The organism is Streptomyces sp. NPDC096193 (genome assembly GCF_040302905.1).
Taxonomy (GTDB): domain Bacteria; phylum Actinomycetota; class Actinomycetes; order Streptomycetales; family Streptomycetaceae; genus Streptomyces.
Window position 1 is genome coordinate 1 of sequence record NZ_JBEOSJ010000020.1, and the last position, 57671, is coordinate 57671.

Sequence of the window (57671 nt, forward strand, 5' to 3'; positions counted from 1 at the left end):
GTCTGTGGTGCTCGTTGGCGTGGGCCGCGACCATCGTGATGTTCTGCTACGTCACCGTGCACAACATCAGGCACCGAGTGATCAAGGTCCCCGAGAGGCTGCGCAGTGGTCTGCTGGAGTTCCACTGGATGCCGCCGGTGCTGTGGATCGGGATCATCGGCATGCTGATCCTGACCCGCTGGTGGGACTTCTGGACCGGCTGAGCGGGGCGGGGGAGCCGAGGAGCGTTGTCAGTGCGCTGACATAGGCTTCACAGCGTGGAGCCCGACCTCTTTACCGCAGCTGCCGAAGAACGCCAGGAGAAGGATCCGTCCAGCAGTCCGCTGGCCGTCCGGATGCGTCCGCGTGTTCTCGACGAAGTCGTCGGCCAGCAGCATCTGCTCAAGCCCGGATCGCCGCTGCGCCGCCTCGTCGGCGAGGGCGGCGGAGGTCCCGCGGGACCCGCGTCCGTCATCCTCTGGGGCCCGCCCGGCACCGGGAAGACGACGCTCGCCTATGTCGTCTCCAAGGCGACCAACAAGCGCTTCGTCGAGCTGTCTGCGATCACCGCGGGCGTCAAGGAGGTCAGGGCCGTCATCGACGGGGCCCGACGCGCGGCCGGCGGCTTCGGCAAGGAGACCGTCCTCTTCCTCGACGAGATCCACCGCTTCTCCAAGGCCCAGCAGGACTCCCTCCTGCCGGCCGTGGAGAACCGCTGGGTGACGCTGATCGCGGCCACCACCGAGAACCCCTACTTCTCGGTGATCTCACCCCTGCTCTCCCGCTCGCTGCTGCTGACGCTGGAGTCACTGACCGACGAGGACCTCACGGGACTGCTGCGCCGGGCGCTCACCGAGGAGCGCGGCCTCGGCGGGGCGGTCACCCTGCCCGCCGACTCCGAGGCGCATCTGCTCCGTATCGCGGGCGGTGACGCCCGACGGGCCCTGACCGCTCTGGAGGCCGCCGCGGGCGCCACCCTCGACAAGGGCGAGAAGGAGATCTCGCTCGAGACGGTCGAGGAGACGGTCGACCGGGCGGCGGTGAAGTACGACCGTGACGGCGACCAGCACTACGACGTGGCCAGCGCGCTCATCAAGTCCATCCGCGGTTCCGACGTCGACGCGGCCCTGCACTATCTGGCGCGGATGATCGAGGCGGGGGAGGACCCGCGCTTCATCGCGCGGCGGTTGATGATCTCGGCGAGCGAGGACATCGGCCTGGCGGACCCGACGGCCCTGCCGACCGCGGTCGCCGCGGCGCAGGCCGTGGCCATGATCGGTTTCCCGGAGGCGGCGCTCACCCTCAGCCATGTCACGATCGCGCTGGCGCTGGCCCCGAAGTCGAACACCGCCACGACGGCGATCGGTGCCGCGCTCGCCGATGTCCGGGCCGGTCTCGCCGGTCCTGTCCCGCCGCATCTGCGGGACGGTCACTACAAGGGAGCGGCCAAGCTCGGCCACGCCCAGGGGTATGTCTATCCGCACGATGTGCCCGGCGGGATCGCGGCCCAGCAGTATGCCCCGGACGCGGTGCACGGCAAGCGGTACTACGAGCCGACGCGTTACGGCGCCGAGGCGCGGTATGCGGACGTCGTGGAGAAGGTCCGCGAGCGGCTGCGCGGTGGCACCGCCGGCGACTGACCGCCTGCCGCGCGCCGTGCAGTCAGGGCGCGGCGGCCTCGAAGAGCGTGTGCATCGCACGGCGCAGCTCGGTGACGTCGCGGACGGGCTCGGGGAAGTCGAACCGCGCGTCGAAGCAGCGCTCGCCGACGAACCGCACCCGCAGCCCGAAGCGGTCCAGAGCCAGCGGCACCGCCCGCTGTCCGTCCCCGTCCATCCCCTCGGCCCGGTCGCCGAGCAGTCCGCACAGACCCTGCACCTGATCACCGTGGACGGAGTGCAGATGCTGGAGCAGCTCGATCTCGTACGACACCAGCGGGTCGACGGCGGCCCGGGCGAAGTCCTCCGGCTCGACGCTCGACACACCCCACAGATCGTCCACGCGCAGCTCGCCGATCTCCAGCCGCAGCATCATGGCGCCGGGTTCGGCGAGGCCGGGGACGCAGGTCAGCCACCCGGTGACCCATGCGCGCCCGCGGATACGATGGGGGACCGAGATCGGCGCGACGTCCGTGATCTCCAGCACGGCGGACAGCTCGTCGTCCTGTGCGTGGGTCGCGGCCCGTACGGCCGGTGAGTCCGCGGGAAAGAGCAGGAAGACCTCACCGTCGGTGCCCACCACGCGTGCCTGCGGGGTCAGCTGCTCCGGCCGGGTGACGTCCACACCGGGAATGAGCAGTACCGCGGAGCATGTACTCTGTACGAGAGTTCGTGTGCGCTCGGCTGCTGACGGCATCCGAGTGATTTCAAGCCCGCTGGGACGCGGCTGACCATGAGCTGATCGGACCTCCGTCGCCTCGACGCTCTGAGCAGCGTCGGCTTCTTTCGTGCTGTCCGTGATGCGCTTGGTGTTCCCAGGGCGAGACATGCGATCTCCTTGAGTAAGGTGAGCCTAACCTAACCTACAACGGAGGTCTGGAGAACGTGCCTAACCAGTCGCGTCCCAAGGTCAAGAAGTCTCGCGCGCTCGGTATCGCGCTGACGCCGAAGGCTGTCAAGTACTTCGAAGCCCGCCCCTACCCGCCGGGCGAGCACGGCCGTGGGCGCAAGCAGAACTCGGACTACAAGGTCCGTCTGCTCGAGAAGCAGCGTCTGCGCGCCCAGTACGACATCAGTGAGCGCCAGATGGCCCGCGCCTACGACCGCGCGCGCAAGGCCGAGGGCAAGACCGGCGAGGCGCTGGTCATCGAGCTCGAGCGTCGCCTCGACGCCCTCGTGCTGCGGTCGGGCATCGCCCGGACCATCTACCAGGCCCGCCAGATGGTCGTCCACGGCCACATCGAGGTCAACGGTGGCAAGGTCGACAAGCCGTCCTTCCGTGTCCGTCCCGACGACGTTGTGATGGTCCGCGAGCGCTCCCGCGAGAAGAACCTGTTCCAGGTCGCTCGTGAGGGTGGCTTCGCCGCCGACGGTGAGACCCCGCGCTACCTGCAGGTCAACCTGAAGGCCCTGGCGTTCCGCCTGGACCGTGACCCGCAGCGCAAGGAAGTTCCGGTCATCTGCGACGAGCAGCTGGTCGTCGAGTACTACGCCCGCTGATTCAGGGGCCCTCCCGGCGACCGCCGGGAGAGTGACTCACCACGCTTCAGCCCGCCGCTTCCCCGCCCTTTCCGGTGGGGGAGCCGGCGGGCTCTCGCGTTTCCACGGACGTCGCCGTACGGACCGGACGCGGCCTGCCCGGTCTGGCCGCCGACGGGCCTTCCGGTGTGGCGAGGGCCCGGCGCACCGCCGCGTCAAGCGACAGCCCCCGGCCCTCCCGCGCGCAGGAGGCGTACCGCTCCGCCCCCAGCACCTGGCCGGCCTGCTGCTCGCACAGCGCCCGGGGCCCGCTGAAGTGGCCGGAGCCGAAGAGCGGCATCCCGACCGCACCCCACACCGGCGACGCGGCGCCCTGGAGCACCGCGGCCTCCGCCGGGTCCCCCTCGCCTGCCGTCACCAGCGCCAGCAGCTCGATCGCGAGCACCAGGCCCACCAGATCGTTGAACCGGTGGTCGATGACGACGGCGTTCCGGAGCAGGGTCCGCGCCCGGACGTGGTCGCCGCCCGTCCACGCCGCGTAGGCCAGGACGTACAGCGCATAGGCGCGCGTCCACAACTCGCCGCGTTCCTCGCAGATCTCCCGGACCTCCTCGCACAGCCGGACCGCCTCCTCCAGACGGTTCTGGAAGACGAGCGCCATGGCCAGCTCGACCTGGCCCATCAGGACATTGCTGTTGAGTTCGCCGAGGTTCCGGTAGGCCGCGAGGGCCGAGCGGAGCAGCTCCTCGGCGCGCGGCATGTCGTCGGACAGCAGGGCCAGGCACCCCATGCGGTGGACGGCGTACGCCGCGGCCGTCGGGTTGCCGGTGCGGGCCGCCTCCTCGCGGCACTCGTGCAGCGCACCGGCGGCCGCCGGGCTGTCGCCCTGGAGGATCGCCACATAGCCGAGCACCCACAGGGCCTTGAGCCGCGCCTCCTCGTGGTCCCCGGCCTGCGCGAGGGCCCGGTCCAGCCAGTGCCGCCCCTCCGCGAGCCGGCCGCAGCCGGCCCAGTAGAACCACAGCGTGCCTGCCAGATGGTGGCCCAGATGCGTGTCCTCCGCGGACTCCAGGCACAGTTCCAGCGCGGCCCGCAGATTGGGCAGCGCGCTGTCGGTGCAGTCCGCCACCTCCGCCTGCCGCGGACTGAACCACTCCAGCTCGCACCACGTGGCCAGCCCCACGTACCAGTCCCGGTGCCGCCTGCGCATCCGCGGGGAGTCGCCGAGGGCCTCCAGCCACTCGGCTCCGTACGCGCGGACGGTGTCGAGCATGCGGTAGCGCACCCCCGCAGGCGTCTCCTCACGGAAGACCACGGACTGCGCGAGCAGCCCGGAGAGCACGTCCAGCACCTGTTCGGCAGGGAGATCGTGGCCGCTGCAGACGTACTCCACGGCCTCCAGATCGAACTGGCCGGCGAACACGGACAGCCGCGCCCACAGCAGTCGCTCCTCGGGAGTGCACAGCTCATGGCTCCAGCCGACCGCCGTACGCAGCGTCTGATGGCGCGGCAGCGCACCCCGGCTGCCGCCGGTCAGCAGCAGGAAGCGGTCGTCCAGCCGCCGGAGCAGCTGGTCGAGGGAGAGGGCGGAGAGCCGGCCCGCCGCCAGTTCCAGCGCGAGGGGGATCCCGTCGAGACGGCGGCACAGCTCCCGTACCGCGCCCCTGTTCCCGTCGGACAGCCCGAAGTGCGGCAGCACCGCCGCCGCGCGGTCCGCGAAGAGCCGCACCGCGTCGTTCTCCGTCATGGGTGCCAGCGGGAAGACGACCTCGCCCGACAGCCGCAGCGAACGGCGGCTCACCGCCAGGACCTGAAGGCCGGGCGCGTGCCGCAGCAGATCCGATACGAGCTCGGCGCCGTCGTCGACGAACTGCTCGAACCCGTCCAGCACCAGAAGCAGCCGGCGTTCCGCGAGGTGGGCCAGGAGGACCTCGCGGGGCGGTCTGCGGGTGTGATCGGTGATGCCGAGGGCGGCGACCAGCGCATGGGCGAGCAGCCCGGGGTCGGACAGCGTGGACAGCTCGCACAGCCACACCCCGTCGCGATGGCTGCCCTGCTCCCACAGCCCGGCCGCGACGCGGATCGCCAGCGGCGACTTCCCCACGCCGCCCGTCCCGGCGACGGTGACCAGCCGGGCGCCGCTGTCGATCAACCGGGCGAGCGCGGCCTGTTCGCCGGCCCGGCCCACGAACGGGGTCAGTTCCGCCGGGAGACGGCCCCGCGGCGGGGAGTGATCGTCGGGCGAAGGGCCATTGCGAGAGGTGCGCCGCATAGGACACGGAGCGTACCGGCGTATAAGCACTCCGTACAATCTGCTTGCACAACTCCCTCGGCCCGCCTGGTAATGCGGTACGGGGTGCGACCCTGGGCGCGATAGGGTCGGAGGACGTTTTCCGACGTGTTTCAGCGACTAGCAGAGAGCGGTGCAGCGTGACCGGTGGAGAGGTTGCCGGGATCCTGGTGGCCGTCTTCTGGGCGATCCTGGTCTCCTTCCTCGCCGTGGTCCTGGTGAGGTTGGCCCAGACGCTCAAGGCGACCACCCGGCTCGTGGCGGACGTGACCGAGCAGGCAGTGCCGCTTCTGTCCGACGCCTCCGCGACGGTCCGCTCCGCGCAGACGCAGTTGGACCGGGTCGACGCGATCGCGACCGACGTCCAGGAAGTCACCTCCAACGCCTCCGCGCTCTCCACCACCGTCGCGTCCACCTTCGGCGGCCCGCTGGTCAAGGTTGCCGCCTTCGGCTACGGCGTGCGCCGGGCGATGAGCCGCAAGGGCGACGGGGAGGCACCCGAGCCGTCCCGCCGGTCGGTGATCGTCGGCCGTACCGTGCCGGCTGCCCGGCGAAAGAAGCAGAGGGGCTGACGCACCATGTTCCGCCGCACGTTCTGGTTCACCGCCGGCGCCGCAGCCGGCGTCTGGGCCACCACCAAGGTCAACCGCAAGCTCAGGCAGCTGACACCCGAGAGCCTCGCCGCGCAGGCCGCGAACAAGGCGATCGACGCGGGCCACAAGCTCAAGGACTTCGCGCTCGACGTCCGGGCCGCAATGGTGCAGCGCGAGAGCGAACTGGGTGAGGCGCTCGGCCTCGGGACCCCGCCAGGCGGCCCCGAACTGCCCGCGCAGCGCCGCCTCGCCGCCGTCGAGCCGCCGCGGAACCCGTTGGGCAAGCACGACAAGCACCCCTACACATCGCACAACCGGAATGAGGACCACTGATGGAGTCGGCTGAAATCCGCCGCCGCTGGCTGCGCTTCTTCGAGGAGCGCGGACACCTCGTCGTGCCTTCGGCGTCGCTCATCGCGGACGACCCGACTCTGCTGCTGGTCCCCGCGGGCATGGTTCCCTTCAAGCCGTACTTCCTCGGCGAGGTCAAGCCGCCCGCCCAGCGCGTCACCAGTGTGCAGAAGTGCGTGCGTACGCCGGACATCGAAGAGGTCGGCAAGACCACCCGGCACGGCACCTTCTTCCAGATGTGCGGCAACTTCTCCTTCGGGGACTACTTCAAGGAAGGCGCCATCAGGTTCGCCTGGGAGCTGCTCACCAACTCCCTGGAGGACGGCGGTTACGGCCTGGAGGCCGACCGCCTGTGGATCACGGTCTACGAGGAGGACGACGAGGCCGAGCAGATCTGGCGCGACGTGATCGGCGTGCCGGCCGAGCGCATCCAGCGTCTGGGCAAGGGCCCCAACTTCTGGTCGATGGGCGTCCCCGGACCCTGCGGCCCGTGCTCGGAGATCAACTACGACCGCGGCCCCGAGTTCGGCGAAGAGGGCGGCCCGGCCGTCAACGACGAGCGCTACGTGGAGATCTGGAACCTGGTCTTCATGCAGTACCTGCGCGGCCCGGGCGAGGGCAAGGAAGACTTCCCGATCCTCGGCGAGCTGCCGACGAAGAACATCGACACCGGTCTCGGTCTCGAGCGCCTCGCCATGATCCTGCAGGGCGTGCAGAACATGTACGAGACCGACACCCTGCGGGTCGTCATGGACAGGGCCACCGAGCTCACCGGGGTGCGCTACGGCGCCGACCACGGCTCGGACGTCTCGCTGCGCGTGGTCGCCGACCACATCCGTACGTCCGTGATGCTCATCGGGGACGGTGTCACCCCGGGCAACGAGGGCCGCGGCTACGTCCTGCGCCGCATCATGCGCCGGGCCATCCGCAACATGCGTCTCCTCGGTGCCACCGGCCCGGTCGTGGCCGAGCTCGCCGACACCGTGATCACGAAGATGGGCGAGCAGTACCCGGAACTCATCACCGACCGGCAGCGCATCGAGACCGTGGCCCTCGCCGAGGAGGCCGCCTTCCTCAAGACGCTGAAGGCCGGCACCAACATCCTCGACACCGCCATCACCGACGCCAAGTCCGCCGGTGGCAAGGTGCTCGCCGGCGACAAGGCCTTCCTGCTCCACGACACCTGGGGCTTCCCCATCGACCTCACCCTGGAGATGGCCGCCGAACAGGGCCTGTCCGTGGACGAGGACGGCTTCCGCCGCCTGATGAAGGAGCAGCGGGACAAGGCCAAGGCCGACGCCCGGTCCAAGAAGACCGGCCACGCCGACCTGTCCGCCTACCGCGAGGTCGCCGACAACTCGGGCTCCACCGAGTTCACCGGCTACGGTTCCACCGAGGGCGAGTCGACCGTCGTCGGCCTGCTCGTCGACGGTGTGCCCTCGCCCGCGGCCTCCGAGGGCGACGAGGTCGAGGTCGTGCTGGACCGGACCCCCTTCTACGCCGAGGGCGGCGGCCAGCTCGCCGACCAGGGCCGCATCAGGCTCGACTCCGGCGCCGTGATCCAGGTACGCGACGTCCAGCAGCCGGTTCCCGGTGTCTCCGTGCACAAGGGGTCGGTCCAGGTCGGCGAGGTGACGCTGGGCGCCACCGCCTATGCCGCCATCGACGTCACCCGGCGCCGGGCCATCGCCCGCGCCCACAGCGCCACGCACCTCACGCACCAGGCGCTGCGCGACGCTCTCGGCCCGACGGCCGCCCAGGCCGGTTCGGAGAACTCGCCGGGCCGCTTCCGGTTCGACTTCGGCTCTCCCGCCGCCGTCCCCGGCACGGTCCTCACCGACGTCGAGCAGAAGATCAACGAGGTCCTCGCCCGGGAACTCGACGTGCAGGCCGAGGTCATGAGCATCGACGAGGCCAAGAAGCAGGGTGCCATCGCCGAGTTCGGCGAGAAGTACGGCGAGCGCGTGCGCGTTGTCACCATCGGCGACTTCTCCAAGGAGCTGTGCGGCGGCACCCATGTGCACAACACCGCCCAGCTGGGTCTGGTGAAACTGCTCGGCGAATCCTCGATCGGCTCCGGTGTACGCCGTATCGAAGCCCTCGTCGGTGTCGACGCCTACAACTTCCTCGCCAAGGAGCACACGGTCGTCGCCCAGCTCCAGGAGCTGGTCAAGGGCCGTTCCGAGGAGCTGCCGGAGAAGGTCGCCGCCATGCTCGGCAAGCTGAAGGACGCCGAGAAGGAGATCGAGAAGTTCCGCGCGGAGAAGGTCCTCCAGGCCGCCGCCGGGCTCGTCGACAGCGCCAAGGACGTACGCGGCGTGGCCCTTGTGACCGGTCAGGTGCCCGACGGCACCTCCGCGGACGACCTGCGCAGGCTGGTCCTCGACGTCCGGGGCCGCATCCCGGGCGACCGTCCCGCCGTCGTCGCTCTGTTCACCACGGCGAACGGCCGGCCGCTCACCGTCATCGCCACCAACGAGGCCGCCCGCGAGCGCGGTCTCAAGGCCGGAGACCTCGTGCGCACCGCCGCCAAGACGCTGGGCGGCGGAGGCGGCGGCAAGCCGGACGTCGCGCAGGGCGGCGGGCAGAACCCGGCCGCCGTCGGCGATGCCGTGGCCGCTGTCGAGCGCCTGGTCGCCGAGACCGCGTGATGCGCCGGGGACGCCGTCTCGCGATCGACGTCGGGGATGCCCGTATCGGGGTCGCCTCGTGCGACCCCGACGGGGTCCTCGCGACGCCGGTGGAGACCGTGCCGGGACGGGACGTCCCGGCCGCCCACCGGCGGCTGCGGCAGCTCGTCGAGGAGTACGAACCGATCGAGGTCGTCGTGGGCCTGCCCCGCTCGCTCAGCGGCGGGGAGGGGCCCGCAGCGGCCAAGATCCGGGTCTTCGCGCAGGAGCTCGCTCGCGGGATCGCACCGCTTCCGGTGCGACTTGTGGACGAGAGGATGACCACAGTGACGGCCAGTCAGGGACTCCGCGCTTCGGGCGTGAAGTCCAAAAAGGGCCGCTCTGTCATCGACCAGGCTGCCGCTGTGGTGATTCTTCAGAACGCTCTGGAGTCCGAACGGGCGTCGGGAACGGCTCCCGGCGAGTCCGTCGAAGTGGTTGTCTGATCGCGATACGGTAACGTTCCGCGCGACGCGGCGGTGTTCGAACAGCTGTCGCTCAGCAAAGAGGCGGGACGCGTCAAAGCCTGCCTCGCGGCCCTAGGGGATCGATGACTGATTATGGCCGGGGCCCCGGCTCCGAACCGTGGCATCCCGATGACCCTTTGTACGGCGACGCGGGATGGGAAGGGCAGCAGGCGGCGGCCGGCCAGGCCGCCTACGGCCAGCAGCCGCACCAGCAGTACGCGCAGCAGCCGCAGCCGCAGCAGCACTACGGACCCCAGGACCCGTACCAGCAGCAGCAGTACGCCCAGCAGCAGTACCAGCAGCAGGGCTACGACCAGCAGGGCTACGACCAGCAGGCGTACGCGCAGCAGCAGCAGTACGCCCAGCAGAACCAGCACCAGCAGGAGCACCCGCAGCACCAGCAGCAGCACCCGCAGCAGCACGACGGCAGCTGGGACACGGGTCAGCACGCGGCCATGCCCTACCCGGGCGACCCCGCAGACACCTACGGCGGCCCGCCTCCCGGCTACAACAGCCGCCAGGAGGCCGACTACTACGCGACCCCCGAGGCCTACCCGCCGCCGCAGCCCCCGGGCCGGCGGCAGGCCGAGCCGGAGCCCGCGCCCACCGAGTGGGAGACGGAGGCGGCGAAGGAGGGCGAGGAGACCCACCCCTTCTTCACCGGTGACGACGGCCGTGACGACGACGGGGCCTACGACGACGACCCGCGCGAGACGCGGCGCGGCAGCGGCAACGAGCGCCGCGGGAAGACCAAGAAGAAGAGCCGCAACGGTTGTGCGTGCCTGGTCGTCTCGCTCGTCCTCGTGGGCGGACTCGGCGGCGTCAGCTACTTCGGCTACCAGTTCTGGCAGGGCCAGTTCGGCGCCGCGGAGGACTACTCGGGCGAGGGCACCGGCTCCGTCGAGGTGGAGATCCCCAAGGGCGCCGGCGGGTACGAGATCGGCAGGATCCTCAAGGACAGCGGTGTCATCAAGAGCGTGGACGCGTTCGTGTCCGCGCAGGAGAAGAACCCCGACGGCAAGACCATCCAGGACGGCAACTACGTCCTGAAAAAGGAGATGTCGGCGGCCAGCGTCGTCGAACTGATGCTCAGCCCGGGCAGCCGCAACAACCTGATCATCGCCGAGGGCCGGCGCAGCGTCCTGGTCTACGCCGAGATCGACCAGCGGCTGGATCTCCCTGCGGGCACCACGAAGGCGGTCGCGAGGAAAGAGGCGAAGAACCTCGGGCTGCCCGAGTGGGCGCTCAACCGCCCCAAGGTCAAGGACCCGCTGGAAGGATTCCTCTTCCCGGCCAGCTACTCGGCGGCCAAGGGCAACAAGCCCGAGGCCGTGCTCCGCAAGATGGTGGCCCGCGCCAACGCGGAGTACGAGAAGGCCGGTCTGGAGGACAAGGCGAAGAGCCTCGGGCTCGAGGGCCCGTGGGAGCTGCTGACGCTCGCCAGCCTGGTGCAGGTCGAGGGCAAGACGGACGACGACTTCCGCAAGATGTCCGAGGTCGTCTACAACCGCCTGAAGCCGACCAACACCGAGACCAACCAGGAACTGCAGTTCGACTCGGCCTTCAACTACCTCAAGGGCGAGAGCAATATCGACATCTCCGAGCAGGAGATCAACACCAACCCGGACCCCTACAACACGTACACCAACAAGGGGCTCACGCCGGGACCCATCAGCAACCCCGGCAACGCGGCGATCGCGGCGGCGCTGAATCCGACGAAGGACGGCTGGATGTACTTCGTCGCGACCGACGGCAAGGACAAGACGGAATTCGCCAAGACCCACGACGAGTTCCTGAAGCTCAAGGAAAAGTTCGATGCCCGCAACGACTGAGGCACGGCGTGCGGCGGTCCTCGGATCGCCCATCGCCCACTCGCTCTCCCCGGTGCTGCACCGTGCCGCGTACGCGGAGCTGGGCCTCACCCACTGGACGTACGACCGGTTCGAGGTGGACGAGGACGCGCTGCCGGACTTCGTGAAGGGGCTCGACAGCTCCTGGGCAGGCCTGTCGCTGACCATGCCGCTCAAGCGGGCGATCATCCCCTTGCTGGACGGCATGAGCGACACCGCCGCCTCCGTGGAGGCCGTCAACACGGTCGTCCTGACCGAGGACGGCCGGCGGCTCGGCGACAACACCGACATTCCCGGCATGATCGCCGCCCTGCGTGAGCGCGGCGTCGGCACGGTCGACTCCGCGGCCGTGCTGGGCGCCGGAGCGACGGCCTCTTCCGCCCTCGCCGCCCTCGCGCGTATCTGCACCGGACCCGTCACCGCGTACGTACGCAGCGCGGGCCGGGCGGCCGAGATGCGCGGCTGGGGCGAGCGGCTCGGGGTGGACGTCCGCATCGCCGACTGGGCGGAGGCCGACGCGGCACTCCGGGCGCCGCTCGTCGTCGCCACCACCCCGGCCGGCGCCACCGACGACCTCGTGGCGGAAGTGCCCGACCGGCCCGGCACCCTCTTCGACGTGCTCTACGAGCCGTGGCCGACCGCCCTGGCCGCCGGATGGTCGGCACGGGGCGGCGCGGTCGTCGGCGGCCTCGACCTCCTGGTGCACCAGGCGGTCCTCCAGGTCGAGCGGATGACGGGCCGCGCACCGGCTCCCCTCGCCGTGATGCGGGCCGCGGGCGAGCGGGCGCTGGAAGCCCGCTAGAAGCCGCAGGGCGCTCGAAGGCCGCTGGAGATGCCGTCCGGATCGAGGCCCGCCTCGCGGCGCCGTCCGGCCGTCCTTACCCGTGGTCGACGCGCCTGGCCGGGGCAAGGGCGCTGACACAGGCTGATACGCGGCGTCCGACTGCTGGACCGGCGGCCGGGTCCCACGTCCGGACATGGGAGGATCGTGGGTAGGCGGGCCAGGGCCGCGCTGCCCCAGTTGTCGCTGGGACGTGTCCCGGGCCGTGCCGTCGCAGGCCCAGGCGCGAGCAGGAGGAGCACCGTTGAGCAGGTTGCGTTGGCTGACGGCGGGGGAGTCGCACGGACCCGCACTGGTGGCGACGCTGGAGGGTCTTCCCGCCGGTGTGCCGATCACCACGGACATGGTGGCGGACCACCTTGCCCGTCGGCGTCTCGGCTACGGACGCGGTGCGCGGATGAAGTTCGAGCGCGACGAGGTGACCTTCCTCGGCGGCGTGCGCCACGGGCTGACGATGGGCTCGCCGGTCGCGGTCATGGTGGGCAACACCGAGTGGCCGAAGTGGGAGAAGGTCATGGCGGCCGACCCCGTCGACCCCGACGAGCTGGCCGCGCTCGCCCGTAACGCGCCGCTGACCCGGCCCCGCCCGGGCCACGCCGACCTGGCGGGCATGCAGAAGTACGCCCTGGACGAGGCCCGTCCGATCCTGGAGCGCGCCAGCGCCCGGGAGACCGCCGCCCGCGTCGCGCTCGGCGCCGTCGCCCGCTCCTACCTCAAGGAGACGGCCGGTATCGAGATCGTCTCGCACGTGGTGGAGCTGGCCGCGGCCAAGGCTCCGTACGGCGTCGTCCCGACCCCGGCCGACGTGGAGAAGCTGGACGCCGACCCGGTCCGCTGCCTGGACGCGGACGCGTCGAAGGCGATGGTCGCGGAGATCGACCAGGCCCACAAGGACGGCGACACCCTCGGCGGCGTCGTCGAGGTGCTCGCTTACGACGTTCCGGTCGGCCTCGGCTCGCACGTCCACTGGGACCGGCGCCTCGACGCACGGCTCGCGGCCGCGCTCATGGGCATCCAGGCCATCAAGGGCGTCGAGGTCGGCGACGGCTTCGGCCTGGCCCGCGTACCGGGATCCAAGGCCCACGACGAGATCGTGCCCACCGCGGACGGGCTGCGTCGCTCCACGGGCCGCTCGGGCGGCACCGAGGGGGGCATGTCCACCGGTGAGCTGCTGCGGGTGCGCGCGGCCATGAAGCCGATCGCGACCGTCCCGCGTGCGCTGGCCACCGTCGACGTCGCCACCGGCGAGGTCGCGGCCGCCCACCACCAGCGCTCCGACGTCTGCGCCGTGCCCGCCGCGGGCATCGTCGCCGAGGCGATGGTGGCGCTGGTGCTCGCCGACGCGGTGGCGGAGAAGTTCGGCGGCGACAGCGTGAGCGAGACCCGCCGCAACGTGCGCTCCTACCTCGACAACCTGCACATCCGGTGAGCGCCCCGCTGATCGTCCTGGTCGGGCCCATGGGCTCCGGCAAGTCCACCGTCGGCGCGCTGCTCGCCGAGCAGCTGGGCGTGGCCTACCGGGACACCGACGCCGACATCGTCGCGTCCGAGGGACGGGAGATCTCGGACCTCTTCGTCGACGAGGGCGAGCCCTACTTCCGTGAACTGGAGCGCGCGGCCGTACGGGACGCGGTCGCCGCCCACACCGGCGTGCTCTCCCTCGGCGGCGGCGCCGTCCTCGACGACTCGACCCGCGAACTGCTCGCGGGCCTGCCCGTCGTCTACCTCTCGATGGAGGTGGAGGAGGCGGTCCGGCGCGTGGGCCTGAACCAGGCCCGGCCGCTCCTCGCCGTCAACCCCCGCAAGCAGTGGCGCGAGCTGATGGACGCCCGCCGTCATCTGTACACCGAGGTGGCCCGCGTGGTCGTGGCCACCGACGAACGCACCCCCGAAGAGGTCGCCGAGGCGGTCCTCGACGCTTTGGAGCTGAAGGACGTATGACCGATCAGTCCGTGACCCGAATCCAGGTCGGCGGTACGGAAGGCTCCGACCCGTACGAGGTCCTGGTGGGCCGTCAGCTGCTCGGTGAGCTCCCCGCGCTGATCGGGCGGGCGCAGCGCGTGGCCGTCCTGCACCCCGAGGCGCTCGCCGAGACGGGTGAGGCCATCCGCGAGGATCTGGCGTCCCAGGGCTACGAGGCCATCGCGATCCAGCTGCCGAACGCCGAGGAGTCCAAGACCGTCGAGGTCGCCGCGTACTGCTGGAAGGCCCTCGGGCAGACCGGCTTCACCCGCAGCGACGTCGTCATCGGTGTCGGCGGTGGCGCCACCACCGACCTCGCGGGCTTCGTCGCGGCGACCTGGCTGCGCGGGGTGCGCTGGATCGCGCTGCCGACCACGGTGCTCGGCATGGTCGACGCGGCGGTCGGCGGCAAGACCGGCATCAACACCGCCGAGGGCAAGAACCTCGTGGGTGCCTTCCACCCGCCGGCCGGCGTCCTGTGCGACCTGGCCGCGCTCGACTCGCTGCCGGTCAACGACTACGTCAGCGGCCTGGCGGAGATCATCAAGGCCGGCTTCATCGCCGACCCGGTGATCCTGGAGCTCATCGAGGCCGACCCGGAGGGCGCGCGCTCGCCCGCCGGACAGCATGCCGCCGAGCTCATCGAACGGTCGATCCGGGTCAAGGCCGAGGTCGTCTCCAACGACCTCAAGGAGTCGGGTCTGCGCGAGATCCTCAACTACGGCCACACCCTCGCCCACGCCATCGAGAAGAACGAGCGCTACAAGTGGCGCCACGGCGCCGCGGTCTCGGTCGGCATGGTCTTCGCCGCCGAACTGGGCCGGCTGGCCGGGCGGCTCGACGACGCGACCGCCGACCGTCACCGCGCGGTCCTCGAGTCCGTGGGACTGCCGCTGACCTACCGCGGCGACCAGTGGCCGAAGCTCCTGGAGACCATGAAGGTCGACAAGAAGTCCCGCGGCAACCTGCTGCGCTTCATCGTCCTCGACGGTCTCGCCAAGCCGACCGTGCTGGAGGGTCCGGACCCGGCGGTGCTGCTCGCCGCGTACGGCGAGGTGTCCGCGTGACCCGCCGGGTGCTGGTGCTCAACGGGCCCAACCTCGGACGCCTCGGTTCCCGCGAGCCCGACGTCTACGGCGCCACGTCCTACGCCGGACTGGTGGAGGCCTGCCAGACGCTCGGCAAGGAACTCGGCTTCGACGTCGACGTGCGGGAGACGAACGACGAGGGCGAGATGATCCGCTGGCTGCACGAAGCGGCGGACGGTTCGATTCCGGTCGTTCTCAACCCCGGTGCCTTCACCCACTACTCGTACGGCATGCGGGACGCCGCGGCGCAGCGCACCGCCCCGCTGATCGAGGTGCACATCTCGAACCCCTACGCACGCGAGGCATTTCGGCACACAACGGTGGTGGCCGCCGTCGCCAGCGGTACGGTCGCGGGCTTCGGCATCGGCTCCTACCGGCTCGCTCTGCGCGCGCTGGCGGAGGAAATCGCGGGCTGAACAGGGCACTTCGGACCGGTTCCGGCCGTTCACCCAATGGCGGCCGGGACTTCGGGAACGTACTCCGGCGCCGCCGCGGGGTACGGTTCGGTAGCAACGGCGGCCGAGCTGCCGCCTGGTCAGCGACAGTCGCACGAGACGGAGTGGCACCGGATGCAGCACGCAGTGGGGGGTCCGCTGCCGCCCCACCGACCGGGGCACGGACCGGCCGGATGGACACACAGCGCCCAGCACCCCGGGCCGCCGCCGGGCCCTCCCCCCGGGCACCCGGTCGCACCGCCGCAGGGCCCGCCGCCCGCCGGTCAGGCTCCCCGCCGGCAGTCCGCACACCCCGGACCGCCGCCCCCGCACACCGGGCAGCCCTCGCAGGGCTGGACTGGACCGGGGCCCCAGCATCCCTCCGCGGCGCCGCCGTCCCGCGACACCACCGGGCACGTCCCGCTGCCGCCCGGCGGACCGGTTCCCATACCCGCGCCCCCGCAGAACGACAGCGGCACCGGCACGGCCACTCTCGCCGTCCTGCTGATCGGCCCCGCCGGAGCGGGCAAGACGACCGTGGCCCGCCACTGGGCCACCAGCCGGCGCGTGCCCACGGCGCACATCAGCCTGGACGACGTCCGCGAGTGGGTCTGCACGGGATTCGCCGACCCGCAGTCCGGGTGGAACGACAGCTCCGAGGCCCAGTACCGGCTCGCTCGCCGCACCTGTGGCTTCGCCGCCCGCAACTTCCTGGCCAACGGCATCTCCTGCATCCTCGACGACGCCGTCTTCCCCGACCGCCCGGTCGTCGGCCTCGGAGGCTGGAAGCGGCACGTCGGCCCCGGCCTGCTGCCCGTCGTGCTGCTCCCCGGCCTCGAGGTCGTGCTGGAGCGCAACGCCGAGCGGAGGGGGAACCGGCGGCTCTCCGACGAGGAGGTGGCGAGCATCCACGGCCGGATGGCCGGCTGGTACGGCTCGGGCCTGCCGATCATCGACAACTCCAAGTACGACGTGGAGACCACCGCCCGGGTCCTCGACGAGGTCCTCGCCCGCTCCATCGCGAGCCCGCCGGCCTGGTAACCGCCCGCCACGCGCCCCCGGTCGGACGCGCTGACCGGGCCGCCTCGCGTCCGCGCTCGTAGGCTCGGAGCATGTCAGAGGTGTATGGCGTCCGCCGCAGCCGGCTGCGCGACCGGTGCGCGGCCACCGGCAGCGACGGGGCCCTGGTCTCGCGTCCCGCGAACGTCCGCTATCTCGCGGGCGGAGCGCCTCCCGGGGCCGTTCTCCTGCTGGGCAGGGCCGAGGACGTCCTGCTCTGCCCCCGTGCGCTCACCGGCGATCCCGCCGACGGCCGCCCGGACGAACGGCTGCGGCTGACCGTCCTGCCCACCTCCGCGGGTGACCCCGCGGTCGCCGCCGCCGAGCTCGCCCGGACGGAGGGCGTCGAATCCCTCGCCGTCGAGGAGCACCACCTGACGGTCGTCCGCCATCGCGCGCTGCGCTCGGTGGCGCCCCGACTGCGCATCGCCGATCTGGGCCTCGCGGTCGAGCACCTGCGCATCGTCAAGGACGAGGAGGAGATCGCCTGTCTGCGCATCGCGGCGGAGATCACCGACCAGGCGCTGGGCGAACTGCTGGAATCGATCCTCGTGGGGCGCACCGAGCGGCATCTCGCCCTCGAACTGGAGCGGCGGCTCGTGGACCACGGTGCCGACGGTCCCGCCTTCGCCACCTCGGTCGCGACCGGCCCCAACTCCGGCCGTGGCGGTCACCGCCCCACCGACCGCAGGGTCGAGGAGGGTGATTTCCTCTCCGTCTGCGTCGGTGCCAATTACCGTGGGTACCGCTGCGAGATCGGCCGCACCTTCGTGATCGGCACCTCGCCCGCGGACTGGCAGATCGAGCTGTACGACGTCGTCTTCGCCGCTCAGCGGGCCGCTCGGGAGTCCCTCCTGCCCGGCGCCGCGTACCGCGAGGTCGACCAGGCGGCCCGGCAGATCCTCAACGCCGCGGGCCACGGAGAGGGCCTCGCACAGCTCACCGGGCACGGTGTGGGGCTCGAAATCGAGGAGGACCCGAGGCTGGGCCCTGCGGCCATGGGTAAACTGGACGCTTGTGTGCCGGTCACCGTCGAACCGGGGGTCCACGTCCCCGGCCGGGGAGGTGTCCGGATCGATGACACGCTCGTCGTGCGCCAGGAGGCGGACGGCGGACCCGAGCTACTCACCATCACGACCAAGGAACTGCTCGCGCTCTAGCCTCGCGGCGGCGCGTTTCCTCGGTCGTCCACCAGCGTCAGTCCAGGAGATTCCGCAACCGTGGCTTCCACGAACGACCTCAAGAACGGCATGGTGCTCAAGCTCGACGGAGGCCAGCTCTGGTCCGTCGTCGAGTTCCAGCACGTCAAGCCCGGCAAGGGCCCTGCCTTCGTGCGCACCAAGCTCAAGAACGTGCTCTCCGGCAAGGTCGTCGACAAGACGTTCAACGCCGGCGTGAAGGTCGAGACGGCCACCGTCGACCGCCGCGACATGCAGTTCTCGTACATGGACGGCGAGTACTTCGTGTTCATGGACATGCAGACCTACGACCAGCTCATGGTCGACCGCAAGGCTGTCGGCGATTCCGCCAACTACCTGATCGAGGGCTTCACGGCCAGCGTCGCCCAGCACGAGGGCGAGGTGCTCTACGTCGAGCTGCCCGCCGCCGTCGAGCTGGTCATCCAGGAGACCGAGCCGGGCGTCCAGGGCGACCGTTCCACCGGCGGCACCAAGCCCGCCACCCTCGAGACGGGCTTCACCATCCAGGTCCCGCTCTTCATCACCACCGGTGAGAAGATCAAGGTCGACACCCGTTCCGGCGACTACCTCGGCCGGGTGAACAGCTAACCGTGGCTGCTCGCAACAAGGCCCGTAAGCGCGCCTTCCAGATCCTCTTCGAGGCCGACCAGCGCGGGGCGTCCGTGCAGACGGTCCTCGCGGACTGGGTCCGGCACGCACGGTCCGACGACCGGCAGCCGCCCGTCGGTGAGTACACCATGGACCTGGTCGAGGGGTACGCGGAGTACGCGGACCGGATCGACGACCTCATCGCCACGTACGCCGTCGGCTGGACGATCGACCGCATGCCGGTCGTCGACCGGAACATCCTGCGGCTCGGTGCGTACGAGCTGGTGTGGGTGGACGAGACCCCGGACGCGGTGGTGATCGACGAGGCGGTGCAGCTCGCCAAGGAGTTCTCCACCGATGAGTCGCCTGCGTTCGTGAACGGCCTGCTGGGCCGCTTCAAGGACCTCAAGCCGAGCCTGCGGCGCTCCTAGGCCGTGCCCCGGTAGGCGGGACGGTTTCACCGGGCCCGGGACGGAAGACGTACGGTCTTCCGTCCCGGGCCCGGTGCGTGTCCGGGCTGTCCGTGTCCGGGCTGTCCGTGCCCGCTGTCGCCGTACCCGCCCTCCCGGCGCGTCGAGACCGCAGCCGAACGGGTGTCCTGACGGGGCGACAGCAGCCTGCCGCAGCCCAAGCGTTGGCCAAAGCTCGGGGCCGGTCCGGGCCGCCCGGCACTCCGGGACCGAGCCGGATCCGACGTTCGGTCGGCCCCGCGGACCGGGAGCGGAACGTCAAACCGGGAGCGCGGCGGGGGCCCGGGCCGGGCCCTGGAGAAAACGTCGGAGGGCGAACCCGCGTACGACGGGTTCGCCCTCCGATGTGACGTTTCTCCTGAAGTGGGATCAGCCCTCTTCGTGGGTCACGGCACGGCGTGCATCCGCGTCCAGGACGCCCCAGCTGATCAGCTGCTCGGTCAGGACCGACGGCGACTGGTCGTAGATGACCGCCAGCGTGCGCAGGTCGTCCTGGCGGATCGACAGCACCTTGCCGTTGTAGTCGCCGCGCTGGGACTGGATCGTCGCTGCGTAACGTTGCAGCGGGCCCGCCTTCTCCTGCGGGACGTGAGCAAGGCGCTCCAGATCCAGTACGAGCTTCGGCGGCGGCTCGGCGGCTCCGCCGGGCGTGGTGCCGGGAAGCAGTTCCTGGACGGGAACCCCGTAGAAGTCGGCCAGCTCGGCGAGGCGCTGCACGGTCACGGCGCGGTCGCCGCGCTCGTAGGACCCGACCACGACGGCCTTCCAGCGGCCCTGGGACTTCTCTTCCACGCCGTGGAGGGACAGCCCCTGCTGTGTGCGGATGGCGCGGAGCTTGGCCCCGAGCTGCTTTGCGTATTCGCTGGACATATAGCTCCCCGGACGAAGTCTGGTAACTCACTGTGAGGTTACGCAGCGTTACTTGGATGCGTCAAGCCGAATGGGGCCGGACCGGTTGTTGACAGGGGCCCGATCAACCGTCCCGCAAGGCCCTGATACGGTGGGTGGCGCAAATCCGACGTCCTTTAAGGTCCGTCCCGTGAGGCGGAGAAGGAGGTCCGTTTCTTATGGACGCCAGCAGCTCCGATGTGGCACGCCCCGTTCTCGAGGCGCCCGACATCGCGCGGGTTCTGACCCGCATCGCCCACGAGATCGTCGAACGCGCCAAGGGCGCCGACGACGTGGTTCTTCTGGGCATTCCGACCCGTGGTGTGTTCCTCGCCCGCCGGCTCGCCGACAAGCTTGAGGAGATCACCGGCCGCACGATGCCGGTCGGCTCGCTCGACATCACCATGTACCGCGACGACCTGCGGATGCGGCCCGCCCGCACGCTGGCTCGCACCGACATCCCCGGTGACGGGGTGGACGGCCGTCTCGTCGTCCTCGTCGACGACGTGCTCTTCTCCGGCCGCACCATCCGCGCCGCCCTCGACGCGCTCGGCGACATCGGCCGCCCGCGCGCCGTGCAGCTGGCGGTCCTGGTCGACCGCGGCCACCGCGAGCTGCCCATTCGCGCCGACTACGTCGGCAAGAACCTCCCCACGTCGTTGCGGGAGACGGTCAAGGTCCTGCTCGCCGAGGAGGACGGTCGCGACACCGTGCTCCTCGGTGTCCGCGAGGCCGCCCCGGCCGGCGAGCAGTAGCGCTTCCTCCGTACGGCCCAGGTGCCGTACGGAAGCCTCCGCACGCCCGCAAGTCCACCGTGCCCCGCCCGGGTCACCCCGCCGGCACACCGACCGCCACACACCGGAGCACACCCAGATGAAGCGCCACCTCATCTCGGCCGCCGACCTCACCCGTGACGACGCCGTCCTGATCCTCGACACCGCCGAGGAGATGGCCCGGGTCGCGGACCGGCCGATCAAGAAGCTGCCCACCCTGCGCGGACGCACCGTCGTCAATCTCTTCTTCGAGGACTCGACCCGCACCCGGATCTCCTTCGAGGCCGCCGCCAAGCGGCTCTCCGCCGACGTCATCAACTTCTCCGCCAAGGGGTCGTCGGTCTCCAAGGGCGAATCGCTCAAGGACACCGCCCTGACCCTGGAGGCGATGGGCGCCGACGCCGTCGTCATCCGCCACCACGCCTCCGGCGCCCCCTACCGGCTGGCGAACTCCGGCTGGATCGACGGAGCCGTCGTCAACGCGGGCGACGGAACGCACGAGCACCCCACCCAGGCCCTCCTGGACGCCTTCACGATGCGCCGCCGCCTCGTCGGGCGCGACGCCGGGCTCGGCCGCGACCTGGCAGGGCGCCGCATCACCGTCGTCGGTGACGTGCTGCACAGCCGCGTCGCCCGCTCCAACGTCCTGCTGCTGAACACCCTGGGCGCCGAGGTCACCCTGGTCGCCCCGCCGACGCTCGTCCCGATCGGCGTCGAGAACTGGCCGTGCCAGGTGTCGTACAGCCTCGACGAGGTGCTGCCCAAGTCCGACGCCGTGATGATGCTGCGGGTGCAGCGCGAGCGGATGAACGCCGCGTTCTTCCCCACCGAGCGCGAGTACTCGCGCCGCTACGGCCTGGACGGCGACCGCATGGCGCGGATGCCGGAGCACGCCATCGTCATGCACCCCGGCCCGATGAACCGCGGCATGGAGATCACCGCCGAGGTCGCCGACTCCGACCGCTGCACCGCCGTCGAGCAGGTCGCCAACGGCGTCTCGATCCGGATGGCCGTCCTGTACCTCCTGCTGGGCGGCAACGAGCCCGCCGTCAGCCCCGCCCACGCCCGTACCGAGGAGAGCAAGTAACCATGAGCAAGATCCTTATCCGTGGCGCGAAGGTGCTGGGCGGCGAGCCGCAGGACGTCCTGATCGACGGCGAGACCATCGCGGCCGTCGGCGCCGGCCTGAGCGCCGACGGCGCGACCGTGATCGAGGCCGAGGGCAGGATCCTGCTGCCGGGTCTCGTCGACCTGCACACCCATCTGCGCGAGCCCGGCCGTGAGGACTCCGAGACCGTTCTGACCGGTACCAAGGCCGCCGCCGTCGGCGGCTTCACCGCCGTCCACGCCATGGCCAACACCTTCCCCGTGGCCGACACCGCCGGCGTCGTCGAGCAGGTCTGGCGGCTCGGCAAGGAGTCCGGCTACTGCGACGTCCAGCCGGTCGGCGCCGTCACCGTGGGCCTGGAGGGCAAGCAGCTGGCGGAGCTCGGCGCGATGCACGACTCCGCCGCCGGCGTGAAGGTCTTCTCCGACGACGGCAAGTGCGTCGACGACGCGGTGATCATGCGCCGTGCGCTGGAGTACGTGAAGGCCTTCGACGGCGTCGTCGCCCAGCACGCGCAGGAGCCCCGCCTCACCGAGGGCGCCCAGATGAACGAGGGCATCGTCTCCGCCGAGCTCGGACTCGGCGGCTGGCCCGCCGTCGCCGAGGAGTCGATCATCGCCCGCGATGTCCTCCTCGCCGCCCACGTCGGCTCCCGGGTGCACATTTGCCACCTCTCGACCGCGGGCTCCGTGGAGATCGTCCGCTGGGCCAAGTCCAAGGGCTGGGACGTCACCGCCGAGGTCACCCCGCACCACCTGCTGCTCACCGACGACCTGGTGCGCACCTACAACCCCGTCTACAAGGTCAACCCGCCGCTGCGCACCGAGGCCGACGTGATGGCCCTGCGCGAGGCGCTCGCCGACGGCACCATCGACTGCGTCGCCACCGACCACGCCCCGCACCCGCACGAGGACAAGGACTGTGAGTGGGGCGCGGCGGCCATGGGCATGGTCGGCCTGGAGACCGCGCTCTCCGTCGTCCAGGAGACGATGATCGAGACCGGCCTGACCGACTGGGCGGTTGTCGCCGACCGGATGTCCTTCCGGCCCGCGAAGATCGGCCGTCTGCAGGGCCACGGACGCCCCGTCTCGGCAGGTGAGCCCGCGAACCTCACGCTCGTCGATCCGGCATACCGTGGACCGGTGGACCCCACGGGCTTCGCGTCCCGCAGCCGCAACACGCCGTACGAGGGCCGTGAGCTGCCGGGACGCGTCACCCACACCTTCCTGCGGGGCCGCGCCACGGTCGTCGACGGGAAGCTCGCGTGACAACTCATCTCCACACCGCCGCCGCGAAGCAGTCCGCGGAGGTCACCGACTGGGCGGCCCGCGCGGGCTGGGTCGTCGGGCTGCTGCTCTTCATCGCCTTCGTCTACTGGCTGATGCGCCAGGGCTGGAAGTGGCGGGGCACCCTGCAGTCCGGTCTGCCGGAGCTCCCCACCGCGCCGGACGCGCCCGGAGAGGCGAAGCTGACCATGACGGGCCGCTACCACGGCTCGACCACGGCCGGTCAGTGGCTCGACCGCATCGTGGCGCATGGTCTGGGCGCCCGCAGCCGCGTGGAGCTCACCCTGACCGACGCGGGACTGGATGTCGTACGCCCCGGCGCCGCCGACTTCTTCGTCCCCGCGGCACAGCTGCGCGAGGCACGGCTCGACAAGGGGATCGCCGGGAAGGTGCTCACCGAGGGCGGGCTGCTGATCGTCACCTGGCAGCACGGCGAGACGCTCATCGACTCGGGCTTCCGCTCGGACCACGCGGCGGAGCACACCGCCTGGGTCGAGGCCGTCAACTCCATGAACACGCACATCACGACGGAAGGCACCGCACGATGACGACCTCCACCAGGGGAACCGCGAAGGTTCCCGCCGTACTCGTCCTGGAGGACGGCCGGATCTTCCGCGGCCGCGCCTACGGGGCCGTGGGGGAGACCTTCGGCGAGGCGGTGTTCAACACCGGTATGACCGGTTACCAGGAGACGCTGACCGACCCCTCGTACCACCGCCAGGTCGTCGTGATGACCGCCCCGCACGTCGGCAACACCGGCGTCAACGACGAGGACGACGAGTCCCGCAAGATCTGGGTCGCCGGATACGTCGTCCGCGACCCCGCCCGGGTCCGCTCCAACTGGCGCTCGCGTCGCACCCTCGACGACGAGCTCGCCGCCCAGGGCATCGTCGGCATCAGCGACATCGACACCCGCGCCCTCACCCGCCATCTGCGCGAGCGCGGCGCGATGCGCGTCGGCATCTTCTCCGGGGAGGGCCTCGCCGACGACGGGACGCTGCTCACCCGTGTCCGGCAGGCCCCCGAGATGACCGGCGCCGACCTGTCCGCCCAGGTGGCCACCACCGACGCGTACGTCGTCCCCGCCATCGGCACCAAGCGCTTCACCGTGGTCGCTCTCGACCTCGGCATCAAGGGCATGACCCCGCACCGGATGGCCGAGCGCGGCATCGAGGTGCACGTCCTGCCCGCCACGGCCACGGTCGACGAGGTGTACGCGGTCCGCCCCGACGGCGTCTTCCTCTCCAACGGCCCCGGCGACCCCGCCACCGCCGACCTGACCGTCGTCAAGGCGGTCCTGGAGCGCAGCACCCCGCTGTTCGGCATCTGCTTCGGCAACCAGCTCCTCGGCCGCTCGCTCGGCTTCGGCACCTACAAACTGAAGTACGGCCACCGCGGCATCAACCAGCCCGTCCAGGACCGCTCCACGGGCAAGGTCGAGGTCACCGCGCACAACCACGGCTTCGCCGTCGACGCCCCGCTCGACCAGATCTCCGAGACGCCCTACGGGCGCGCCGAGGTCTCCCACGTCTGTCTCAACGACAACGTGGTGGAGGGCCTGCGGCTGCTCGACCGGCCGGCATTCAGCGTCCAGTACCACCCCGAGGCGGCCGCGGGTCCGCACGACGCCGCGTACCTCTTCGACCGCTTCGTATCCCTGATGGAGGGCCAGCGTGCCTAAGCGCTCCGACATCCAGTCCGTTCTGGTCATCGGCTCCGGCCCGATCGTCATCGGCCAGGCCGCGGAGTTCGACTACTCCGGCACCCAGGCCTGCCGCGTCCTCAAGTCCGAGGGCCTGCGCGTCATCCTGGTGAACTCCAACCCGGCGACGATCATGACCGACCCGGAGATCGCCGACGCCACCTACGTCGAGCCCATCACCCCCGAGTTCGTCGAGAAGATCATCGCCAAGGAGCGGCCCGACGCGCTGCTGCCCACCCTCGGCGGTCAGACCGCGCTCAACACCGCGATCTCCATGCACGAGCAGGGAGTGTTGGAGAAGTACGGCGTCGAGCTGATCGGCGCCAACGTCGAGGCGATCAACAAGGGCGAGGACCGTGACCTCTTCAAGGAGGTCGTCGAGGCCGTCCGGGGGAAGATCGGCCACGGCGAGTCCGCCCGCTCCGTCATCTGCCACTCCATGGACGACGTGATCAAGGGCGTCGACATCCTCGGCGGCTACCCCGTCGTCGTCCGCCCCTCCTTCACCATGGGCGGCGCGGGCTCCGGCTTCGCCCACGACGAGGGCGAGCTGCGCCGTATCGCCGGCCAGGGACTGACGCTCTCGCCGACCACCGAGGTGCTCCTGGAGGAGTCCATCCTCGGCTGGAAGGAGTACGAGCTGGAGCTGATGCGCGACAAGAACGACAACGTCGTGGTCGTGTGCTCCATCGAGAACTTCGACCCCATGGGCGTGCACACCGGTGACTCGATCACCGTCGCACCCGCGATGACCCTCACCGACCGCGAGTACCAGCGGCTTCGCGACATCGGCATCGCGATCATCCGCGAGGTGGGCGTCGACACCGGCGGCTGCAACATCCAGTTCGCCGTCAACCCCGACGACGGCCGGATCATCGTCATCGAGATGAACCCCCGGGTCTCGCGGTCATCGGCGCTGGCGTCGAAGGCGACCGGTTTCCCCATCGCCAAAATCGCGGCCCGGCTCGCCGTCGGCTACACCCTCGACGAGATCCCGAACGACATCACCGAGAAGACCCCGGCGTCCTTCGAGCCCACGCTCGACTACGTCGTCGTGAAGGTGCCCCGCTTCGCCTTCGAGAAGTTCCCCTCCGCCGACGCCACCCTGACCACCACCATGAAGTCGGTGGGCGAGGCCATGGCCATCGGACGGAACTTCACCGAGGCCCTGCAGAAGGCCCTGCGGTCCCTGGAGAAGAAGGGCTCGCAGTTCGCCTTCACCGGCGAGCCCGGTGACAAGGACGAGCTGCTGCGCGTCGCCGCAACCCCGACCGACGGCCGCATCAACACCGTCATGCAGACGATCCGCGCGGGTGCCACCCCCGAGGAGGTCTTCGAGGCGACGAAGATCGACCCGTGGTTCGTCGACCAGCTGTTCCTGATCAAGGAGCACGCCGACGAGCTGGCCGCCGCGGACAAGCTCGGCCCGGAGCTCCTCACCGAGGCCAAGCGGCACGGCTTCTCCGACGCCCAGATCGCGGAGATCCGCGGCCTGCGCGAGGACGTCGTGCGCGAGGTCCGGCACGCGCTGGGCGTCCGCCCGGTCTACAAGACCGTCGACACCTGCGCCGCCGAGTTCGCCGCGAAGACCCCGTACTTCTACTCCTCGTACGACGAGGAGACCGAGGTCGCCCCGCGCGAGAAGCCCGCCGTGATCATCCTCGGCTCCGGTCCGAACCGCATCGGCCAGGGCATCGAGTTCGACTACTCCTGCGTCCACGCCTCCTTCGCGCTCAGCGAGGCCGGCTACGAGACCGTGATGGTCAACTGCAACCCCGAGACGGTCTCCACCGACTACGACACCTCCGACCGGCTCTACTTCGAGCCGCTCACCCTGGAGGACGTATTGGAGATCGTGCACGCCGAGACGCTCGCCGGCCCCATCGCGGGCGTCGTCGTCCAGCTCGGCGGCCAGACCCCGCTGGGCTTGGCCCAGGCGCTCAAGGACAACGGCGTGCCCGTCGTCGGCACCTCACCGGAGGCGATCCACGCCGCCGAGGACCGCGGCGCCTTCGGTCGCGTCCTGAAGGAGGCCGGCCTCCCCGCGCCCAAGCACGGCACCGCGACCACCTTCGCCGAGGCCAAGGCCATCGCCGACGAGATCGGCTACCCGGTCCTGGTGCGCCCGTCATACGTGCTCGGCGGCCGTGGCATGGAGATCGTGTACGAGGAGAGCCGCCTCGAGACGTACATCGCCGAGTCCACCGAGATCAGCCCCACCCGGCCGGTCCTGGTCGACCGCTTCCTCGACGACGCCATCGAGATCGACGTCGACGCCCTCTACGACGGCACCGAGCTCTACCTCGGCGGCGTCATGGAACACATCGAGGAGGCCGGTATCCACTCCGGCGACTCGGCGTGCGCGCTGCCCCCGATCACGCTCGGCGGCTTCGACATCAAGCGGCTGCGCGCCTCGACCGAGGCGATCGCCCGGGGCGTCGGCGTACGCGGACTGATCAACATCCAGTTCGCCCTGGCCGGCGACATCCTGTACGTCCTGGAGGCCAACCCGCGCGCCTCCCGCACCGTCCCCTTCACCTCGAAGGCGACCGCGGTGCCGCTGGCGAAGGCCGCGGCCCGTATCTCGCTGGGCGCGACCATCGCCGAACTGCGCGGCGAGGGCCTGCTCCCGGCCCGCGGCGACGGTGGCACGCTCCCCATGGACGCGCCGATCTCGGTCAAGGAGGCCGTGATGCCCTGGTCGCGCTTCCGCGACATCCACGGCCGCGGCGTCGACACCGTCCTCGGCCCGGAGATGCGCTCCACCGGCGAGGTCATGGGCATCGACACCGTCTTCGGCACGGCCTACGCCAAGTCGCAGGCCGGTGCGTACGGTCCGCTGCCCACCAAGGGCCGCGCGTTCATCTCCGTCGCCAACCGCGACAAGCGGTCGATGATCTTCCCGGCCCGTGAGCTCGTCGCGCACGGATTCGAGCTGCTGGCCACCTCCGGCACGGCCGAGGTGCTCAAGCGCAACGGCATCAACGCCACGATCGTGCGCAAGCACTCCGAGGGCGAGGGGGTGAACGGCGAGAAGACCATCGTCCAGCTGATCCACGACGGACAGGTCGACCTCATCGTCAACACGCCCTACGGCACGGGCGGCCGTCTCGACGGCTACGACATCCGGACGGCAGCGGTGGCGCGCAGCGTGCCGTGTCTGACGACGGTCCAGGCGCTCGCCGCCGCCGTCCAGGGCATCGACGCGCTCAACCGCGGCGACGTGGGCGTCCGTTCCCTCCAGGAACACGCCGAGCATCTGATCGCGGCCCGCGACTAGCCACCCACGAGGGGGACACCAGACGGTGTCCCCCTCTTCATGAGGCCCCCGAGGACATCACCATGTACACGTTCTTCTTCCGTCTCGTCTTCCGGCGGATGGACCCGGAGCAGGCGCACCACCTGGCCTTCCGCTGGATCCGGCTGGCAGCCCGCGTCCCCGTCCTGCGGACCTTCGTCGCCGCCGTGCTCGCGCCGCGCTACCAGGAGCTGCGCACCGAGGCGCTCGGACTGCGCATGCACGGCCCGTTCGGGCTCGCGGCGGGGTTCGACAAGAACGCCGTCGCCATCGACGGCATGTCGATGCTCGGCTTCGACCACATCGAGATCGGCACGGTCACGGCCCTGGCCCAGCCGGGCAACCCCGCAAAGCGCCTGTTCCGGCTCGTACCGGACCGCGCCCTGATCAACCGGATGGGGTTCAACAACGAGGGCTCGGCCGCCGTCGCCGAACGGCTCGCCGCGCGGAAGGCCGTCTTCCGGACCACCGTGGGCGTCAACATCGGCAAGACCAAGGCCGTCCCCGAGGAGGAGGCCGTCGGCGACTACGTGACGTCCACCGAGCGCCTGGCCCGGCACGCCGACTACCTCGTCGTGAACGTCTCCTCGCCGAACACCCCCGGCCTGCGCAATCTCCAGGCCACCGAGTCGCTGCGCCCGCTGCTGACCGCCGTGCGCGAGGCCGCCGACCGCACCGTCACCGACCGCCGCGTCCCGCTGCTCGTCAAGATCGCACCGGATCTTGCGGACGAGGACGTCGACGCCGTGGCCGACCTCGCGGTGGAACTCGGCCTCGACGGCATCATCGCCACCAACACCACCATCGCCCGCGAGGGCCTCGGGCTCACCTCCGACCCTGCCCTGGTCAAGGAGACCGGCGGACTGTCCGGGGCTCCGGTCAAGGCGCGCTCGCTGGAGGTGCTGCGACGGCTGTACGCGCGCGTCGGCGACCGGATCACCCTGGTCGGAGTCGGCGGCATCGAGAACGCCGAGGACGCCTGGCAGCGCATCCTCGCCGGTGCCACGCTCGTCCAGGGCTACAGCGCCTTCATCTACGAGGGCCCGCTGTGGAGCCGCGCGATCCACAAGGGCCTGGCCGCCCGCCTGGCCACCAGCCCCTACGCCACCCTCGCCGAGGCCGTCGGCGCCGACACCCGAAAGGCGAACGCATGAGCCCTCTGGAACCCTTCGGTACCCGGCTGCGGACCGCGATGGACGAGCGCGGTCCGCTGTGCGTCGGCATCGACCCGCATGCGTCGCTGCTGAGCGAGTGGGGACTCGGCGACGACATCGCGGGCCTGGAGCGCTTCACCCGCACGGTCGTCGAGGCGCTGGGCGAGCACGTCGCCGTCTTCAAGCCGCAGAGCGCCTTCTTCGAGCGCTTCGGCTCCCGGGGCATCGCCGTTCTGGAACGCGCGGTGGTGGATCTGCGCTCTGCAGGCGCGCTGGTCGTGATGGACGCCAAGCGCGGCGACATCGGCTCCACCATGGCCGCGTACGCGGAGACCTTCCTGCGCAAGGACGCGCCCCTGTTCTCCGACGCGCTGACCGTGTCCCCGTATCTCGGCTACGGCTCACTGAAGCCGGCCGTCGATCTCGCCCGGGAGAGCGGGACCGGACTGTTCGTCCTCGCCCTCACGTCCAACCCGGAGGGCGCGGAGGTCCAGCGCGCGGTGCGCGAGGACGGCCGCAGCATCGGCGCGACGATGCTCGCCCACCTGGCAGCCGAGAACGCCGGGCAGAGCCCGATGGGGTCGTTCGGGGCGGTGGTGGGCGCGACGCTCGGCGATCTGTCGTCGTTCGACCTCGCGGTCAACGGTCCGCTGCTGGCCCCCGGGATCGGCGCCCAGGGAGCGACGGCCGCCGATCTGCCGAAGGTCTTCGGCGCCGCGGTGCGCAATGTCGTGCCCAACGTGAGCCGGGGCGTGCTGCGGCACGGACCCGACCCCGCGGCGCTGCGCGCGTCGGCCGAACGCTTCGCGGACGAGGTCCGTTCGGCGGTTTCGGGGGTTTAGAACCGCTCCGGCGCGTCGACCTGCGGCCTCGTCGCAACTCCGTCCGCGGCTTGTTGACCGAGTCTTTGGCCGAAATCAGGGGTGATATGTCCGAAAAGTCCTGGTCGATCGATGCTGACCAGGACTTTTCCGCTGTTCTCGCTGACTGGAGCGGTGATGGCCGCTAGTCTCCGTCGAAGAGCGAACGTGCAGTGCGCTGCTCGTTGCTCGCCTGGTGTGGGGCGACTAGGTTCCTCACCGGTCCGTATCCGACAGTTCGACATCCGAGGTGACGTAGGCGTGGCTCTTCCGCCCCTTACCCCTGAACAGCGCGCAGCCGCGCTCGAAAAGGCCGCCGCGGCTCGCCGGGAGCGGGCCGAGGTCAAAAATCGACTCAAGCACTCCGGCGCCTCCCTCCACGAGGTCATCAAGCAGGGCCAGGAGAACGACGTCATCGGCAAGATGAAGGTCTCCGCCCTGCTCGAGTCCCTGCCCGGCGTCGGCAAGGTCCGCGCCAAGCAGATCATGGAGCGGCTCGGCATCTCCGAGAGCCGCCGTGTGCGCGGTCTCGGCTCCAACCAGATCGCCTCTCTCGAGCGCGAGTTCGGCGGCGGTGCCGCCTGACGTTTCCGGGCACCCCCGGGAACCTGGATAATCGCTGCATGGCAGCAGAGGTACGTCCGCGGCTGACCGTGCTCTCCGGCCCCTCCGGGGTCGGTAAGAGCACGGTCGTCGCGCATATGCGCAAGGTCCACCCCGAGGTCTGGCTCTCGGTGTCGGCGACCACCAGAAAGCCGCGCCCCGGCGAGCGTCACGGCGTTCAGTATTTCTTCGTCTCCGACGAGGAATTCGACAAGCTGATCGCCAACGGTGAGCTGCTCGAATGGGCCGAGTTCGCGGGCAACCGCTACGGCACGCCGCGCCATGCCGTGCACGACCGCCTGGAGGCGGGCGAGCCCGTGCTGCTGGAGATCGACCTCCAGGGTGCCAGGCAGGTGAAGGAGTCCATGCCGGACTCCCAGCTGGTCTTTCTCGCCCCGCCCAGCTGGGACGAGCTGGTCCGCCGTCTCACCGGCCGCGGTACGGAGTCGACCGAGGTGATCGAGCGCCGGCTGACGGTCGCGAAGGTCGAGCTGGCCGCCGAGTCGGAGTTCGACACCACACTGGTCAACACCTCCGTCGAAGACGTCTCGCGCGAGCTGCTAGCCTTGATGGCGGTGTCTTCTTCGGATTCCGGGGAGTGAGTTCCGGATCCCAGCACCGTTTTCGCTTTTTCCCATCTGTCGGAAGGTAGAGCGTGTCCTCTTCCATTTCCACGCCCGAGGGCATCATCAACCCGCCGATCGACGAGCTGCTCGAGGCCACGGACTCGAAGTACAGCCTCGTGATCTACGCGGCCAAGCGCGCGCGTCAGATCAACGCGTACTACTCGCAGCTCGGCGAAGGCCTGCTCGAGTACGTCGGTCCGCTCGTTGACACCCACGTCCACGAGAAGCCGCTCTCGATCGCCCTGCGCGAGATCAACGCGGGTCTGCTGACCTCCGAGGCCATTGAGGGTCCGGCCCAGTAAGGCGTAGCGGTACTTTCATCACAGGCCCGGCGGAACATCCGCCGGGCCTGTGGTGTGTCATGGGAGGGAAGCGAGCCGAGTGCGGGGAGACACAGTGGACAAGCCGAAGGTCGTTCTTGGGGTCAGCGGTGGCATCGCCGCGTACAAGGCGTGCGAGCTGCTGCGGAGGCTGACCGAATCCGGCCACGACGTGCGCGTGGTGCCGACCGCGTCCGCACTGCACTTCGTCGGCGCGGCGACCTGGTCGGCGCTGTCCGGTCACCCCGTCTCGACCGAGGTCTGGTCCGACGTCCACGAGGTCCCGCACGTCCGCATCGGCCAGGGAGCCGACCTCGTCGTGGTGGCGCCCGCGACCGCCGACATGCTGGCCAAGGCCGCGCACGGGATCGCCGACGACCTCCTCACCAACACCCTGCTCACCGCCCGCTGTCCTGTGGTCTTCGCCCCCGCCATGCACACGGAGATGTGGGAGCACCCGGCGACCCAGGAGAACGTGGCGACGCTCCGGCGCCGCGGCGCCGTGGTCGTCGAGCCCGCGGTGGGCCGGCTCACCGGCGTCGACACCGGCAAGGGCCGGCTGCCCGATCCGGGCGAGATCTTCGAGGTGTGCCGCCGGGTTCTCGCCCGCGGCGCGGCCGAGCCGGACCTGGCCGGGCACCATGTCGTCGTCAGCGCCGGCGGCACGCGCGAGCCGCTCGACCCGGTGCGGTACCTGGGCAACCGCTCCTCCGGCAAGCAGGGGTACGCCCTCGCCCGTACGGCCGCGGCCCGTGGTGCCCGGGTCACGCTCATCGAGGCCAACACCGGTATGCCCGACCCCGCGGGATGCGACGTCGTCCACGTCGGCACGGCCGTGCAGCTGCGGGAGGCCGTGCTCAAGGCTGCGGCGGACGCCGACGCGGTCGTGATGGCCGCCGCGGTGGCCGATTTCCGGCCGGCCGCCTACGCCTCCGGGAAGATCAAGAAGAAGGACGGGCAGGAGCCCGCGCCCGTCGCACTGGTCCGCAACCCCGACATCCTCGCCGAGATCAGCCACGAACGGGCCCGGGCCGATCAGGTGATCGTCGGCTTCGCGGCCGAGACCGACGACGTCCTCGCCAACGGCCGCGACAAGCTCCGCCGCAAGGGCTGCGACCTGCTCGTGGTCAACGAGGTCGGCGAGCGCAAGACCTTCGGCTCGGAGGAGAACGAGGCGGTGGTCCTCACCGCGGACGGCGGCGAGACACCCGTGCCGTACGGGCCCAAGGAGGCCCTCGCGGACATCGTCTGGGACCTGGTGGCCCCCAGGCTCGGGTGAATTCTTGATGGCGGATCGGCAGCTGGGCGAAAATCGGCCAAACCAGGCGTACCGGCGGTGAAATCCGGCCCTCCTGCCCTTCCGGCACCCCTCCGCCGCAGGTGAGAGTGGTCCCATCGGACTCCCACGGAGCGAGACAGGTGGACTGCCGGAGGAGGTCGACGGATAAACTGCCCATGGAACGTCGCGGGGCGCAGCCCCCTGCCGGTCCGCCAATGATCAGCCAGCAGCCGCTGCAACCCCAGGGAGCGATGTGTCCCGCCGCCTCTTCACCTCGGAGTCCGTGACCGAGGGTCACCCCGACAAGATCGCTGACCAGATCAGCGACACCATCCTCGACGCACTGCTGCGCGAGGACCCGACGTCCCGCGTCGCCGTGGAGACCCTGATCACCACCGGCCTGGTGCACGTCGCCGGCGAGGTGACCACCAAGGCCTACGCCGACATCCCCACGCTGGTGCGCAACAAGATCCTCGAGATCGGTTACGACTCCTCGAAGAAGGGCTTCGACGGCGCGTCCTGCGGAGTCTCGGTCTCCATCGGCGCGCAGTCGCCGGACATCGCGCAGGGCGTCGACACGGCGTACGAGAAGCGGGTCGAGGGTGCCGCCACGGGTGAGGAAGGAGACGAGCTCGACAAGCAGGGCGCCGGCGACCAGGGCCTGATGTTCGGCTACGCCTGCGACGAGACGCCCGAGCTCATGCCGCTGCCGATCCACCTGGCGCACCGGCTCTCCCGCCGTCTGTCCGAGGTCCGCAAGAACGGGACGATCCCGTACCTGCGCCCCGACGGAAAGACCCAGGTCACCATCGAGTACGACGGCGACAAGGCGGTCCGTCTGGACACCGTCGTCGTCTCCTCGCAGCACGCGTCGGACATCGACCTGGACTCGCTGCTCGCTCCCGACATCCGGGAGTTCGTGGTCGAGCACGTGCTGAAGCAGCTCGTCGAGGACGGCATCAAGCTCGACACCGACGGCTACCGCCTGCTGGTCAACCCGACCGGCCGCTTCGAGATCGGCGGCCCGATGGGCGACGCCGGCCTCACCGGTCGCAAGATCATCATCGACACCTACGGCGGCATGGCCCGCCACGGCGGAGGTGCCTTCTCCGGCAAGGACCCGTCCAAGGTCGACCGCTCGGCCGCCTACGCGATGCGCTGGGTCGCGAAGAACGTCGTGGCCGCCGGCCTCGCCGCCCGCTGCGAGGTCCAGGTCGCGTACGCGATCGGCAAGGCCGAGCCCGTCGGACTCTTCGTCGAGACCTTCGGCACCTCGACCGTCGACGTCGAGAAGATCGAGCAGTCCATCGCGGAGGTATTCGACCTCCGTCCGGCCGCGATCATCCGCGACCTGGAGCTGCTGCGACCGATCTACGCGCAGACGGCCGCGTACGGCCACTTCGGCCGCGAGCTCGCGGACTTCACCTGGGAGCGCACGGACCGTGTGGACGCGCTGCGTACGGCGGCGGGCCTGTAGCCCTCGTATCTCCCGTACGGCCCGAGGCCCGGCACCCCCTTCAGGGGGCGCCGGGCCTCGGCCGTGTGCCGGGCACGCAGCACGGCCCCGGCCCGCTGTCGGTGGCATCTGGTAGGAATTTGGCTGTGAGCAGCGACAACGAGCAGCCCGACGAGCCCGCCGCCGGTGGGCCGGAGCAGCTTGCGCTCATCCGGGAGACCGTCCGCAAGGCCAAGGTGCCCAAGGCCAAACCGCGGACCTGGCGGGGGGCCGCGCTCGCCCGGGAGCTGCCCGTGGCGCGGGTGATGGTCAACAAAGGCGTGCTGCACCTCGACCAGTACTTCGACTACCTCGTGCCCGAGGAGCTCGACGCCGACGCGCAGCCGGGGGTGCGGGTGCGGGTGCGCTTCGGCGCCGGGGCGCACCGGGTGCGCGACGGACGGCGCGAGGGCGGCGGTCTGATCGACGGCTTCCTGGTCGAGCGGCGTGCCGAGAGCGATTACGGCGGGGCGCTCGCCGCGCTCGCCTATGTCGTCTCGCCCGAGCCCGTGCTCGGCCCGCGGATGCTGGCCCTGGCGCGTGCGGTCGCCGACCGGTATGCGGGAAGCCTCGCGGACGTGCTCCAGCTCGCGATCCCGCCGAGGAACGGACGGGCGGAGTCCAAGCCGTCGCCCGAGCCGCTGCCCGCGCCGCCGGTCCCCGAGCCCGGCAGCTGGACGAGGTACGGCCGGGGGCCCGCGTTCCTGGAGGCGCTGGCGACGGGCGGGACGCCCCGGGCCGTGTGGACCGCGCTGCCCGGGCCCCGCTGGCCCGACGAGCTGGCACGCGCCGTCGCCGCCACCCTCGCCTCGGGCCGGGGCGCCCTGGTGGTCGTGCCGGACGGGCGGCGGGCGGCGCGGGTCGACGCCGCGCTCACCGAGCTGCTGGGTACCGGCCGGCATGCGCTGCTGACCGCCGAGTCCGGGCCCGAGAAGCGGTACCGCCAGTGGCTCGCCGTGCGCAGGGGCTCCGTGAAGGCCGTCGTCGGGACGCGGGCGGCGATGTTCGCCCCCGTGCAGGATCTCGGACTGGTCGCCGTCTGGGACGACGGGGACTCCAGCCACAGCGACGAGAACGCCCCCTTCCCGCACGTCCGTGAGGTGCTGGAACTCCGCGCCACCCACGAGGCCTGCGCGTTCCTGCTCGGCAGCACCAGCTGCACGGTGGAGGCCGCCCAGCTGGTGGAGAGCGGCTGGGCGCTGCCGCTGGCCGCCGACCGGGAGCAGGTGCGCGCCGCCGCGCCACTGGTCCGTACGGTCGGCGACCAGGACCTGGCACGGGACGAGGCCGCCCGGGCCGCGAGGCTGCCCAGCGTGGCCTGGCAGGCGGTGCGGGACGGGCTGAGGAGCGGCCCGGTGCTGGTGCAGGTGCCCCGGCGCGGCTATGCGCCCCGCCTCGCCTGCGAGCGATGCCGCACCCCGGCCCGGTGCCGGCACTGTTCGGGACCGCTCGAAGCACCGGACGCGCGCGATCTGACCTGCCGCTGGTGCGGGCGCGGTGCCACCGACTGGCACTGTGTGGCCTGCGGGGCCACGCGGCTGCGGGCGAGCGTCGTGGGCGCGCGGCGCACCGCCGAGGAACTCGGTCGGGCCTTCCCCGCGGTCCCGGTGCGCACCTCGGGACGCGACCATGTCCTGGACACCGTCCCGGCGCGGCCGGCGCTGGTCGTGAGCACCCCGGGTGCCGAGCCGGTCGCCGAGGGCGGATACGCGGCGGCGCTGTTGCTGGACGGCTGGGCGATGCTGGGGCGGCCCGATCTGCGCGCCGGCGAGGACGCGCTCAGACGCTGGATCGACGCGTCGTCCCTGGTGCGCGGCCAGAGCGAGGGCGGCACCGTGGTGGTTGTCGCCGAACCGACCCTGCGGCCCGTCCAGGCGCTCGTCCGCTGGGACCCCGTCGGCCATGCCCAGCGGGAACTCGCGGAGCGGGCCGAGCTCGGATTTCCGCCCGTGTCGCGGATGGCGGCCGTGGCCGGGAGGGCGGACGTCGTGGCCGCCTTCGTCGCCTCGGCCGAGCTCCCGCCCGACGTGGAGGTGCTGGGCCCGGTACCGCTGCCCGCCGCGGACCCGGGCAGGCCGCGGCGGCCGGGCAATCCGCCGGTGGGGGAGAGCTGGGAGCGGGCGTTGCTGCGCGTCCCGCCGGGCAGCGGGGCCGCGCTCGCGGCTGCCCTGAAGGCGGCTCAGGCCGCCCGGATGGCACGCGGGGGCGCGGACCAGGTCCGGATCAGAATCGACCCTCCGGACATCGGCTGAGGGCGTGCCCGGGCTGCGTGGCCCCCCTGCCGCCCGGGGCGTCCCGCCGCACCGCGGTGGTACGCGACGACAGACGGCTGCCCCCGTCCTCGCGGGCGGGGGCAGCAGCCGGGGCGGAGGGTCAGCCGTTGCGCGGGCCGGGGAAGGCGCTCGGGCGGGCCTCCTCCCGGAGGGATTGGCTGGTGGCCGTCGGCTGCGGCGGCATGGTGCGGGCGGCGGGCACCGCGGGCAGTCCCGGTGCCGGCATCCCCGGTGAGGGGATTCCCGGCGGCGGGAGTGTGCGCGTTGTGGTCTCCACGGCGTGGTCGCCGTCGACGGCCGCCTGCTGCGTGGCCCTGCGGGCGCCGTAACGGCGGTGGACGGCCTGCTTGGTGACCCCGAGCGCCGAACCGACCGCGTCCCACGAGAAGCCCAGCGAGCGGTCGAAGTCCACCGCCGCCGTCACCAGCGTCTCGACGCTGTCCCGCAGCTCCTGGGCGAGACGGACGGTGGGCGCCGGAGCCCTGCCGTAGACGACGAAGCCCGCGGAGGGGCCGGAGCGGCGGGGCCGGTAGACATTGCCCAGCTGTGCGGTGAGCGTGCGCAATGCGTCCACCTGCCGGCGGACCCGCTCGATGTCCCGCACCAACAGATGCAGACTTGCCCGGGCTTGGGCGTCGTGGGTTGCGTGGTCGGCCATTGGCAAGCCTCTCGAACCGGCGTTGAAAAGGGGGTGGGCCGCATCCTGGCGGCCCGTATCGGTCAATCTCTCTTGACCAACGCTCCAGCGGGCGATGTGGTCACGCCTCGGGGGCGTGGACGCATATGCGCGGGGCGCGCGGTGGTCCGTACGCCCCCTGCGCCACGGGCCCATAGACTGGTGTGCTGCTCGTCGACGCACGCGTCGCCGCCCCACCGCACCAGCCAGCCTGAGAGGCAGTCAGCCACCCATGAAGCTCGTCTTCGCAGGCACCCCCGAGGTCGCCGTACCCGCTCTGGACGCCCTGATCGCCTCCGGGCGGCACGAGGTGGCCGCCGTCGTCACCCGGCCGGACGCGCCCGCCGGACGCGGACGGCACCTGGTCGCCAGCCCGGTCGCGCAGCGGGCGGAAGAGGCCGGGATCGAGGTGCTCAAGCCGGCCAAGCCGCGGGACGAGGACTTCCTGGCCCGGCTGCGGGAGATCGCGCCCGACTGCTGCCCCGTCGTCGCGTACGGCGCGTTGCTGCCGAAGGTCGCCCTCGACGTGCCCGCACGTGGCTGGGTGAACCTCCACTTCTCGCTGCTCCCGGCCTGGCGCGGTGCCGCGCCGGTGCAGCACGCCCTGCTCGCCGGCGACGAAGTGACGGGCGCCGCCACCTTCCTGATCGAAGAGGGCCTCGACTCGGGCCCGGTCTACGGCGTGATCACCGAGCAGGTGCGGTCCACCGACACCAGCGGCGATCTGCTCACCCGGCTCGCGTTCGCCGGCGCCGGGCTGCTCTCGGCGACCATGGACGGCATCGAGGACGGCAGCCTGCACGCCGTGCCGCAGCCCGCCGAGGGCGTCTCGCTGGCGCCGAAGATCACCGTCGAGGACGCCCGCGTCGACTGGCGGGCCCCGGCGCTGCGGGTGGACCGCGTCGTCCGCGCCTGCACGCCCGCACCGGGCGCCTGGACGGAGTTCCGCGGCGAGCGGCTCAAGATCGTGAACGCGCATCCGGCCGCCGACCGCACGGACCTGGCGCCCGGTGAACTCGCGGCCGGCAAGAACAACGTCCACGTCGGCACCGGGTCCCACGCGGTCGAGCTGCTCTGGGTCCAGCCGCAGGGCAAGAAGCCGATGCGCGCAGCCGACTGGGCCCGCGGGGTGCGCATCGCCCCCGGTGAGCACGTCGGAGTCGCCGACGTAGGCTGAGGGGGTTGGACCCTTTCGATCGCGGAGCACCTTTGAACGAGCAGGCACGTCGCCGTACCCCCAAGCCCTACCGCCGCCCGAAGAAGGACCCGGTGCGGATCCTCGCCTTCGAGGCACTGCGGGCCGTCGACGAGCGTGACGCGTACGCCAACCTCGTCCTGCCGCCGCTGCTGAAGAAGGCCCGCGAGCAGGGCGACTTCGACGCGCGGGACGCAGCGCTGGCGACGGAGCTGGTGTACGGGACGCTGCGCCGGCAGGGCACGTACGACGCGATCATCGCCGGCTGCATCGACCGGCCGCTGCGTGAGGTCGATCCGCCGGTGCTCGATGTGCTGGCGCTCGGTGCCCACCAGCTGCTCGGCACCCGCATTCCGACGCACGCCGCGGTCTCGGCGAGCGTGGAGCTGGCGCGGGTGGTCCTCGGCGACGGGCGCGCCAAGTTCGTCAACGCCGTGCTGCGCAAGATCTCGCAGGACGACCTCGACACCTGGGTGGAACGGGTCGCCCCGCCCTACGACGATGACGCCGAGGATCATCTGGCCGTGGTGCACTCGCACCCGCGGTGGGTCGTCTCCGCTCTGTGGGACTCGCTGGGCGGTGGCCGCGCCGGCATCGAGGATCTGCTGGAGGCCGACAACGAGCGTCCCGAGGTGACCCTCGTCGCCCGGCCCGGCCGCTCCACGAAGGACGAGCTGCTGGCGGCGGTGGGCGAGGAGTCCGGGCTGCCGGGCCGCTGGTCCCCGTATGCCGTACGGATGGCGGAGGGCGGCGAGCCGGGCGCACTGGAGGCGGTACGCGAGGGCCGGGCGGGCGTGCAGGACGAGGGCAGCCAGCTCGTCGCCATCGCGCTGGCCGATGCGCCGCTGGAGGGCTCTGACGAGCGCTGGCTCGACGCCTGCGCCGGTCCCGGCGGCAAGGCGGCCCTGCTGGCGGCGCTCGCGGCGCAGCGCGGCGCCTCGCTCCTGGCCGCCGAGAAGCAGCCGCACCGCGCGCGCCTGGTGGAGCGGGCGCTGGCGGGCAACCCGGGCCCGTACCAGGTCGTCGCCGCCGACGGCACGCGCCCGCCGTGGCTGCCGGGCACGTTCGACCGGGTGCTCGTCGACGTCCCGTGCACAGGCCTCGGCGCCCTGCGCCGCCGCCCGGAGGCCCGCTGGCGCCGCCGCCCCGAGGACCTGGAGGGCTTCGCACCCCTCCAGCGCGCCCTGCTGCGCGAGGCGCTCAGCGCGGTCCGGGTCGGGGGAGTGGTGGGGTACGCGACGTGCTCGCCGCACCTCGCCGAGACGCGGGTGGTGGTCGACGACGTCCTGCGCGGCCGCGGCGGCGACCCGGTCGAGGCCGAACTCCTGGACGCCAGACCCCTGATGCCGGACGTCCCGGCACTCGGCGACGGCCCGGACGTCCAGCTGTGGCCGCATCTGCACGGCACGGACGCGATGTATCTGGCACTGCTGAGGCGCACGGGGTGAGGTGCGTGGCCTGTGCTCGAGGAGTGAGTGACCGGTCCTCCTTCTGATCGGTCACGGTCCGACCGATGGGCCACGGACAGGAGCCTGATGCGTGCCCGTTCCCTCGCCCGTGGGCTGTGGAACCCGACGCTCCGTCACACCGCCCCGAGGCGGCGGAATCGATGGGGAGCGCGCGGGAACGAGGACGAGAGGATGGCCGACCGCAGCCCTCCCTCCAGGCAGGACGCGAGGAATTGGGTGCAGGACACGGAGAAGTGCTCCCAACGGCCGCCGCGCGCCTCGTTCACCATGACCGTCCATGCGTCCGGATCGAGGCCCGGCCGGACGAGCCAGTAGAGGCAGTCACCGTTGTCCGTGGTCGCCCACGGGATGACACGGGACCCCTCGGGCGCCAGTTCGGGCGGCTTCTTCTCGTACTCCCACAGGCCCTCCAGGTCTTCGGCCTGGTTCTCCGCCCATGCGATGAGGTCGTAGTTGTCGTTGGGGCGCCGGGCTCGAGGACGTAAAGATGGTCGTCCCAGTTGCTACCTCCATAGAGGTGGACGAGTTCCTTGTAGTCGGCGGGGAGTTCGAATCCCAGTCTGCGTTCGACCTCGCTCCACCCTTTTCGGCAGGCTTCCCCCGGAGCTGGGGCGATCGCGCGGAGGCGCGTCAGGGCGTCGGTCATGGCGGGTCCCGTTTCCGGAGGATCAACGACGGCACAACAGATATCGCGGCGGCCACGGGTGGGCAGACGGGGCCCCTGCCCGCACGGAAGCCCACGGCGTCAGACCTTCGCCGGTTCCTCCGCCTTGGCCGGGGGCTCCTTCGGGTCCTCCTCGTGTGACATCGGGTGCGGCCACCACACCCTCGGGCCCACGTCCAGGAACAGGGACGTGACCAGGACCGAGCGGACGACGAACGTGTCCAGCAGGACACCGAGTGCCACCGCGAAGCCGATTTCGGCGAAGGCCACGATGGGCAGGGTGCCGAGCGCCGCGAAGGTGCCCGCGAGGACCAGGCCCGCCGAGGTGATCACCGCGCCCGTGGCGGCGAGGCCCGTCACCACGCCCGCACGCGTGCCCTGGCGGCCGGCCTCCTCCCGGATGCGGGTGGACAGGAAGATGTTGTAGTCGATGCCCAGCGCCACCAGGAACACGAAGACGAACAGCGGGAAGTCCGTCGTCTCGCCCGCGAAGCCGAAGATGTGGCGGAACGCGAGCGCGCTGAGCCCCAGAGCGGCCGCGAACGACAGCACCACCGTCGCGATCAGCAGCAGCGGCGCCACCAGGGCACGCAGCAGGACGGTCAGTACCAGCAGTACGACCAGCAGGACCAGCGGGATGATCAGCAGGTTGTCGTGTCTGGTGGCGGCGTCCATGTCCAGCAGGGCAGCCGTGCCGCCGCCCACCCGCGCATCCGCGTCCGGGACCGCGTGCACCGCGTCCCGTACGCGTTCCACGGTGTCCTTCGCCGCCGCGCTGTCCGCGGGCGCGGTCATCGTCGCCTCGGTCAGTACCCGCCCCTCGTGCACGGGCTCGGTGCCGGGCGGAACGGCGATCGAGCCAGGGACCACCCCGGGCGTGGCCGCGACCGCCGCTCCGACCTGCCCGGCCTGTGCCGCATCGCTGATGACGATCAGCGGGTCGCCGCTGCCGGCGGGGAAGTACGCAGCCTGGACCTCCTGCCCGACGATCGAGTCGGGCTTCTCCGTGAAGGAATCGGCGTTGCTGATGCCCTCGGCACGCAGCTGGGTCAGGCCGATCGAGAAGGCCAGCAGCACGACCGCCGTGACGGCCCAGATCGCCCGTGGCCGCCGGGCGATCCAGCGGCCCATCCGTGCCCACACCCCGCGCTCCGTGGGCTCGGGCGAGCCGAAGTGGGGGATCACCGGCCAGAAGATCCAGCGGCCGAAGATGACGAGGAGGGCGGGGAACAGCGTGATCATGGCGATCAGCGCCACCGCCACCCCGATCGCGGCGACCGGGCCGAGGCCGCTGGTGGAGTTCATCTCGGCGAAGAGCAGGACCAGCATGCCGAGCACCACCGTGGCGCCGCTCGCCAGCACCGCCGGGCCCGCGCGGTGCAGCGCCAGAGCCATCGCCTCGTGCCGGTCCTCGTGGCGGCGCAACTCCTCGCGGTAGCGCGCGATCAGCAACAGGGCATAGTCCGTCCCCGCGCCGAAGACGAGGACCGTCAGAATGCCCGCGCTCTGCCCGTTGACGGTGAGATTGGCGTGTTCCGCCAGGAGATAGATCAGCGCCTGCGCGGCGGAGAGGGACGCGACGGCAGCGACCACCGGCACCAGCAGCAGCGTGGGACTGCGGTAGGTGATCAGCAGCATCACGATCACCACGGCGAGCGCCGAGAGCAGCAGCGTCGAGTCGATGCCCTCGAAGGCCTCGGAGGAGTCGGCCGCCGTGCCGCCCGGACCCGTGACGTGCGCCGCGAGGCCCGCCGTCTCGGTCCCGGTCACCGCGCGGATCGAGTCCACGGCGGGGCCGATCCGCTCCCAGCCCTTCTCGTCCATGACGACGGGGACGAAGACCTGGGCCGCCCGCGGGTCCACCGGCCGGTCCAGCACCGGACCGCGGACCTCGTCGCCCAGCACGCCGTGCGCGCTCAGCCGCTTCAGCTCGGCGACATCTTCGGCGATGCGCGTACGGTCGGCCGGCGTGAGGCCGCTCTCGCGGGCGTAGACGACGACGGCCGGGATGACCTCGGGCCTGAACCCCTCGGCCTCATGGAGGACTTGAGTCGATTCCGCGCTGCCGGGCAGCCAGGACGCGGCGTCGTTGTCCTGGGCGTCGGTGAGTTTCTGCGCCAGGGGGAACGCCAGCACCGTCACCGCGAGCCAGAGCACGACCACGATCCACTTGGCGCGTCGCCCGCAGACCAGGTGGGCGACGCCCCGACGAGGCCGCAGGTGTCCCGTGTTCCCGTCCGGCATGGTGCCCCCAGTGGCCTCGACCCTGGCCGAAAACGCCAGGATTGCACGGACTGTGCTGATCCTGGAGCCCTTTGGTCCGGACCGGAAACCGTACCGGGGAGGGGAAGACCCCCGGAACATGGCAGGCTTGGGCCATGGCCGTACAGATCAACCCCAGTATCCTCTCCGCCGACTTCTCCCGCCTGGCGGAAGAGGCCCGGGCCGTAGAGGGCGCCGACTGGCTCCATGTCGACGTGATGGACAACCACTTCGTGCCCAACCTGACGCTGGGTGTGCCGGTCGTGGAATCCCTCAGCCGGGCGACGGACACCCCGCTGGACTGCCATCTGATGATCGACGACCCTGATCGCTGGGCGCCCCAGTACGTCGAGGCGGGGGCCGGATCCGTCACCTTCCACGTGGAGGCCGCAGCCGCCCCGGTCCGGCTGGCCCGCGAGATCCGCGCCAAGGGGGCCCGCGCCTCGATGGCCCTCAAGCCGGCCACCGCGATCGAGCCGTACGAGGATCTGCTGCCCGAGCTCGACATGCTGCTGATCATGACCGTGGAGCCCGGCTTCGGCGGTCAGGCCTTCCTCGACATCATGCTGCCCAAGATCCGCCGCACCCGAGAGCTGATCTCCAAGCACGGTCTGGCGCTGTGGCTCCAGGTGGACGGCGGGGTCTCGGACGCCACGATCGAGCGGTGCGCCGAGGCGGGCGCGGACGTCTTCGTCGCGGGCTCCGCGGTCTACGGCGCCGAGGACCCAGCCCAGGCGGTGCGCGCCCTGCGTGCCAAGGGGGAGCAGAGCATCGCCTCGGCGAGCTGGGCTTGCGACCACTGAGCCACAAGCAAGTGAACTCGGCCCTTCGGGGCTGATCGACAACCGCCGGATCTGACAGGATTGCAGATCTGGAGTGCGAACAGCAGTGAGGAGATCGCGGTGTCTGCAAGGTCGGCGGGACGGTCCGCCCTGCGGATGGGACCCGCGGAGCTGGTGCAGGCGGCGGCCATGGCCCGCCGCTTCTACCTCGAGGGCAAGTCCAAGATCCAGATCGCGGAGGAGTTCGGCGTCAGCCGCTTCAAGGTGGCGCGCGTCCTGGAGACCGCCCTGGAACGCGATCTCGTCAGGATCGAGATCCGCGTCCCGGCGGAACTGGACGCCGAGCGCTCCGACGCCCTCCGTGCCCATTTCGGACTGCGTCACGCGGTCGTGGTCGAGTCGCCGGCCGAGGCGGCTGACGAGTCGCCGGACCCGGAGAACCTGGGTGAGGTGGCCGCCGACCTGCTCGGCGAGCTGGTGAACGAGGGCGATGTGCTGGGCCTGGCCTGGGGCCGGTCCACCATCCACATGGCCGCCGCGCTGGACCGGCTGCCGCCCTGCACCGTCGTCCAGCTCACCGGCGTCTACGACGCGGGCACCGCCGAGCGCGGCTCGGTGGAGGCGGTCAGACGAGCGGCCCAGGTATCCGGTGGCGACGCCCACCCCATCTACGCGCCCATGCTGCTCCCCGACGCCGCCACCGCGGCCGCGCTGCGCAACCAGACCGGCATCGCCCGCGCCTTCGAGTACTTCGACAAGGTCACCGTCGCGGCCGTCTCCATCGGCTCCTGGGAGCCGGGCATCTCGACCGTGTACGACATGCTCAGCGACGATGAGCGTGCCCGGTACGCCTCCTTCGGGGTGGCCGCCGAGATGTCGGCGCACCTCTTCGACCGGGACGGCCGACGCGTCGGCCGTGACCTGGGCGAACGGTGCATCACTGTCGAGGCCGACCGGTTGCGCCGCATCCCCGAGGTGGTGGCCATCGCGGGCGGCCAGCGCAAGGCGGAGGCCATCGCGGCCGTCCTGCGCTCCGGCCTCGTCACCAGCCTCGTCACGGACACGGCGGCCGCCGACCACCTCCTCTCGGTCCAGGCGGGGCCACGCCCGGCGCTGGAGCGCGCGGACCCCGACGACTGACGCGTTCGGGCCGGGCGGACGGCCTTGGAGGATCGCACCAGCTCACCCGCGCTGACCTGGAGGAATCGTCCGGGCCGTGCACGCGGGTGGGCATGGGACAATGAAGTACGTGCGATTGCCCCGGCTGAGATGACCGGGGGCCAACTCCGATCGACTGGGATGATCAGCACGTGCGTTTCCTCAATGACTTGAAGCCGCCGTACGACCTGACGTACGACGACGTGTTCATGGTGCCGAGCCGTTCGGCCGTGGGCTCCCGTCTGGGTGTGGACCTCTCGTCCCCCGACGGAAGCGGCACCACCATCCCGCTGGTCGTCGCCAACATGACCGCCATCGCGGGCCGCCGGATGGCGGAGACGCTCGCCCGCCGCGGCGGGCTCGTCGTCATCCCCCAGGACATTCCGATCGAGGTCGTCACCGAGGTCGTCGCCTGGGTCAAGACGCGTCACCACGTCCTGGACACCCCGATCGTGCTCGCCCCCACGCAGACCGTCGCCGACGCGCTCGCCCTGCTGCCCAAGCGCGCCCACGACGCGGGCGTGGTCGTCGACGCCGACCACCGGCCCGTCGGAGTCGTCACCGACGCCGACCTGACCGGCGTCGACCGCTTCACCCAGCTGTCCGAGGTCATGTCCAAGGACCTGCTGCTGATCGACGCGGACATCGACCCGCGCGACGCCTTCAACACCCTGGACGCGGCCAACCGGCGCTACGCCCCCGCGGTCGACCAGGAAGGCCGTCTCGTCGGCATCCTCACCCGTAAGGGCGCTCTGCGCGCGACGCTCTACACCCCGGCCGTCGACGCCCGGGGCAGGCTGCGCATCGCCGCGGCCGTCGGCATCAACGGCAATGTCGCGGGCAAGGCCAAGCAGCTTCTCGACGCGGGCGTCGACACCCTCGTCGTCGACACGGCGCACGGCCACCAGGAATCGATGATCGCCGCGATCAAGGCGGTCCGCGGACTGGACCCGCATGTGCCCATCGTGGCGGGCAACATCGTCGCCGCCGAGGGCGTGCGCGACCTCGTCGAGGCCGGCGCGGACATCATCAAGGTCGGCGTGGGCCCCGGTGCCATGTGCACCACCCGCATGATGACCGGCGTGGGCCGGCCGCAGTTCTCGGCGGTGCTGGAGTGCGCGGCCGAGGCGAAGAAGTACGGCAAGCACGTCTGGGCCGACGGCGGCATCCGCCACCCCCGCGATGTCGCCATGGCGCTCGCCGCGGGCGCGTCCAACGTCATGATCGGCTCGTGGTTCGCCGGTACGTACGAGTCCCCGGGCGACCTCCAGCAGACCGCCGACGGACGGCTCTACAAGGAGTCGTTCGGCATGGCGTCCGCGCGCGCCGTCCGCAACCGTACGAGTGAGGAATCCGCGTACGACCGGGCCCGCAAGGGACTGTTCGAGGAGGGCATCTCCACCTCGCGCATGTTCCTCGACCCGACCCGTCCCGGCGTCGAGGACCTGATCGACTCGATCATCGCGGGCGTCCGCTCCTCCTGCACGTATGCCGGCGCCAACTCCCTGGAGGAGTTCGCCGAGCGGGCGATCGTGGGTGTGCAGAGCGCCGCGGGATATGCGGAGGGCAAGCCGCTGCACGCCAGTTGGAACTAGGGCGACGCGCCCTCCCCGCACGGCCGTTCGCGTCCGGTCCCGGCATCGTCCGGGGCCGGACGTGTGCGTGTGCGCCCGTATCCGCCATCCGGCGGACCAGTTGGCCCCCCGCAGGCCGCTCCGACCAGCCGTTTCCACGACTTTGAAATTCGAGGGCATGGATGGGAGGACTCGGGGTAGACGGGCCGTTGCACTGACCACGGAGCAGGGGAGGACTTAGTGTCCACGGCGAGTACGGTCGCGACCGAACGCACAGAGCCGGGAACACGGTGCCCGAGCCGCGAACTCGAGCTTCCGGAGGTGCGGGACCCCGGGGCGGTCGCTCCCAAGGACGCACGCGAGATCTCCAAGGTCTTCTTCGTGCGCCTGTCCTCGCTGGAGGAAGGCACCCCCGACTACCAGTACGTGCGGAACACCCTCATCGAGCTGAACCTCGCTCTGGTGAAGTACGCGGCCGGCCGGTTCCGGAACCGGGCCGAGCAGATGGAAGACATCATCCAGGTCGGGACGATCGGCCTGATCAAGGCGATCGACCGGTTCGAGCTGAGCCGCGAGGTGGAGTTCGCGACCTTCGCCGTCCCGTACATCGTCGGTGAGATCAAGCGGTTCTTCCGCGACACCAGCTGGGCGGTCCATGTGCCGCGGCGGCTCCAGGAGTTGCGGATAGATCTGGCGAAGGCGGCCGACGAGCTCTCCCAGCGCCTCGACCGGGCGCCGAGAACCGCGGAGCTCGCCGCGTATCTCAACCTCGACGAGGAAGAGGTCATAGAGGGCATCGTCGCGAGCAACGGCTACACCGCCGGCTCCATCGACACGCCCCTTGACGACGCCTCCGACCACGCGTCGGCCCCGCTGTCCGACCGGCTCGGCGCACCGGACGCCGATCTGGAGACCGCCGAGAACGTGCAGGCGCTCAAGCCGCTCATCCAGGAACTCGACGACCGGGACCGGCTGATCCTCTCCATGCGCTTCGGCCAGGAGCTGACGCAGGCGGAGATCGGCGCGGAACTCGGCGTCTCGCAGATGCATGTGTCCCGGCTGCTGAACCGCATCACCTCGCGGCTGCGCGAGGGCCTGCTCGCGGGAGCGTGAACTCCCGCCCTCACACTTCCCCCCACGGGAAGATCCCCCCACGGGACAGGCGGCGCCCCACCTGACGGGGGGCGCCGCCTCCTGTGATTTGCGGCCTCCGGTGATTCCCGGGAGAGCGCGCCGTGGTTCGTGCGCGGATCGCATGCGTACCGGGTGATGCCTTCGGCGTCGGCGGTGTGTGCCGGAAGGCGCCCGTGATGCCCACCGGCCGGCGGCGCGCCCGGCCGTCCCGGCCGCCGTCAGCAGGCAGGCGCCGCCGTGGGGATCTTCCTCACCCACGTCGCCTGGACCCGCTTGCCGCAGGGCAGGGGGCTGATCTCCACCTGTCCGGCGAGCTGGTGCACCATGTGCCAGCCGAAGCCGCCGCTGCCGCTGAAGTCCGGTTCGCGGGACACCGGGATCGCGGGGCTGGAGTCGTCGATCTCGACGACCAGCGTGTCCTGCGCCGCCGCCAGATGGAGCCGCCACCAGCCGGCCGTGTGCTGCACCGCGTTGCTGACCAGCTCGGACACGACGAGCAGTACGGCGTCCAGGTCGGCCCACGGGCAGTGGCGCGCCAGGAAGTCCGCGGTCGCCCTGCGGGCCCGCGCACTGTCGCTGGGGAGCGGGGGGTCGGTCACCATCCGCGGTTCGGTGTTCATCGCAGTTCGCGTACCCCCTCCCGGAGCATGTATTTGCGCTAGCACCTCATCTGTTCGGCCGCGCGGAGGGGAGAGCCTCGGCCACCGCGGCCGCCAGAACGGCGTGCCCCTCGTCGTCGGGGTGCACCCCGTCGGCCAGGTGCCCGGCCACGAGCAGGTCGCGGCCCGGAAGGAGGGCGAGCCAGTCGTCCGCGTCCTGGCCGTCACTGCCCTGCCTGCGGTCCGTGACGGCCTGCTCCATCGCCGTCCGCAGGTCGGCGAGCGTGGCACCCAGCCGGTTCGGGGTGTTCTCCGCACCGGGGCGCAGGACGGGGGAGAGCACCAGGAGCGGCGTGCGGGGGTGGCCCTGTCGTACGAGGGTGAGGAAGGTGCGGACCGTCTCGTACAGCAGCGGGGCCGAACAGGGGGTGCCGGACCAGCAGTTGGTGCCGAAGGCGAGGGTGACGGCGTCCGCGTCCAGGGATGCCAGCTGTTCCGCGATGGCCGGTTCGCCGTGGGCGCACCCCGCGTATCCCAGGTTGACGGTGTCCAGGCCCAGCCGTCGGCCGGCCGCCGCGGGCCAGGAGTGGGCGGGACGGGTGGACCACCAGCCCTCGGTGATGGAGTCCCCGTGCACGAGCCAGCGGGGCTGCCGTGGGGCGGGCGCGAGCGATCCGCCGACAGCGCGCAGCCCCAGGATCTCGGGGGCCACGGACTCGGGCGGGTGCACGGTGAAGGGCGCGGTGGAGCCGCTCGGCAGCGCCAGGGTGACCACCGACTCGGCGGCGGGCTCGGTGATCGTCTCCGAGACGCAGCGGCCGTCCTGCCACAGCGCGAAGCAGTGCGGCAGATCCCGCAGCGCGTCGCTCTCGCCCGGCGGCGAGGCGCGGTAGCGGATCTCGACCGCGACCGCGTCCTCGGCCGTGAACTCCAGGCGCACGCCGATGGGCAGGGTGGCCCGTTCCCAGGTGTCCCAGGGCAGCCGGCCCGCGTCCGCCGGGTCCGCACGCACCGGCCGTCCTCGGTCCAGCCATGCCACTCCGCGCAGGAACGGATGAGGATCGAGCCAGGTCACCGGGGCCTCCAAGGGTCGGGTTGCGGGTCGTGGAGCGGTGTTTGCACACCGCGCAACGGCCTGACGGGAAGCCGGAGAATGCCGCGCTTACTGAACGGCCGGTTACCCCCAGGAACGTTGCGTTGCGCATGCTGCGTCGCGTAACTTGACTGCCCCCTACTCGGGGGTAATCACCGCTGTTCAGTAGCTCTCTTGCCCAGGGGAGACCATGCGCCGGCGACTTCGCCGCCCCACGATCCGCGGACGGATCGTGACACTGACGGTCATACCCGTCATTGCTCTGATGTCCTTGTGGACCTTTGCCATGGTCTCCGTGACCGGTGATCTCCGCGCGCTCATACGGCTCCAGGGCGTGTACGAGAGCTTCGGTACGCCGGTCGACACCGCCGTGGGACAGATCCAGATCGAACGGCGGCTCTCCGCCGCGTACTTGGGGGCGGGGCCCCAGGACGGCGCTGCCGCCGTCGCCGGTCTGACCCAACAACAGCGCTCCACCGACCGGGCCGTGCGCGCGATGCGCGAGGCGATCGGCGACCGCGAGCGGCGTGAGGACCTCTCCGCACGCCAGAAGCAGTCCCTGGAGGCGATGACGGACGCGGCCGACGGTTTGGAGGCGCTGCGCGAGAAGGTCGTGGGCCGGACGATCTCCTGGGACCGCGCGATCGAGGAGTACACGTCGATGGTGGAACCCACCTTCGACGTGCAGTCCACGCTCACCGCGCTACAGGCGGGCCAACTCGCCCGCGAGGCGCAGGTCGTCGTCGAACTCGTGCGGGTGCGGGAGTTCGTCTCCCGGCAGGACGCACTGGTGGCGGGCGCCCACGCCGCCGGGCGGCTGACCGACGCGCAGTACGACACGCTCACCGCCACGATCGAGGACCGCAGGGTCTTCCACCGCACCTATGTGCCCGACCTCCCGGCCGACTCCCGGCAGCTCTTCACCGCCTTCGAGCGCGGCGATGTCCATCGGGCCCTGGTGACCCAGGAGGACATGCTGCTGCGGGCCGGTCCCGCGGGTGCCGGTGAGGCGATGGCCGCCAACTCCTGGCGCGACACGACGGACCGCGCGGTCCAGAGGTACATGCTGCTGTGCACCGACGCCGCGCTCAACGCGTCCGACCGGGGCCGCGCCTTCGCCTACCACGAGATGATCAAGGCGGCGGTCGTCGGTGTGGCGGGACTGGCCGCGGTCGGTCTGTCGATCTGGTTCTCGGTGGCCGGCGGACGCCGCATCTCGCGCCGGCTGGAGGAACTGCGGGACGCCGCGGACCTGTTGGCCACCCGCCAGCTGCCCGACGTGATGCAGCGGCTCGCCGCGGGCGAGGAGGTCGACGCGGCAGCCGCCGCTCCGCCCCTCGATTTCGGTGATCCGAAGCGCGGCCCGGACGAGATCGACGAGATCGACCAGGTGGGCCAGGCTCTCAACGCCGCACGGCTGGCCGCCGTCGAGGCCGCCGTCAAGCAGTCCACACTGCGCCGGGGCATCTTCGCCGTCCTGCTCAACATCGCCCGCCGCAACCAGGCGCTCGTGCACCGTCAGTCGAAGCTCGTCGACACCCTGGAGCGCCGTACCACCGACCCCGACACACTCGACGACCTGTTCCGCATCGACCATCTGACCACCCGGATGCGCCGGCACGCGGAGGGTCTGATCATCCTCGCCGGCGCCGCCCCCGGCCGTCGGTGGCGGCGGCCGGTACCCGTCGTCGACATCGTGTCCGCGGCCGTCGGGGAGATCGAGGACTACGCCCGTGTCGTGGTCCCGCCCATGCCCGCGGTCGGCATCATCGCCGACGCCGTGGCGGACGTCGTGCACCTCGTCGCCGAACTCGTCGAGAACGCCGCCGTGTACTCCCCGCCGCACACCCAGGTCACCATGCGCACCGGACGCGTCGGCAACGGCTTCGTGCTGGAGATCGACGACCGCGGACTCGGCATGGACGAGGACGCGCTGGAGGAGGCACAGCGGACGCTGGCCCGGCCCGGCGCCTTCGATCCCGCGCAGGACGACCGCCTCGGGCTGTACGTCGTCGGCCGCCTGGCCGAACGGCACGGCATCGGTGTCACCCTCACCCGCTCCCCGTACGGCGGCACCACGGCCGTGGTGTTCCTGCCCAACGCGGTCCTCGCCGCCGTCGAGCAGCCGGGCAGGGCGGCGGAGCGGGAGAGCGCGCAGGGCAGGACGGCGGAGCGGGAGAGCGCGCCGCCACCTCGGCCCCGGGCCGCACGGGCCGAGGCCGCGTGGCGCACGCTGGAACCCGTGCCCCTCGTCCACGACAAAGCCATGGGCGACCCGGAAGCCGCGCCGGAGGGGGCGACGGCGACAACGGGGTCCGGCGCGAGGCCGGTGGTTGTACGGGACGGGACTGTCCCGACCGCCGGGAAGGCGGCACCGGTGACGGACTCGGCCGCCGCGTCCGGCGAGGAACCGGCGCCCGTGGCGGACCCGGCCGGCGGGTCGAGCGAGAAGGCGGCCCGCGCGGCGCCGCTGCATGGGCTCCCCACCCGTGTGCGCCAGGCCTCCCTCGCGCCCCCGCTGCGTGACGCGCCCCCCTCCGCCGCGGAGGGCGGCCCCCAGCAGGAGGTGTCCGCCGAGGAGATGCGCTCGATCTTCGGATCCTTCCAGCGGGGGCTGGACCGCGGCCGCCGCGGCGACAGCGTCGGACCCGACACGCCGAGCACCGCACCGCAAGCCCCCACGACCGACGAAGGGACCGACGGCGATGGCTGACGAAGGCACCGGAGAAAGTACCGGCCTGGGCTGGCTCCTCGACGACCTGGTGGCCAGGACCGGCCATGTGCAGCAGGCGGTGCTCCTCACCGCGGACGGGCTGGTCGGCAGCGCGTCCCGGGGCATGGTCAGGCGGGACATCGAGCATCTGTCCGCCGTCTGTGCGGGCTTCCACAGCCTGGCGAGGGAGGCGGGCGACCGCTTCGCGGCGGGCGCCGTACGGCAGACGATGGTGATGCTCGACAACGCCTTCCTCTTCATCACGCCCGCCGGCGACGGCAGCCGGCTGGCCGTCCTCTCCGACATCGAGACGGACGTCGGTCAGCTGGCCCACGAGATGGCGCTGCTGGTCCGGCGCGTGGGACGGCACATGGCCGTGCCCACGCGCTCGGGCCCCGAGGACACCGGCACCTGAGTTCTCGTGAGCGACCACTGGTACGAGGACGAGTCCGGTCCCCTGGTACGGCCCTACACCGTCACCCGAGGCCGGACCCGGCCCGCGTCCGAGCAGAACATCGACCTGATGTCCCAGGTCACGGCCCTCGACCCGGGCGTGGTCGACCTGCCGCTCGACCACGCCCGCAGCGCGCTGCTGGAGCTGGTGCGGCGCGAGCCGCGGCCGGTCGCCGAGATCGCCGCCGACGCCGATCTGCCGCTGACCGTCGTCCGTGTGCTGCTCGCCGACCTCGCCGAGGCCGGCCTCGTCGGGATCTCCGAGCCGGTGACGCCCCGGAACCTGCACGATCCCGTACTGCTGCGCGAGATCGCCGCCAGGCTGCGGGAGTGGTGACGCGCCTGCGGTCACCGTGGGAGGACGCCCGTGTCCACCGCGGGACAACGCCTGCGGTCACCGTGGGGCGACACCTGTGTCCACCGCGGGACGACGCCTGCCTTCGCCGCCGGATGACACCCGCCGTCCACCCCGGGACGACGCCTGCGGTCACCGTGGGGTGACACCCGCCGTCCACCGCGGGGCGACGCCTGCCTTCGCCGCCGGATGACACCGCCGTTCACCGCGATGTGAGGCGCCTGCGTCCACCGCGAGACGACACCTGTGTCCACCGCGGGACGACGCCTGCCTTCGCCGCCGGATGACACCGCCGTTCACCGCGATGTGAGGCGCCTGTCACCGATCGCCACGCCCGCGTTCACCGCTGCGGCGAGGCCCGCCGTCGGCGGAGCGCAATGTTTACCCGTACTCTCCGTCATCGCGCAATGATCGTCCGCCGATGCGCAACGACAGTGCATTTCCGGTTCCGAGCGCGGGCTCATAGGCTCATGCCCCGTACCAGGAGTGGCGGTGACCGTCTGCTCGGCGGTCTCCCCTCATGCGGACCCCTCCGTCATGCCCGTGGATCGTCGCAGGTCATCCGCCGCGATCCGCAGCAATGAAGGAGCACCCGCAGTGCTGGACCACGGCGAAGCCCCACCCTCGACCGAGCCACCGCAGGGCGGGCGCCCCGGCGCCGGAGCCCGGCTGATGCGGCGCAAGCCCGTCGAGCGCCTGGTTGCCGAGAGTGGCCAGGGCGAGGGCGGATCGCTGCGCCGGTCGCTCTCCATGTGGCAGCTGACCATGATCAGCATCGGAGCCACGCTGGGCACGGGAATCTTCGTCGTGCTCGGCGAGGCCGTCCCCGAGGCGGGGCCCGCCGTCACCGTCTCGTTCGTGATAGCCGGCCTCACCGCACTGTTCTCGGCGCTCTCCTACGCCGAGCTCGCCGGCACGATCCCCGTCTCCGGTTCCTCCTACTCGTACACCTACGCCACCCTCGGCGAACTCGTCGCCTGGGTCTGCGGCTGGTGTCTGATCCTCGAGTACGGGGTGTCGGTGGCCGCGGTGGCCGTCGGCTGGGGCGAGTACCTCAACGAACTCCTCGACGGCACGATCGGCGTGACCATCCCGGACGTGCTCTCCGCGCCGCCGGGCGACGGCGGACTGTTCAATCTGCCCGCCCTCATCGTCGTGCTCCTGGCGATGGTCTTCCTGCTCGGCGGCGCCCGCGAGAGCGCCCGCGCCAACACGATCATGGTCGTCGTGAAGATCGCCGCCCTGGTGCTGTTCTGCGCCGTCGGCGTCCAGGGCTTCCGGGCGGGGAACTACGAGAACTTCATGCCGCTGGGCATGGCGGGCGTCAGCGCCGCCGGTGCCTCGCTGTTCTTCTCCTACATCGGCTTCGACGCCGCCTCGACGGCCGGTGAGGAGGCGAAGAACCCGCAGCGCGACCTGCCGCGCGCGATCATGCTCTCGCTGCTCATCGTCACCGCCCTGTACGTGCTGGTCGCCGCCGTCGCCGTGGGCGCCCGGCCGTGGAAGGGCTTCGGCGAGTCGGAGGCGGCACTCGCCGGCATCATGCGCGACGTGACCGGCCAGACGTTCTGGGCCGTCCTGCTCGCCGCAGGCGCCGTGATCGCCATCGCGAGCGTCGTCCTCACCGTGCTCTACGGGCAGACGCGCATCCTGTTCGCGATGTCCCGCGACGGCCTCGTCCCCAAGGTCTTCTCCAAGGTCGACCGCAAGAGCGGCGTGCCCCGCGCCAACACCGTGATCGTCTCGGTGTTCTGCGGAGTGCTGGCGGCCGCCGTCCCACTGGGTCAGCTCGCCGACGCGACCAGCATCGGCACGCTCTTCGCCTTCGCCCTGGTCAACGTGGCGGTCGTGGTGCTGCGCCGGACGCGCCCGGACATGGAGCGCACGTTCCGGGTACCGCTCTCGCCGCTCTTCCCGGTGGCGGGCTTCGCCTTCTGCGTCTGGATGATGTTCAGCCTCCCGGCCGTCACCTGGGCGGTTTTCGGAGTCTGGATGGCGGTGGGCCTCGTGGTCTACTTCGGTTACGGCATGCGCCGCTCCCGACTGGCCACAGCAGAGAAGTGACCCATTCGTAGTGCGACTCAACGATCTCGACGAACGCATCGTCCACGCTCTGGCGGAGGACGCCCGCCGCTCCTACGCCGATATCGGCGCGCTGGTGGGCCTGTCCGCTCCCGCCGTGAAACGGCGTGTGGACCGGCTGCGCGCCGTGGGGGCCATCACCGGCTTCACCGTACGGGTGGACCCGGCGGCCCTCGGCTGGGAGACCGAGGGATTCATCGAGATCTACTGCAGCCGCAACACCTCGCCCGAGGCCATCGAGCGTGGGCTGAAGCGGTACCCGGAGATCGCGTCCGCCTCCACCGTCACCGGGGACGCGGACGCGATCGTGCAGGTCTTCGCGGCCGACATGCGCCACTTCGAGCGGGTGCTGGAACGGATCGCGGGCGAGCCCTTCGTCGAGCGCACCAAGTCGGTTCTGGTGCTCTCACCGCTGCTGCGGCGCTACTCGTCGGGCTCACCCGCCTGACGGGCCGGGCCCGGATGCGTCAGAGCTCGGGGTTCCAGGGCACCACCCGGAAGTCGCCCGAGCCCCCGGTCACCTTCTCGAAAGGCGCGGATCCGACGCATCTGGGCAGGTCCTTGGTCTCCACCGGGCTGCCCTGGGCGGCCCAGCTGTAGCCGAGCCGGTCCTTGCGTCCGACATCGTGGACGGTGATGCCGACCCGGGTGCCCTTGGCCCCCTCCAGGTCGGTGTCGGTGATGACGCCGCTGACCACGGCCACCGTCCCGCCCGTGACCAGGCAGTCGACCCTGGCTTTCGCCCAGGCGCCCTCGCCGTTCAGATAGTGGCTCCAGCTGAAGGTGCCGGTCGCCTTGAGCGGGTCGTCGGTGTCCTTCGCCGCCAGATGCGCGTCGAAGGTGAACGTGATGTCGTCGCCGAGCGAGCGGTACAGCTTCGCGGAGCCGGTCAGGGCGGCGGCCTCCCGCTGCCCGCCGCCCCGCGAATCGGAGTCGGCCGAGGCCACGGCGGACCCGGTGGCCCCGGTGGTGATCAGCAGGGCCGCGACGATCGCGGCGATCTTCGTACGACGGTGGACAGGAGCCGTCATGGCGGTCCTTTCGGCAGGTGAACCGGACGACGACCACTCTTCCGGCGGCCCCTCCGCCGCACATCGCGCCGGAGGCGGTGCTCGGCTCCGCCGTCCGGGCGGGGGAGCCGGCCACCGCGTACGACCGCAGCGGTAGGCCCCGTCCGCAGCTGGTCCCGCTCCCAACCCGCATGCCGCAGGTCACAGGGCGCAACGAATCGCCGGTCCCGGGACCGTCCGCGCAATGGATCGCTCGTCAGCGCGCAACGGTCGCGCCTTGTCCCGGCCGGTGCCCGGCCCGTACCGTTTTGACGTCTCCTCCACCCCGCACTCCGTCCGAGGTCAGCCATGCCGCCGCTGCGCACCGCACTGCTCCAGAGTTCCGGCCGACCGGGCTCGGTCGCCGAGAATCTGAAGGCGCTCGACGAGGCCGCCGCGCGCGCCGCGGCCACCGGCGCCCGTCTGCTGGTGTGCCCGGAGCTGTTCCTGACCGGATACGCGATCGGTGACGAGTTGCCCGTACTGGCGGAGCCCGCCGACGGCCCCGGTGCCACGGCCGTCGCCGACATCGCCGTCCGCCACGGCATCGCGGTCGTGTACGGATATCCCGAGCGCGACGGCGGCACGGCCGGGGATCGGGCCGACGGCCCGGGCCGGATCTTCAACTCCTCCCAGCTGATCGGCCCCGACGGCGACCGCCTGGCGAACTACCGCAAGACCCACCTCTTCGGCTGCTTCGAGCAGCACTGGTTCACCCCCGGCGACCAGCCCGTCGTCCAGGCCGAACTCGACGGCATCACGATCGGCATGCTGATCTGCTACGACGTGGAGTTCCCGGAGAACGTCCGCGCGCACGCCCTCGCCGGCACCGACCTCCTGCTGGTGCCCACCGCGCAGATGCATCCCTTCCAGTTCGTCCCCGAGTCGCTGGTACCGGTGCGGGCCTTCGAGAGCCAGATGTACATCGCGTACGTCAACAGGACGGGCCCCGAGGGGGAGTTCGAGTTCGTCGGGCTCAGCTGTCTCGCCGGCCCTGACGGCGCCGCCAGGGCCCGCGCGGGCCACGGCGAGGAACTCGTGGTCGGCGACGTGGACCCCGCCCTCCTGAGCGCGTCGCGCGAGGCCAATCCGTATCTCCGGGACCGCCGCCCGGGCCTGTACACCTCACTGAACTGAGCCGCGGCGCTCCCCACGCCACGACGATCCGGGCCCGCCCGGCCTTCCCCGCCCCACCTTTTTGTGCAAGGAGTCCGTACCCCATGACGTCCACGGTGCCCACCGCTGTTCAGCACACCGACGCTCAGCCGCCGATCACCATGTTCGGTCCGGACTTCCCGTACGCCTACGACGACTTCCTCGCCCACCCCGCCGGCCTCGGCCAGATACCCGCGACCGAGCACGGCACCGAGGTCGCCGTCGTCGGCGGCGGGCTCTCCGGCATCGTCGCCGCGTACGAGCTGATGAAGATGGGCCTGAAGCCCGTCGTCTACGAGGCGGACCGGATCGGCGGCCGGCTGCGCACCGTCGGCTTCGACGGCTGCGACCCGGAGCTCACCGCCGAGATGGGCGCCATGCGCTTTCCGCCGTCCTCGACGGCCCTCCAGCACTACATCGACCTGGTGGGACTGGTCACCGAACCGTTCCCGAACCCGCTGTCCGAGGCGACCCCCTCGACCGTGGTCGACCTCAAGGGCGAGTCCCACTACGCCGAGACCATCGATGACCTGCCGCAGGTCTACCGCGATGTCGCCGCCGCCTGGAACGCCTGCCTGGAGGAGGGTGCCGACTTCTCCGACATGAACCGCGCCAT

At 71.3% G+C, this 57671-nt stretch carries 51 protein-coding genes and 1 pseudogene (1 of these 52 running past the window's edge); 44 read left to right on the forward strand and 8 right to left on the reverse strand.

Going from position 1 to position 57671, the window contains the following annotated elements:
• Both ABTX78_RS25655 and ABTX78_RS25660 read left to right on the forward strand, forming a co-directional pair.
• Window positions 1-203: pseudogene (locus ABTX78_RS25655) on the forward strand (vitamin K epoxide reductase family protein); the annotation flags it as partial.
• A gap of 54 nt (window positions 204-257) precedes the next feature.
• Complete coding sequence (locus tag ABTX78_RS25660) at window positions 258-1619, forward strand: replication-associated recombination protein A (RefSeq protein ID WP_352209152.1); 1362 nt, start codon at window positions 258-260, stop codon at window positions 1617-1619.
• A 22-nt stretch (window positions 1620-1641) separates the two neighbouring features.
• On the opposite strand, the gene ABTX78_RS25665 is transcribed toward ABTX78_RS25660, so the two are convergent.
• On the reverse strand, window positions 1642-2334 hold the full coding sequence (locus ABTX78_RS25665; protein ID WP_352209153.1) for a DUF2470 domain-containing protein: 693 nt from the start codon (window positions 2332-2334) through the stop codon (window positions 1642-1644).
• 188 nt (window positions 2335-2522) lie between these two features.
• Between ABTX78_RS25665 and rpsD the strand changes: the two genes are divergently transcribed.
• Entirely contained in the window at window positions 2523-3137 is a 615-nt protein-coding gene (gene rpsD / locus ABTX78_RS25670; protein WP_352209154.1) for a 30S ribosomal protein S4, read from the forward strand.
• Window positions 3138-3183: 46 nt separating this feature from the next.
• Here rpsD and ABTX78_RS25675 read toward each other — a convergent pair whose 3' ends face one another.
• A complete protein-coding gene (locus tag ABTX78_RS25675; protein WP_352209155.1) occupies window positions 3184-5388 on the reverse strand; it encodes an ATP-binding protein in 2205 nt (734 codons plus the stop codon).
• 158 nt (window positions 5389-5546) lie between these two features.
• On the opposite strand from ABTX78_RS25675, the gene ABTX78_RS25680 reads away from it, so the two are divergent.
• The 14 genes from ABTX78_RS25680 to nusB all read left to right on the forward strand — a co-directional run bounded on the left by ABTX78_RS25680 (window position 5547) and on the right by nusB (window position 18938).
• Window positions 5547-5978, forward strand: coding sequence for a DUF948 domain-containing protein (locus ABTX78_RS25680; RefSeq protein WP_313947465.1), 432 nt, complete (start codon window positions 5547-5549; stop codon window positions 5976-5978).
• 6 nt (window positions 5979-5984) lie between these two features.
• Window positions 5985-6332, forward strand: coding sequence for a DUF6167 family protein (locus ABTX78_RS25685; protein ID WP_352209156.1), 348 nt, complete (start codon window positions 5985-5987; stop codon window positions 6330-6332).
• A complete protein-coding gene (alaS, locus tag ABTX78_RS25690; protein WP_352209157.1) occupies window positions 6332-9001 on the forward strand; it encodes an alanine--tRNA ligase in 2670 nt (889 codons plus the stop codon). Before ABTX78_RS25685 ends, alaS begins: the two co-directional genes overlap by 1 nt.
• Window positions 9001-9465 carry a Holliday junction resolvase RuvX gene (gene ruvX, locus ABTX78_RS25695; protein WP_352209158.1) on the forward strand — a complete coding sequence of 155 codons (465 nt, stop codon included), beginning with the start codon at window positions 9001-9003 and terminating at the stop codon, window positions 9463-9465. The genes alaS and ruvX overlap by 1 nt, the downstream gene beginning before the upstream one ends.
• Window positions 9466-9569: 104 nt before the next feature.
• Window positions 9570-11318, forward strand: a complete 1749-nt coding sequence (mltG, locus tag ABTX78_RS25700; RefSeq protein ID WP_352209159.1) for an endolytic transglycosylase MltG — start codon at window positions 9570-9572, stop codon at window positions 11316-11318.
• On the forward strand, window positions 11302-12138 hold the full coding sequence (locus ABTX78_RS25705; protein WP_352209160.1) for a shikimate dehydrogenase: 837 nt from the start codon (window positions 11302-11304) through the stop codon (window positions 12136-12138). The genes mltG and ABTX78_RS25705 overlap by 17 nt, the downstream gene beginning before the upstream one ends.
• A 283-nt stretch (window positions 12139-12421) precedes the next feature.
• A complete protein-coding gene (aroC, locus tag ABTX78_RS25710; RefSeq protein WP_352209161.1) occupies window positions 12422-13606 on the forward strand; it encodes a chorismate synthase in 1185 nt (394 codons plus the stop codon).
• Window positions 13603-14118 (forward strand): shikimate kinase, encoded by a 516-nt coding sequence (locus ABTX78_RS25715; RefSeq protein ID WP_502993960.1) that lies wholly within the window; start codon window positions 13603-13605, stop codon window positions 14116-14118. Before aroC ends, ABTX78_RS25715 begins: the two co-directional genes overlap by 4 nt.
• On the forward strand, window positions 14115-15206 hold the full coding sequence (gene aroB / locus ABTX78_RS25720) for a 3-dehydroquinate synthase (protein ID WP_352209162.1): 1092 nt from the start codon (window positions 14115-14117) through the stop codon (window positions 15204-15206). The genes ABTX78_RS25715 and aroB overlap by 4 nt, the downstream gene beginning before the upstream one ends.
• The gene (locus tag ABTX78_RS25725) at window positions 15203-15643 is read left to right on the forward strand and encodes a type II 3-dehydroquinate dehydratase (RefSeq protein ID WP_352209163.1); all 441 of its coding nucleotides are present in this window, start codon (window positions 15203-15205) and stop codon (window positions 15641-15643) included. The genes aroB and ABTX78_RS25725 overlap by 4 nt, the downstream gene beginning before the upstream one ends.
• Window positions 15644-15796: 153 nt before the next feature.
• The gene (locus tag ABTX78_RS25730) at window positions 15797-16702 is read left to right on the forward strand and encodes a Pro-rich N-terminal domain-containing protein (RefSeq protein ID WP_352209164.1); all 906 of its coding nucleotides are present in this window, start codon (window positions 15797-15799) and stop codon (window positions 16700-16702) included.
• 71 nt (window positions 16703-16773) lie between these two features.
• On the forward strand, window positions 16774-17880 hold the full coding sequence (locus ABTX78_RS25735) for an aminopeptidase P family protein (protein WP_352209165.1): 1107 nt from the start codon (window positions 16774-16776) through the stop codon (window positions 17878-17880).
• 60 nt (window positions 17881-17940) lie between these two features.
• The gene (gene efp, locus ABTX78_RS25740; protein ID WP_313947475.1) at window positions 17941-18507 is read left to right on the forward strand and encodes an elongation factor P; all 567 of its coding nucleotides are present in this window, start codon (window positions 17941-17943) and stop codon (window positions 18505-18507) included.
• A 2-nt stretch (window positions 18508-18509) separates the two neighbouring features.
• Complete coding sequence (nusB, locus tag ABTX78_RS25745) at window positions 18510-18938, forward strand: transcription antitermination factor NusB (protein WP_352209166.1); 429 nt, start codon at window positions 18510-18512, stop codon at window positions 18936-18938.
• 408 nt (window positions 18939-19346) lie between these two features.
• On the opposite strand, the gene bldD is transcribed toward nusB, so the two are convergent.
• A complete protein-coding gene (gene bldD / locus ABTX78_RS25750; RefSeq protein ID WP_266489365.1) occupies window positions 19347-19847 on the reverse strand; it encodes a transcriptional regulator BldD in 501 nt (166 codons plus the stop codon).
• Window positions 19848-20044: 197 nt separating this feature from the next.
• On the opposite strand from bldD, the gene pyrR reads away from it, so the two are divergent.
• The 14 genes from pyrR (at window position 20045) to ABTX78_RS25820 (ending at window position 36621) form a co-directional block, all read left to right on the forward strand.
• Window positions 20045-20620, forward strand: a complete 576-nt coding sequence (gene pyrR, locus ABTX78_RS25755) for a bifunctional pyr operon transcriptional regulator/uracil phosphoribosyltransferase PyrR (protein WP_313947477.1) — start codon at window positions 20045-20047, stop codon at window positions 20618-20620.
• 118 nt (window positions 20621-20738) lie between these two features.
• A complete protein-coding gene (locus ABTX78_RS25760) occupies window positions 20739-21725 on the forward strand; it encodes an aspartate carbamoyltransferase catalytic subunit (protein ID WP_352209167.1) in 987 nt (328 codons plus the stop codon).
• A 2-nt stretch (window positions 21726-21727) separates the two neighbouring features.
• On the forward strand, window positions 21728-23014 hold the full coding sequence (locus ABTX78_RS25765) for a dihydroorotase (RefSeq protein WP_352209168.1): 1287 nt from the start codon (window positions 21728-21730) through the stop codon (window positions 23012-23014).
• The gene (locus ABTX78_RS25770) at window positions 23011-23580 is read left to right on the forward strand and encodes a PH-like domain-containing protein (RefSeq protein WP_352209169.1); all 570 of its coding nucleotides are present in this window, start codon (window positions 23011-23013) and stop codon (window positions 23578-23580) included. Before ABTX78_RS25765 ends, ABTX78_RS25770 begins: the two co-directional genes overlap by 4 nt.
• Window positions 23577-24713 (forward strand): glutamine-hydrolyzing carbamoyl-phosphate synthase small subunit, encoded by a 1137-nt coding sequence (gene carA / locus ABTX78_RS25775; protein WP_352209170.1) that lies wholly within the window; start codon window positions 23577-23579, stop codon window positions 24711-24713. The genes ABTX78_RS25770 and carA overlap by 4 nt, the downstream gene beginning before the upstream one ends.
• Window positions 24706-28014, forward strand: a complete 3309-nt coding sequence (carB, locus tag ABTX78_RS25780; RefSeq protein WP_352209171.1) for a carbamoyl-phosphate synthase large subunit — start codon at window positions 24706-24708, stop codon at window positions 28012-28014. Before carA ends, carB begins: the two co-directional genes overlap by 8 nt.
• Window positions 28015-28076: 62 nt before the next feature.
• Window positions 28077-29186: a quinone-dependent dihydroorotate dehydrogenase gene (locus ABTX78_RS25785; protein WP_352209172.1), complete on the forward strand. Its 1110-nt coding sequence runs from the start codon at window positions 28077-28079 to the stop codon at window positions 29184-29186.
• Window positions 29183-30028, forward strand: a complete 846-nt coding sequence (pyrF, locus tag ABTX78_RS25790) for an orotidine-5'-phosphate decarboxylase (protein ID WP_352209173.1) — start codon at window positions 29183-29185, stop codon at window positions 30026-30028. Before ABTX78_RS25785 ends, pyrF begins: the two co-directional genes overlap by 4 nt.
• A 279-nt stretch (window positions 30029-30307) precedes the next feature.
• On the forward strand, window positions 30308-30631 hold the full coding sequence (locus ABTX78_RS25795) for an integration host factor (protein WP_005319887.1): 324 nt from the start codon (window positions 30308-30310) through the stop codon (window positions 30629-30631).
• Window positions 30632-30669: 38 nt separating this feature from the next.
• Entirely contained in the window at window positions 30670-31251 is a 582-nt protein-coding gene (gene gmk / locus ABTX78_RS25800; RefSeq protein WP_352209174.1) for a guanylate kinase, read from the forward strand.
• A gap of 53 nt (window positions 31252-31304) precedes the next feature.
• Window positions 31305-31577 carry a DNA-directed RNA polymerase subunit omega gene (gene rpoZ, locus ABTX78_RS25805; RefSeq protein ID WP_028814064.1) on the forward strand — a complete coding sequence of 91 codons (273 nt, stop codon included), beginning with the start codon at window positions 31305-31307 and terminating at the stop codon, window positions 31575-31577.
• 94 nt (window positions 31578-31671) lie between these two features.
• A complete protein-coding gene (coaBC, locus tag ABTX78_RS25810; RefSeq protein ID WP_352209175.1) occupies window positions 31672-32874 on the forward strand; it encodes a bifunctional phosphopantothenoylcysteine decarboxylase/phosphopantothenate--cysteine ligase CoaBC in 1203 nt (400 codons plus the stop codon).
• Between the two features lie 253 nt (window positions 32875-33127).
• Complete coding sequence (gene metK, locus ABTX78_RS25815; protein ID WP_352209176.1) at window positions 33128-34351, forward strand: methionine adenosyltransferase; 1224 nt, start codon at window positions 33128-33130, stop codon at window positions 34349-34351.
• A 125-nt stretch (window positions 34352-34476) separates the two neighbouring features.
• Entirely contained in the window at window positions 34477-36621 is a 2145-nt protein-coding gene (locus ABTX78_RS25820) for a primosomal protein N' (protein WP_352209177.1), read from the forward strand.
• 121 nt (window positions 36622-36742) lie between these two features.
• On the opposite strand, the gene ABTX78_RS25825 is transcribed toward ABTX78_RS25820, so the two are convergent.
• Window positions 36743-37300 (reverse strand): hypothetical protein, encoded by a 558-nt coding sequence (locus ABTX78_RS25825; RefSeq protein ID WP_352209178.1) that lies wholly within the window; start codon window positions 37298-37300, stop codon window positions 36743-36745.
• Window positions 37301-37550: 250 nt separating this feature from the next.
• Here ABTX78_RS25825 and fmt point away from each other — a divergent pair, with 250 nt between their 5' ends.
• A complete protein-coding gene (gene fmt, locus ABTX78_RS25830; RefSeq protein WP_352209179.1) occupies window positions 37551-38495 on the forward strand; it encodes a methionyl-tRNA formyltransferase in 945 nt (314 codons plus the stop codon).
• Window positions 38496-38527: 32 nt separating this feature from the next.
• Window positions 38528-39961, forward strand: a complete 1434-nt coding sequence (locus ABTX78_RS25835) for an RsmB/NOP family class I SAM-dependent RNA methyltransferase (protein ID WP_352209180.1) — start codon at window positions 38528-38530, stop codon at window positions 39959-39961.
• A gap of 766 nt (window positions 39962-40727) precedes the next feature.
• Here ABTX78_RS25835 and ABTX78_RS25840 read toward each other — a convergent pair.
• Window positions 40728-42890, reverse strand: coding sequence for an MMPL family transporter (locus ABTX78_RS25840; RefSeq protein ID WP_352209181.1), 2163 nt, complete (start codon window positions 42888-42890; stop codon window positions 40728-40730).
• 134 nt (window positions 42891-43024) lie between these two features.
• Between ABTX78_RS25840 and rpe the strand changes: the two genes are divergently transcribed.
• The 4 genes from rpe to ABTX78_RS25860 all read left to right on the forward strand — a co-directional run bounded on the left by rpe (window position 43025) and on the right by ABTX78_RS25860 (window position 47535).
• The gene (gene rpe, locus ABTX78_RS25845) at window positions 43025-43711 is read left to right on the forward strand and encodes a ribulose-phosphate 3-epimerase (protein WP_352209182.1); all 687 of its coding nucleotides are present in this window, start codon (window positions 43025-43027) and stop codon (window positions 43709-43711) included.
• Window positions 43712-43846: 135 nt separating this feature from the next.
• Window positions 43847-44830 (forward strand): sugar-binding transcriptional regulator, encoded by a 984-nt coding sequence (locus ABTX78_RS25850; protein ID WP_352209253.1) that lies wholly within the window; start codon window positions 43847-43849, stop codon window positions 44828-44830.
• Window positions 44831-45000: 170 nt separating this feature from the next.
• Window positions 45001-46443 (forward strand): GuaB1 family IMP dehydrogenase-related protein, encoded by a 1443-nt coding sequence (locus ABTX78_RS25855; RefSeq protein ID WP_352209183.1) that lies wholly within the window; start codon window positions 45001-45003, stop codon window positions 46441-46443.
• A 219-nt stretch (window positions 46444-46662) separates the two neighbouring features.
• Window positions 46663-47535, forward strand: a complete 873-nt coding sequence (locus ABTX78_RS25860) for an RNA polymerase sigma factor SigF (RefSeq protein WP_352209184.1) — start codon at window positions 46663-46665, stop codon at window positions 47533-47535.
• A 239-nt stretch (window positions 47536-47774) separates the two neighbouring features.
• Here ABTX78_RS25860 and ABTX78_RS25865 read toward each other — a convergent pair whose 3' ends face one another.
• Complete coding sequence (locus tag ABTX78_RS25865) at window positions 47775-48176, reverse strand: ATP-binding protein (RefSeq protein ID WP_352209185.1); 402 nt, start codon at window positions 48174-48176, stop codon at window positions 47775-47777.
• 46 nt (window positions 48177-48222) lie between these two features.
• On the reverse strand, window positions 48223-49230 hold the full coding sequence (locus tag ABTX78_RS25870; protein WP_352209186.1) for a GDSL-type esterase/lipase family protein: 1008 nt from the start codon (window positions 49228-49230) through the stop codon (window positions 48223-48225).
• A gap of 304 nt (window positions 49231-49534) precedes the next feature.
• Here ABTX78_RS25870 and ABTX78_RS25875 point away from each other — a divergent pair, with 304 nt between their 5' ends.
• From ABTX78_RS25875 to ABTX78_RS25895, 5 genes are all read left to right on the forward strand, one after another.
• The gene (locus ABTX78_RS25875) at window positions 49535-51961 is read left to right on the forward strand and encodes a sensor histidine kinase (RefSeq protein WP_352209254.1); all 2427 of its coding nucleotides are present in this window, start codon (window positions 49535-49537) and stop codon (window positions 51959-51961) included.
• Window positions 51954-52376 carry a roadblock/LC7 domain-containing protein gene (locus tag ABTX78_RS25880; protein ID WP_352209187.1) on the forward strand — a complete coding sequence of 141 codons (423 nt, stop codon included), beginning with the start codon at window positions 51954-51956 and terminating at the stop codon, window positions 52374-52376. The genes ABTX78_RS25875 and ABTX78_RS25880 overlap by 8 nt, the downstream gene beginning before the upstream one ends.
• A 6-nt stretch (window positions 52377-52382) precedes the next feature.
• Complete coding sequence (locus tag ABTX78_RS25885) at window positions 52383-52751, forward strand: DUF742 domain-containing protein (RefSeq protein WP_352209188.1); 369 nt, start codon at window positions 52383-52385, stop codon at window positions 52749-52751.
• A gap of 615 nt (window positions 52752-53366) precedes the next feature.
• A complete protein-coding gene (locus ABTX78_RS25890) occupies window positions 53367-54833 on the forward strand; it encodes an amino acid permease (protein WP_352209189.1) in 1467 nt (488 codons plus the stop codon).
• Between the two features lie 10 nt (window positions 54834-54843).
• Window positions 54844-55299, forward strand: coding sequence for an Lrp/AsnC family transcriptional regulator (locus ABTX78_RS25895; protein WP_352209190.1), 456 nt, complete (start codon window positions 54844-54846; stop codon window positions 55297-55299).
• A 19-nt stretch (window positions 55300-55318) separates the two neighbouring features.
• Here ABTX78_RS25895 and ABTX78_RS25900 read toward each other — a convergent pair whose 3' ends face one another.
• Window positions 55319-55882 (reverse strand): Repetin, encoded by a 564-nt coding sequence (locus ABTX78_RS25900; RefSeq protein ID WP_352209191.1) that lies wholly within the window; start codon window positions 55880-55882, stop codon window positions 55319-55321.
• 327 nt (window positions 55883-56209) lie between these two features.
• On the opposite strand from ABTX78_RS25900, the gene ABTX78_RS25905 reads away from it, so the two are divergent.
• Both ABTX78_RS25905 and ABTX78_RS25910 read left to right on the forward strand, forming a co-directional pair.
• On the forward strand, window positions 56210-57037 hold the full coding sequence (locus tag ABTX78_RS25905; protein ID WP_352209192.1) for a carbon-nitrogen hydrolase family protein: 828 nt from the start codon (window positions 56210-56212) through the stop codon (window positions 57035-57037).
• 83 nt (window positions 57038-57120) lie between these two features.
• A protein-coding gene (locus ABTX78_RS25910; RefSeq protein ID WP_352209193.1) for a flavin monoamine oxidase family protein crosses the window boundary here: on the forward strand, window positions 57121-57671 show its beginning. The gene runs 1141 nt beyond the window's last position; 551 of the gene's 1692 nt are visible here — the first part of the coding sequence; its start codon is at window positions 57121-57123; the stop codon falls past the right edge of the window.

Bases quoted from the DNA above. Each gene is read 5' to 3' on its own strand.
- ABTX78_RS25665 (WP_352209153.1), bottom strand. From the start codon at position 2,334: ATGCCGTCAGCAGCCGAGCGCACACGAACTCTCGTACAGAGTACATGC.
- ABTX78_RS25675 (WP_352209155.1), bottom strand. From the start codon at position 5,388: ATGCGGCGCACCTCTCGCAATGGCCCTTCGCCCGACGATCACTCCCCG.
- ABTX78_RS25685 (WP_352209156.1), top strand. From the start codon at position 5,985: ATGTTCCGCCGCACGTTCTGGTTCACCGCCGGCGCCGCAGCCGGCGTC.
- alaS (WP_352209157.1), top strand. From the start codon at position 6,332: ATGGAGTCGGCTGAAATCCGCCGCCGCTGGCTGCGCTTCTTCGAGGAG.
- ruvX (WP_352209158.1), top strand. From the start codon at position 9,001: ATGCGCCGGGGACGCCGTCTCGCGATCGACGTCGGGGATGCCCGTATC.
- mltG (WP_352209159.1), top strand. From the start codon at position 9,570: ATGACTGATTATGGCCGGGGCCCCGGCTCCGAACCGTGGCATCCCGAT.
- ABTX78_RS25705 (WP_352209160.1), top strand. From the start codon at position 11,302: ATGCCCGCAACGACTGAGGCACGGCGTGCGGCGGTCCTCGGATCGCCC.
- aroB (WP_352209162.1), top strand. From the start codon at position 14,115: ATGACCGATCAGTCCGTGACCCGAATCCAGGTCGGCGGTACGGAAGGC.
- ABTX78_RS25730 (WP_352209164.1), top strand. From the start codon at position 15,797: ATGCAGCACGCAGTGGGGGGTCCGCTGCCGCCCCACCGACCGGGGCAC.
- ABTX78_RS25735 (WP_352209165.1), top strand. From the start codon at position 16,774: ATGTCAGAGGTGTATGGCGTCCGCCGCAGCCGGCTGCGCGACCGGTGC.
- bldD (WP_266489365.1), bottom strand. From the start codon at position 19,847: ATGTCCAGCGAATACGCAAAGCAGCTCGGGGCCAAGCTCCGCGCCATC.
- pyrR (WP_313947477.1), top strand. From the start codon at position 20,045: ATGGACGCCAGCAGCTCCGATGTGGCACGCCCCGTTCTCGAGGCGCCC.
- ABTX78_RS25760 (WP_352209167.1), top strand. From the start codon at position 20,739: ATGAAGCGCCACCTCATCTCGGCCGCCGACCTCACCCGTGACGACGCC.
- ABTX78_RS25765 (WP_352209168.1), top strand. From the start codon at position 21,728: ATGAGCAAGATCCTTATCCGTGGCGCGAAGGTGCTGGGCGGCGAGCCG.
- carA (WP_352209170.1), top strand. From the start codon at position 23,577: ATGACGACCTCCACCAGGGGAACCGCGAAGGTTCCCGCCGTACTCGTC.
- ABTX78_RS25785 (WP_352209172.1), top strand. From the start codon at position 28,077: ATGTACACGTTCTTCTTCCGTCTCGTCTTCCGGCGGATGGACCCGGAG.
- pyrF (WP_352209173.1), top strand. From the start codon at position 29,183: ATGAGCCCTCTGGAACCCTTCGGTACCCGGCTGCGGACCGCGATGGAC.
- gmk (WP_352209174.1), top strand. From the start codon at position 30,670: ATGGCAGCAGAGGTACGTCCGCGGCTGACCGTGCTCTCCGGCCCCTCC.
- ABTX78_RS25825 (WP_352209178.1), bottom strand. From the start codon at position 37,300: ATGGCCGACCACGCAACCCACGACGCCCAAGCCCGGGCAAGTCTGCAT.
- fmt (WP_352209179.1), top strand. From the start codon at position 37,551: ATGAAGCTCGTCTTCGCAGGCACCCCCGAGGTCGCCGTACCCGCTCTG.
- ABTX78_RS25840 (WP_352209181.1), bottom strand. From the start codon at position 42,890: ATGCCGGACGGGAACACGGGACACCTGCGGCCTCGTCGGGGCGTCGCC.
- rpe (WP_352209182.1), top strand. From the start codon at position 43,025: ATGGCCGTACAGATCAACCCCAGTATCCTCTCCGCCGACTTCTCCCGC.
- ABTX78_RS25850 (WP_352209253.1), top strand. From the start codon at position 43,847: ATGGGACCCGCGGAGCTGGTGCAGGCGGCGGCCATGGCCCGCCGCTTC.
- ABTX78_RS25865 (WP_352209185.1), bottom strand. From the start codon at position 48,176: ATGAACACCGAACCGCGGATGGTGACCGACCCCCCGCTCCCCAGCGAC.
- ABTX78_RS25875 (WP_352209254.1), top strand. From the start codon at position 49,535: ATGGTCTCCGTGACCGGTGATCTCCGCGCGCTCATACGGCTCCAGGGC.
- ABTX78_RS25880 (WP_352209187.1), top strand. From the start codon at position 51,954: ATGGCTGACGAAGGCACCGGAGAAAGTACCGGCCTGGGCTGGCTCCTC.
- ABTX78_RS25900 (WP_352209191.1), bottom strand. From the start codon at position 55,882: ATGACGGCTCCTGTCCACCGTCGTACGAAGATCGCCGCGATCGTCGCG.
- ABTX78_RS25905 (WP_352209192.1), top strand. From the start codon at position 56,210: ATGCCGCCGCTGCGCACCGCACTGCTCCAGAGTTCCGGCCGACCGGGC.